The organism is Pseudomonas sp. RW409, assembly GCF_003184125.1.
Lineage (GTDB): Bacteria > Pseudomonadota > Gammaproteobacteria > Pseudomonadales > Pseudomonadaceae > Aquipseudomonas > Aquipseudomonas chlororaphis_I.
The window spans coordinates 114,066-168,634 of sequence record NZ_QHHP01000040.1; the positions used below are offsets into that span (position 1 = coordinate 114,066).

The 54,569-nt window shown below is 62.4% G+C and carries 56 protein-coding genes, 1 pseudogene and 1 riboswitch (2 of these 58 cut by a window edge); of the genes and pseudogenes, 20 read left to right on the top strand and 37 right to left on the bottom strand.

The features are described from left to right. The 8 genes in view from DK261_RS18960 to DK261_RS18995 are tightly spaced (at most 38 nt apart) and all read right to left on the bottom strand, a layout consistent with a single transcriptional unit that may run on beyond the window. Positions 1 to 835, bottom strand: the 5' portion of a protein-coding gene (locus DK261_RS18960) for an NAD(P)/FAD-dependent oxidoreductase (protein ID WP_110176138.1). 671 nt of this gene lie to the left of the window's left edge; 835 of the gene's 1,506 nt are visible here — the first part of the coding sequence; it begins with the start codon at positions 833 to 835; the stop codon falls past the left edge of the window. A gap of 38 nt (positions 836 to 873) precedes the next feature. Further along, positions 874 to 1,629, bottom strand: a complete 756-nt coding sequence (locus DK261_RS18965) for an SDR family NAD(P)-dependent oxidoreductase (RefSeq protein ID WP_009050739.1) — start codon at positions 1,627 to 1,629, stop codon at positions 874 to 876. Positions 1,630 to 1,665: 36 nt separating this feature from the next. Continuing rightward, positions 1,666 to 2,505: an alpha/beta hydrolase gene (locus tag DK261_RS18970; RefSeq protein ID WP_016703553.1), complete on the bottom strand. Its 840-nt coding sequence runs from the start codon at positions 2,503 to 2,505 to the stop codon at positions 1,666 to 1,668. Beyond that, on the bottom strand, positions 2,502 to 4,025 hold the full coding sequence (locus tag DK261_RS18975) for an NAD(P)/FAD-dependent oxidoreductase (RefSeq protein ID WP_053269879.1): 1,524 nt from the start codon (positions 4,023 to 4,025) through the stop codon (positions 2,502 to 2,504). The genes DK261_RS18970 and DK261_RS18975 overlap by 4 nt, the downstream gene beginning before the upstream one ends. After that, complete coding sequence (locus DK261_RS18980) at positions 4,022 to 4,921, bottom strand: diiron oxygenase (protein ID WP_009050742.1); 900 nt, start codon at positions 4,919 to 4,921, stop codon at positions 4,022 to 4,024. Before DK261_RS18980 ends, DK261_RS18975 begins: the two co-directional genes overlap by 4 nt. Before the next feature lie 35 nt (positions 4,922 to 4,956). After that, entirely contained in the window at positions 4,957 to 5,223 is a 267-nt protein-coding gene (locus DK261_RS18985; protein ID WP_016703554.1) for an acyl carrier protein, read from the bottom strand. Then, positions 5,220 to 6,026: a MaoC family dehydratase gene (locus DK261_RS18990; protein WP_009050744.1), complete on the bottom strand. Its 807-nt coding sequence runs from the start codon at positions 6,024 to 6,026 to the stop codon at positions 5,220 to 5,222. Before DK261_RS18990 ends, DK261_RS18985 begins: the two co-directional genes overlap by 4 nt. Before the next feature lie 2 nt (positions 6,027 to 6,028). Further along, the gene (locus DK261_RS18995; RefSeq protein WP_053269881.1) at positions 6,029 to 7,297 is read right to left on the bottom strand and encodes a beta-ketoacyl-[acyl-carrier-protein] synthase family protein; all 1,269 of its coding nucleotides are present in this window, start codon (positions 7,295 to 7,297) and stop codon (positions 6,029 to 6,031) included. A 448-nt stretch (positions 7,298 to 7,745) separates the two neighbouring features. Here DK261_RS18995 and DK261_RS19000 point away from each other — a divergent pair, with 448 nt between their 5' ends. Beyond that, a complete protein-coding gene (locus DK261_RS19000; RefSeq protein WP_110176139.1) occupies positions 7,746 to 8,426 on the top strand; it encodes an acyl-homoserine-lactone synthase in 681 nt (226 codons plus the stop codon). Position 8,427: 1 nt separating this feature from the next. Here DK261_RS19000 and DK261_RS19005 read toward each other — a convergent pair whose 3' ends face one another. From DK261_RS19005 to DK261_RS19020, 4 genes are all read right to left on the bottom strand, one after another. Next, complete coding sequence (locus tag DK261_RS19005; protein WP_080577957.1) at positions 8,428 to 9,156, bottom strand: LuxR family transcriptional regulator; 729 nt, start codon at positions 9,154 to 9,156, stop codon at positions 8,428 to 8,430. A 373-nt stretch (positions 9,157 to 9,529) separates the two neighbouring features. Next, the gene (locus DK261_RS19010; protein ID WP_028683364.1) at positions 9,530 to 10,030 is read right to left on the bottom strand and encodes a methylated-DNA--[protein]-cysteine S-methyltransferase; all 501 of its coding nucleotides are present in this window, start codon (positions 10,028 to 10,030) and stop codon (positions 9,530 to 9,532) included. Positions 10,031 to 10,179: 149 nt separating this feature from the next. Beyond that, entirely contained in the window at positions 10,180 to 10,425 is a 246-nt protein-coding gene (locus DK261_RS19015) for a hypothetical protein (protein ID WP_016703558.1), read from the bottom strand. After that, positions 10,415 to 10,600, bottom strand: a complete 186-nt coding sequence (locus DK261_RS19020) for a hypothetical protein (RefSeq protein ID WP_016703559.1) — start codon at positions 10,598 to 10,600, stop codon at positions 10,415 to 10,417. Before DK261_RS19020 ends, DK261_RS19015 begins: the two co-directional genes overlap by 11 nt. 134 nt (positions 10,601 to 10,734) lie before the next feature. Between DK261_RS19020 and DK261_RS19025 the strand changes: the two genes are divergently transcribed. Beyond that, positions 10,735 to 11,418 carry a response regulator transcription factor gene (locus tag DK261_RS19025; RefSeq protein ID WP_009050751.1) on the top strand — a complete coding sequence of 228 codons (684 nt, stop codon included), beginning with the start codon at positions 10,735 to 10,737 and terminating at the stop codon, positions 11,416 to 11,418. Then, positions 11,403 to 12,743 carry a HAMP domain-containing sensor histidine kinase gene (locus DK261_RS19030; RefSeq protein ID WP_110176140.1) on the top strand — a complete coding sequence of 447 codons (1,341 nt, stop codon included), beginning with the start codon at positions 11,403 to 11,405 and terminating at the stop codon, positions 12,741 to 12,743. The genes DK261_RS19025 and DK261_RS19030 overlap by 16 nt, the downstream gene beginning before the upstream one ends. A gap of 8 nt (positions 12,744 to 12,751) precedes the next feature. Here DK261_RS19030 and DK261_RS19035 read toward each other — a convergent pair whose 3' ends face one another. The 5 genes from DK261_RS19035 to DK261_RS19055 form a co-directional block, all read right to left on the bottom strand. Next, positions 12,752 to 15,487, bottom strand: a complete 2,736-nt coding sequence (locus DK261_RS19035) for a LuxR C-terminal-related transcriptional regulator (protein ID WP_009050753.1) — start codon at positions 15,485 to 15,487, stop codon at positions 12,752 to 12,754. A gap of 328 nt (positions 15,488 to 15,815) precedes the next feature. Further along, positions 15,816 to 17,180, bottom strand: coding sequence for a DUF1329 domain-containing protein (locus DK261_RS19040; RefSeq protein ID WP_009050754.1), 1,365 nt, complete (start codon positions 17,178 to 17,180; stop codon positions 15,816 to 15,818). Between the two features lie 28 nt (positions 17,181 to 17,208). After that, positions 17,209 to 19,098: a DUF1302 domain-containing protein gene (locus DK261_RS19045; RefSeq protein WP_009050755.1), complete on the bottom strand. Its 1,890-nt coding sequence runs from the start codon at positions 19,096 to 19,098 to the stop codon at positions 17,209 to 17,211. A 337-nt stretch (positions 19,099 to 19,435) separates the two neighbouring features. Then, the gene (locus DK261_RS19050) at positions 19,436 to 21,118 is read right to left on the bottom strand and encodes a fatty acid--CoA ligase (protein ID WP_009050756.1); all 1,683 of its coding nucleotides are present in this window, start codon (positions 21,116 to 21,118) and stop codon (positions 19,436 to 19,438) included. A gap of 169 nt (positions 21,119 to 21,287) precedes the next feature. Next, positions 21,288 to 22,472, bottom strand: a complete 1,185-nt coding sequence (locus DK261_RS19055; RefSeq protein ID WP_110176141.1) for an MFS transporter — start codon at positions 22,470 to 22,472, stop codon at positions 21,288 to 21,290. An 86-nt stretch (positions 22,473 to 22,558) separates the two neighbouring features. Here DK261_RS19055 and DK261_RS19060 point away from each other — a divergent pair, with 86 nt between their 5' ends. Next, the gene (locus DK261_RS19060) at positions 22,559 to 23,332 is read left to right on the top strand and encodes a helix-turn-helix domain-containing protein (RefSeq protein ID WP_110176142.1); all 774 of its coding nucleotides are present in this window, start codon (positions 22,559 to 22,561) and stop codon (positions 23,330 to 23,332) included. Here the strand turns inward: DK261_RS19060 and DK261_RS19065 are convergent. Beyond that, the gene (locus DK261_RS19065; protein WP_110176143.1) at positions 23,325 to 24,425 is read right to left on the bottom strand and encodes a hypothetical protein; all 1,101 of its coding nucleotides are present in this window, start codon (positions 24,423 to 24,425) and stop codon (positions 23,325 to 23,327) included. The two genes, DK261_RS19060 and DK261_RS19065, sit on opposite strands and share 8 nt — an antisense overlap. A gap of 138 nt (positions 24,426 to 24,563) precedes the next feature. Next, a complete protein-coding gene (locus DK261_RS19070) occupies positions 24,564 to 25,193 on the bottom strand; it encodes a LysE family translocator (RefSeq protein ID WP_009050760.1) in 630 nt (209 codons plus the stop codon). Between the two features lie 82 nt (positions 25,194 to 25,275). On the opposite strand from DK261_RS19070, the gene DK261_RS19075 reads away from it, so the two are divergent. The 3 genes from DK261_RS19075 (at position 25,276) to DK261_RS19085 (ending at position 28,121) form a co-directional block, all read left to right on the top strand. After that, positions 25,276 to 26,241 (top strand): 2-hydroxyacid dehydrogenase, encoded by a 966-nt coding sequence (locus DK261_RS19075; protein WP_110176144.1) that lies wholly within the window; start codon positions 25,276 to 25,278, stop codon positions 26,239 to 26,241. 33 nt (positions 26,242 to 26,274) lie between these two features. Continuing rightward, a complete protein-coding gene (locus tag DK261_RS19080) occupies positions 26,275 to 27,273 on the top strand; it encodes a class I SAM-dependent methyltransferase (RefSeq protein ID WP_103331094.1) in 999 nt (332 codons plus the stop codon). A 52-nt stretch (positions 27,274 to 27,325) separates the two neighbouring features. Beyond that, positions 27,326 to 27,447, top strand: a riboswitch (yybP-ykoY riboswitch). Between the two features lie 89 nt (positions 27,448 to 27,536). Next, on the top strand, positions 27,537 to 28,121 hold the full coding sequence (locus DK261_RS19085) for a TMEM165/GDT1 family protein (RefSeq protein WP_009045541.1): 585 nt from the start codon (positions 27,537 to 27,539) through the stop codon (positions 28,119 to 28,121). Positions 28,122 to 28,246: 125 nt separating this feature from the next. Here DK261_RS19085 and DK261_RS19090 read toward each other — a convergent pair whose 3' ends face one another. Continuing rightward, complete coding sequence (locus DK261_RS19090; RefSeq protein WP_009050763.1) at positions 28,247 to 29,062, bottom strand: M48 family metallopeptidase; 816 nt, start codon at positions 29,060 to 29,062, stop codon at positions 28,247 to 28,249. 1,359 nt (positions 29,063 to 30,421) lie between these two features. Here DK261_RS19090 and DK261_RS33925 point away from each other — a divergent pair. Both DK261_RS33925 and DK261_RS33930 read left to right on the top strand, forming a co-directional pair. Next, positions 30,422 to 30,619: pseudogene (locus DK261_RS33925) on the top strand (HAMP domain-containing protein); the annotation flags it as partial. A gap of 111 nt (positions 30,620 to 30,730) precedes the next feature. After that, a complete protein-coding gene (locus DK261_RS33930; protein WP_370686835.1) occupies positions 30,731 to 31,474 on the top strand; it encodes a methyl-accepting chemotaxis protein in 744 nt (247 codons plus the stop codon). Between the two features lie 159 nt (positions 31,475 to 31,633). Here DK261_RS33930 and DK261_RS19100 read toward each other — a convergent pair whose 3' ends face one another. From DK261_RS19100 to DK261_RS19110, 3 genes are read right to left on the bottom strand one after another with little or no spacing between them, the layout of a single operon-like run. Next, a complete protein-coding gene (locus DK261_RS19100; protein WP_016703569.1) occupies positions 31,634 to 32,254 on the bottom strand; it encodes an SOS response-associated peptidase in 621 nt (206 codons plus the stop codon). A gap of 34 nt (positions 32,255 to 32,288) precedes the next feature. Then, positions 32,289 to 32,549 (bottom strand): putative signal transducing protein, encoded by a 261-nt coding sequence (locus tag DK261_RS19105; protein WP_009050766.1) that lies wholly within the window; start codon positions 32,547 to 32,549, stop codon positions 32,289 to 32,291. Positions 32,550 to 32,558: 9 nt separating this feature from the next. Then, positions 32,559 to 32,741, bottom strand: a complete 183-nt coding sequence (locus DK261_RS19110; protein WP_009050767.1) for a CPXCG motif-containing cysteine-rich protein — start codon at positions 32,739 to 32,741, stop codon at positions 32,559 to 32,561. A 139-nt stretch (positions 32,742 to 32,880) separates the two neighbouring features. On the opposite strand from DK261_RS19110, the gene DK261_RS19115 reads away from it, so the two are divergent. Next, complete coding sequence (locus DK261_RS19115) at positions 32,881 to 34,050, top strand: 1-acyl-sn-glycerol-3-phosphate acyltransferase (RefSeq protein WP_036985434.1); 1,170 nt, start codon at positions 32,881 to 32,883, stop codon at positions 34,048 to 34,050. Between the two features lie 116 nt (positions 34,051 to 34,166). Here DK261_RS19115 and DK261_RS19120 read toward each other — a convergent pair whose 3' ends face one another. Next, positions 34,167 to 34,457 (bottom strand): hypothetical protein, encoded by a 291-nt coding sequence (locus DK261_RS19120; RefSeq protein WP_009050769.1) that lies wholly within the window; start codon positions 34,455 to 34,457, stop codon positions 34,167 to 34,169. Between the two features lie 187 nt (positions 34,458 to 34,644). On the opposite strand from DK261_RS19120, the gene DK261_RS19125 reads away from it, so the two are divergent. Continuing rightward, positions 34,645 to 34,851 (top strand): hypothetical protein, encoded by a 207-nt coding sequence (locus DK261_RS19125; RefSeq protein ID WP_009050770.1) that lies wholly within the window; start codon positions 34,645 to 34,647, stop codon positions 34,849 to 34,851. A 140-nt stretch (positions 34,852 to 34,991) separates the two neighbouring features. Here the strand turns inward: DK261_RS19125 and DK261_RS19130 are convergent, their stop codons facing one another. Next, positions 34,992 to 35,576: a YajG family lipoprotein gene (locus DK261_RS19130; protein ID WP_009045547.1), complete on the bottom strand. Its 585-nt coding sequence runs from the start codon at positions 35,574 to 35,576 to the stop codon at positions 34,992 to 34,994. Positions 35,577 to 35,782: 206 nt separating this feature from the next. On the opposite strand from DK261_RS19130, the gene DK261_RS19135 reads away from it, so the two are divergent. Together DK261_RS19135 and mqo are read left to right on the top strand one after the other, a co-directional pair. After that, positions 35,783 to 36,016, top strand: a complete 234-nt coding sequence (locus DK261_RS19135; RefSeq protein WP_025806225.1) for a hypothetical protein — start codon at positions 35,783 to 35,785, stop codon at positions 36,014 to 36,016. Between the two features lie 732 nt (positions 36,017 to 36,748). Next, positions 36,749 to 38,260: a malate dehydrogenase (quinone) gene (mqo, locus tag DK261_RS19140; protein ID WP_009050773.1), complete on the top strand. Its 1,512-nt coding sequence runs from the start codon at positions 36,749 to 36,751 to the stop codon at positions 38,258 to 38,260. A gap of 90 nt (positions 38,261 to 38,350) precedes the next feature. On the opposite strand, the gene DK261_RS19145 is transcribed toward mqo, so the two are convergent. The 4 genes from DK261_RS19145 to DK261_RS19160 all read right to left on the bottom strand — a co-directional run bounded on the left by DK261_RS19145 (position 38,351) and on the right by DK261_RS19160 (position 40,374). Further along, a complete protein-coding gene (locus DK261_RS19145; RefSeq protein ID WP_007928384.1) occupies positions 38,351 to 38,638 on the bottom strand; it encodes a PA4642 family protein in 288 nt (95 codons plus the stop codon). Between the two features lie 63 nt (positions 38,639 to 38,701). After that, a complete protein-coding gene (locus DK261_RS19150) occupies positions 38,702 to 39,187 on the bottom strand; it encodes a hypothetical protein (protein ID WP_038635049.1) in 486 nt (161 codons plus the stop codon). Positions 39,188 to 39,339: 152 nt separating this feature from the next. Next, positions 39,340 to 39,813, bottom strand: coding sequence for a WbuC family cupin fold metalloprotein (locus DK261_RS19155; protein WP_028683375.1), 474 nt, complete (start codon positions 39,811 to 39,813; stop codon positions 39,340 to 39,342). Positions 39,814 to 39,816: 3 nt separating this feature from the next. Further along, positions 39,817 to 40,374 carry a hypoxanthine-guanine phosphoribosyltransferase gene (locus tag DK261_RS19160; protein ID WP_007928381.1) on the bottom strand — a complete coding sequence of 186 codons (558 nt, stop codon included), beginning with the start codon at positions 40,372 to 40,374 and terminating at the stop codon, positions 39,817 to 39,819. 166 nt (positions 40,375 to 40,540) lie between these two features. Here DK261_RS19160 and upp point away from each other — a divergent pair, with 166 nt between their 5' ends. Continuing rightward, complete coding sequence (gene upp, locus DK261_RS19165) at positions 40,541 to 41,179, top strand: uracil phosphoribosyltransferase (RefSeq protein WP_007928379.1); 639 nt, start codon at positions 40,541 to 40,543, stop codon at positions 41,177 to 41,179. A gap of 2 nt (positions 41,180 to 41,181) precedes the next feature. Further along, the gene (locus DK261_RS19170; protein ID WP_009050776.1) at positions 41,182 to 42,456 is read left to right on the top strand and encodes a uracil-xanthine permease family protein; all 1,275 of its coding nucleotides are present in this window, start codon (positions 41,182 to 41,184) and stop codon (positions 42,454 to 42,456) included. Between the two features lie 89 nt (positions 42,457 to 42,545). On the opposite strand, the gene hemH is transcribed toward DK261_RS19170, so the two are convergent. Further along, positions 42,546 to 43,562, bottom strand: a complete 1,017-nt coding sequence (gene hemH, locus DK261_RS19175) for a ferrochelatase (protein ID WP_028683376.1) — start codon at positions 43,560 to 43,562, stop codon at positions 42,546 to 42,548. 13 nt (positions 43,563 to 43,575) lie between these two features. Beyond that, positions 43,576 to 44,478, bottom strand: a complete 903-nt coding sequence (locus tag DK261_RS19180; RefSeq protein ID WP_028683377.1) for a TIGR01777 family oxidoreductase — start codon at positions 44,476 to 44,478, stop codon at positions 43,576 to 43,578. Positions 44,479 to 44,671: 193 nt separating this feature from the next. On the opposite strand from DK261_RS19180, the gene DK261_RS19185 reads away from it, so the two are divergent. The 5 genes from DK261_RS19185 (at position 44,672) to DK261_RS19205 (ending at position 49,709) form a co-directional block, all read left to right on the top strand. Beyond that, positions 44,672 to 45,655 carry an NAD(P)/FAD-dependent oxidoreductase gene (locus DK261_RS19185; RefSeq protein ID WP_009050779.1) on the top strand — a complete coding sequence of 328 codons (984 nt, stop codon included), beginning with the start codon at positions 44,672 to 44,674 and terminating at the stop codon, positions 45,653 to 45,655. Between the two features lie 312 nt (positions 45,656 to 45,967). Next, complete coding sequence (locus DK261_RS19190; RefSeq protein WP_016703575.1) at positions 45,968 to 46,936, top strand: DUF523 and DUF1722 domain-containing protein; 969 nt, start codon at positions 45,968 to 45,970, stop codon at positions 46,934 to 46,936. A gap of 3 nt (positions 46,937 to 46,939) precedes the next feature. After that, positions 46,940 to 47,878, top strand: coding sequence for a MerR family transcriptional regulator (locus tag DK261_RS19195; RefSeq protein ID WP_110176146.1), 939 nt, complete (start codon positions 46,940 to 46,942; stop codon positions 47,876 to 47,878). Between the two features lie 14 nt (positions 47,879 to 47,892). Further along, a complete protein-coding gene (gene phrB / locus DK261_RS19200; RefSeq protein ID WP_028683380.1) occupies positions 47,893 to 49,338 on the top strand; it encodes a deoxyribodipyrimidine photo-lyase in 1,446 nt (481 codons plus the stop codon). A 65-nt stretch (positions 49,339 to 49,403) separates the two neighbouring features. Next, a complete protein-coding gene (locus DK261_RS19205; protein ID WP_009050783.1) occupies positions 49,404 to 49,709 on the top strand; it encodes a YkgJ family cysteine cluster protein in 306 nt (101 codons plus the stop codon). An 8-nt stretch (positions 49,710 to 49,717) separates the two neighbouring features. Here DK261_RS19205 and DK261_RS19210 read toward each other — a convergent pair whose 3' ends face one another. The 6 genes from DK261_RS19210 to hemA all read right to left on the bottom strand — a co-directional run. Beyond that, positions 49,718 to 50,236, bottom strand: coding sequence for an acyloxyacyl hydrolase (locus tag DK261_RS19210; protein ID WP_009050784.1), 519 nt, complete (start codon positions 50,234 to 50,236; stop codon positions 49,718 to 49,720). A 116-nt stretch (positions 50,237 to 50,352) separates the two neighbouring features. Beyond that, positions 50,353 to 51,144 (bottom strand): glutamate racemase, encoded by a 792-nt coding sequence (gene murI, locus DK261_RS19215; protein ID WP_009050785.1) that lies wholly within the window; start codon positions 51,142 to 51,144, stop codon positions 50,353 to 50,355. After that, positions 51,137 to 51,892 (bottom strand): molybdopterin-synthase adenylyltransferase MoeB, encoded by a 756-nt coding sequence (locus DK261_RS19220; protein ID WP_110176147.1) that lies wholly within the window; start codon positions 51,890 to 51,892, stop codon positions 51,137 to 51,139. Before DK261_RS19220 ends, murI begins: the two co-directional genes overlap by 8 nt. Beyond that, on the bottom strand, positions 51,886 to 52,716 hold the full coding sequence (gene prmC, locus DK261_RS19225; protein WP_028683382.1) for a peptide chain release factor N(5)-glutamine methyltransferase: 831 nt from the start codon (positions 52,714 to 52,716) through the stop codon (positions 51,886 to 51,888). The genes DK261_RS19220 and prmC overlap by 7 nt, the downstream gene beginning before the upstream one ends. 6 nt (positions 52,717 to 52,722) lie before the next feature. Further along, a complete protein-coding gene (prfA, locus tag DK261_RS19230; RefSeq protein WP_007928353.1) occupies positions 52,723 to 53,805 on the bottom strand; it encodes a peptide chain release factor 1 in 1,083 nt (360 codons plus the stop codon). Beyond that, positions 53,802 to 54,569, bottom strand: the 3' portion of a protein-coding gene (gene hemA / locus DK261_RS19235) for a glutamyl-tRNA reductase (RefSeq protein WP_009050788.1). It continues 519 nt past the right edge of the window; only the last 768 of its 1,287 coding nucleotides appear in the window; the start codon falls outside the window, past its right edge — the gene reads right to left on this strand; it ends in the stop codon at positions 53,802 to 53,804. The genes prfA and hemA overlap by 4 nt, the downstream gene beginning before the upstream one ends.

Sequence of the window (54,569 nt, forward strand, 5' to 3'; positions counted from 1 at the left end):
TGGCCACGACGTTGCGCGCCTTGACCTTGCCCGACTTGCGCGTCACCACGCCACTGACCCGGCCGCGCTCGACCACGATCTGGTTGACCGCCGACTCCAGCTCGACCCGGCCGCCATGCTGCTCGATGACCTCGACCAAGGCGTTGGACAAGGCCTGTGAGCCGCCCTTGATCGAATAACCGCCGTTCTCCAGATAATCGATGAAGGGATAGGAAAAGTAGCCGAACGCCAGGTCCTTGGCCGGCAGGCCGTAGTAGCTCCATTGCGCCGACAGCACTTCCTTGAGGCGCTCATTGGAGGTGAAGCGCGAGAAGTAGTGATCCACCGTTTCATGCCCATACTTGAGCACCCGGGGATAGATCATCGGCGTGGCCACCAGCCTCATCCAGAACGGCTTGCGCGAATACAGGAAGCCGCACAGGTCCTTGTAGTTGCGCTGCGACTCGGCGAACAGCCGGTTGATGTTATCGACCTCCTCGGGAAAGAAGCGGAACAACTCGCGCTTGTAACCTTCCAGGTCGCGGTGCCCGACCGTGAGGTCGATGTCCTGCGAGCGATAGCGATACAAGGTCGGGTGATGGAGAAACTCGACCTTGTCCGCCACGCCACAGGCCTGGATCACATTGAACGACTCGGCGCCCCGCACCACGCCGTCGAACGAATGCAGCGAAACATCGAAGTTGAAATCCTTGCGGCGGAAATTGCTCGCGTAACCACCGGCTACGTTGTGCTTTTCCACCACCAGGACTTTCTGGCCTCGCTGCGCCATAAGGCTGGCACCCGCCAACGCGCCAAGGCCCGCGCCGACGAAAACGGTATCGTATTCTTGACTCATGATTTCTCCTGGCTCTGCGGCCAGATCAGAACTGCTAATCAGGCCGTCAGACCGCCATCGATCACGAATGTCTGGCCAGTGATGTAGTCGGCCTGGGGCGACAGCAGGAAGCTGGCCAGGGCCGCCACTTCGCGGACTTCACCGAAGCGCTTGAGGGGGATGGTGTCGGTGATCGACTTGCGTATCGGGTCGGCGATCTGCCCGACCATCTCCGTGGCAATGAAGCCTGGGGCGATGGCGTTGACGGTGATCTTGAAGCGCGCCATTTCCAGGGCCATGGTCTTGGTGATGCCGATCATCGCCGCCTTGGTCGCCGAGTACCCCATCTGCCCCTTGTTGCCCTTGAGCCCGCTGACGGAGGACATGTGCAGGATCTTGCCGCGGCGCTCGGCGGCCATCGCCGGAGCCAGGCATTTACTGAAATACACCGCCGAATCGAGGTTGGTCGCGACCACGTCGCGGTAGCGCTCGATGTCGAACTTGAACAGCAGCTGGTCGCCGGTCACGCCCATATTGTTGATCAAGCCGTAGGGCTCGCCGTGGGTTTCCACCAGCTGTGCGCACACCGCCTCGACCGAATCGTGGTTCCTGCCGTCACAGGCATGCCCGCTGGCCAGGCCGCCACTGGCGGCCACTTCCTGCTCCAGCTGCAAGGCCGCGTCAGCCGAGGACTGGTAGGTGAACGCGACCCGATACCCTTCCCGGGCCAGGGCCAGGACCAGTGCGCGGCCAATGCCGCGACTGCCGCCGCTGACCAGTACCCATTTGCCGTTTGAAGACTGCTGAACTTCCATGATCTACATCCTTTGACCTGATGATCCCTGCCGCCGTCATGCCGGCACGGCGGTTTTTCGAGCTTCCGCACGAGCGAAGAAATCGAAGATTTCCTCGAAGTAGCGGTCCCGGTGTTTCTTGTGGTTTTCCAGGTGGCGACAGCCCTCGAAACCGACCACGTGCAGCGCCTCGCACTCCTGGCTGAGCCCGGTCACGCTGGCATCCGGGATGAAGTGGTCGTTGCGCCCGTAGAAGTAGGCGATCGGCAGGTGACGCACGCCGCGCAGCGAGTGATCGATGGCACAGGTGCCCGTGGGGACCGCCAGGCGACTGCCGCTGATCCAGCGCATGGCCAGTCGCAACGGCCCGCGGGTGAAGTAGCTGCGCACCGAAATCGGCACGCTGTCCAGCACGGCCGAGGTAAAGGGCGTGGCATCCCGCGCCAGGGCATGGGACAGGTGATAACCACCGAACGAACAGCCCACCAGGTGGATCGGCAGGCCGGGGTTGTCCCGCGACACGCGCCGGGCAATCGCCAGCACATCGTCGGCGAACGCATGGCCGCCGATGGTGCTGCGGCCGAAGCCTTTGAAGTTGAAGGCGACCACGTGATAGCCCTGCTCGAGAAATGCCTGGTCCAGGTTGTTCTCGAAAAAGTAATGCATGCCGTACTTGAGGAACGGATGACACAACAGCACCACGCCCCGAGGGTGCATGGCGCTGGTGCGCAGCGACGCCCCCTCCAGTCGGCTGCCGTCGCGCGCGATCTCCACAAAGCCTGCCGCACGCTTGGGCACGTCACGCTTCCAGCCCTGTACCTGACGGAACATGACGCGGATGAACAGCTTGGAAATGGCGATCCCCAGCCAACCGGTCGATTGCTCGTTCTTGCTCATGCTCGCCTCCATTGCCTGGCCTTCATTTCGGCATAGCCGAAGGCGGCTTCGTAACTGGGACCTGCCACCCAGGCGCTGAGGAACTGCACGCCCTGCACCGGGAAGCCGTGATGGAACACATGGCCCTTGAGATCGGTGCCGACCATCGCCCCATAACCCGAACCGTCGGTGTTGTTGGTGAAACGTACATAGGTATGGGGCGTGGCGACCTCGGTATGCAGCACATGCCCGCGCAGCCCCGGCACCTGGCGCAACAGACGCTCCACCAGGATGTCGCTGGCCCGCTGCTTCTTGGCCCGGTATTGCGCGGTACGGCGCTGCGGCCAATGGGCGATCGAGTCGAGCACGTTGATGCACACCACCTGGCCCGCAGCCGGGTCCAGGGCGTGATAGTTGGTGACCTCGATCGGCGACATCTCCCAGAAGGCCCGCTCGCTGAGCTGCGCCTCATAACCGCTGAGGGCGGCCGCCATGCGCAACTCGGCGCCTGCCGCCGGATCATCGGCGAACAGCATCGATTCGCTGTGCTGCAAGCCCAGTTGCTCCGGTGGCAGGTCGGTCACCAGGTACACCGTGGTGGTCGAGCGTGCCGGCTTCAGCCCGGTGAGCTTCTCCCGGGTGGCCGCCAGCTCCACATCCGCCGCGAACAGGTGCTGCACCGCGTAATGCGGTGAAGCGTTGATGTACACCCGCGAAGAATGGAACACCCCGCGATTGGTGTTGATGCCCGTGGCGTTGCCCTGGCCGTCGGTGAGCACGCCATCGACACGGGTGCTGAGCAGGATCTGCCCACCCGCCTGTTCGATCTGCTGCGCCAGCAGGTTGGACAGGTGCTGGGAGGAGCCGGCGACATAGGCGTTGCCACGGTTGAGCGTGGCGTACACCACATGCAGGTAGTACAGATAGCCCAGGTCTTCCGAGTAGCCGCCGACGTAGATGCCCGGCGCCGCCAGGATCTCGATCAGGTACGGGTCGTCGAACAGTTCGTGCAGCGCCTGGCGCACGGTCTTGTGCTTCAGGTTGCGATGGGCGAAACGCAACTGGGCCATGTCCGGCTCGAAACTGCCGTCGAGCATCTGGAACTGGTAATAGCCGTTGCGCCCATAGGTCCGGACGTGCTCGAAGAAGGTCGCGATGGCCTCGGCCTGATGGGGAAAGCGCTCGACCAGCTGCCGCTCCGCCCCGTCCGCATCGTTGGCCAGCGGCAGCTCCGTGCCGTCCCGGTAGGCGCAGAAGTAGTCCTGGGGATAAACCAGATCCAGCGTCTCCTCCAGCCCCAGGTCACGCAGGATGCGGATGAGGTTGCCGCCCTCGGCCATGCCACTGAGCTTGTGCAGGCTGCAGTCGAACACCGCACCCTGCTTTGGCCGGCTGAAGGTGGAGGCATAGCCGCCGACGACAATATGCTTGTCGACCATCAGCAGGCGCACCCCGGGGTCACGTTTGACCAGCATCGCCGCACAGGCCAGGCTGGTGATCCCGGCACCGACGAAGATCGCGTCCCAGGACGGCTGGTTCATTGCCGCAACCCCAGCTTGTCGACCCAGGCATAGATCTCGGCAAAACGTGCGTCGTTGAGCCGGGCGTTATGGGCAGAGCGCCAGACTTCCTCGATCTTCGCCTTGTCATCCACCGCGATCGGGAACTCGAACGAGGTGTGCCGGGCGATTTCCGGGTTGTAGGTGAACATGTCGATCAGCGCCGGAATGATCCGGCGGCTCATGGCCTTCACCTGGGCGATGGACTCGGGGCTCGCCGTTTCAAAGAACGACTCGCTGATCCAGCGACCGAAGGCGATATGCCGGGCCTCGTCATGATGATGCTCACGGAACATGGTCCGGGTCATAGGCTCGACGCCTGGCCCCTGGGACGTGTGCATCGCGCCCATTTCCGCGACCCACTCGATCAGCAGCGTGAACAGCACGCCCACCGCGGGCTCCATCTTCGGCAGCGTCTCGGTGAGCAACTCATAGAGGCCCACCGGTGGGTTCCACAACTGCAGGCCGGCCTTGCCCATGAAACGCTTGAAGGTCAGGGTGTGAACGATCTCCTCCTTGGAGAAGATCATCAGGTACTCCTGCAGGTCCTGGGAGATGCGGTCGTGGAACTGAGTGACATAGCCCATGTACAACGGTGGAATGGTCTGCTCCAGCCAGATGAACATGGAGATGTCACGGCCGGTTTCCAGCCAGGCCAGTTCCAGCTTCTGCGCCTCGCTCAGGCCTTCGCAGAAACGCGTGCCATTGATCCACAGGTGATCGGGGTCCTTCGGGTACAGGCTGCGATCGACCTCCTGGTCCCAGGGCAGCACGGTCGCGTGGTCCATGGTCTTGTGGTGCGAGACTTCGCTCAGCTTGCGGACCTTGGACTCTCTTGCTTCTGAAATGGCGAGCACACTATTGGTCAGCGTGGACATTCCCTTGCTCCTATCCGTAACGGTGGACCTGCCAGTCAGGCAGGGACAGCGGCCGATTCCTTGAGCTCGACCACGAACTCGCACAGCTGGCGCAGCGTGGCGATCTTGCGGCTGACGAACGAGTCGGGATCCAGCGCCACGCCGATCTTCTTCTGCACCACGACCTGCATCTCGACGAAGTCCAGGCTGTCGAACTCCATCGCTTCGATGTGGGTATCGAGGGTCACATCGTTTTCGTCGACATCCTTGAGTTCCAGGATGAGGTCGCGAACAACGGCAAATACTTTCTCTACGGTGGTCATTGCATAGCTCCTTGGGAGGTTGGAAGGGCCTTTATCATCAGGCCGAGGGTGATGGTCATTACGTGGCGATCGCTGACATGCACCCCGAGATCGAGGGTGCCCACGGCCTTGCCGGGGCTTTCGATCAGGTGGATGTTGTCGATCTCGCAGCGGATATCGGTCTGCAACTCGCCCAGCGAGCGCAGCGATGTGCAGAAGGTGATCTGGTGGCTGGTCTGCACCACCAGGTGATCGGACAGATCCTCGAGCCGGTTCGGCCGCTGCCGCTGACGGAACTGCGGGGACAGGCAATCGAAGATCACGCCCAGATGGTTGCGGATGAAGTGGGAAAAGATCAGCGCATCGAGCGCGACCCAGTCATCGAGCTCCCGGCCCAGGTCATCACGAAAGCGCGCGAGCCAGGCCGCGACCTCCTCGTGTGCCAGCAGGAAACCCGGGGTTGTGGATGACCACTCCGGTGCCTCGACGATGCGTACATGGCCGATCACGTGTTCGCTGTTGTCAGCGCTCGAGTGCAACTTGAACCCGGTGCTGTCACTGCGTTCGCGGGTCGACAGGGCTACCGTGCTGTCGCGCAGCACCGGGGTCTTGAGCAGCGCCTTGAACTGCATCCAGTCCTGGGGCAACACCGGGCTGGCCCGCCCCATGCGGTGCTTGACCGGCAGCAGCGCGAGCATGCCATGCACCACCACATCGGCTGCGTCCATGCGGCGCGCCGCCTCGCGGTCGAAGTGGATCGGGTTGCGATCGCCGGAGAGACCGGCCCATGCCTCGATCTGCTCGGCTCCGAATTGCAGCTGCATGATCAGACCACCTTGCGCAGCATGATGCCGGCGTTGGCGCCACCGAAGCCGAAGCTCAGGTTCAGCACGTTGTTCAGGGTCTGCCCATGCAGGTGTTCGTTGGGCACGTAATTGAGGTCGCACTCAGGGTCGGCCTCATCCATATGGATGGTCGCCGGAATCGTGCCCCGGGCCATGGCCTTGAGGCAGAAGACCGCCTCCATGGAACCGGCGGCGCCGATCAAGTGCCCGGTGTAGGACTTGGTGCTGGACATCGGAATGCCGTATGCCGCATCCCCCAGGGCCAGCTTGATCGAGCGGGTTTCGTTGACATCGTTGAGCGGGGTCGAGGTGCCGTGCAGGTTGACGTAGTCGATCTGTGAGGCCTCTACGCCTGCCTGCTGGCACACGTCATTGATCACCCGTACCCGGGCCTGCATGTCTTCGGCCGGGGCCGTCATGTCGTAGGCGTCCGAATAGTTGGCGTAGCCGGTGATTTCGCCGAGGATCTTCGCGCCCCGTGCCCGGGCCAGCTCATAGTCTTCCAGGCACAACACCGCCGCGCCCTCGGAGAGCACGAAGCCGCTGCGTCCCTTGCTGAACGGGCAGCAGGCCAGGCGTGGGTTTTCCTGTTCCTTGCTCAAGGCCTGGATGACATCCACCGACCAGACGTTGAACTGTTCTTTCAGGGATTCGCTGCCACCGGCGATCATCACCTTGGCGCGGCCGCTGCGAATCGCCTCGTAGGCTTCGCCAATGGCGATGGTACCCGTGGCGCAAGCCGCCACCGGGCTGTTCTGGATACCGCGCATGTTCCAGTTCATGGTGATGCCGGCAGTCGCGGCATTGCACATCGACATGACGGTGGCGAAGGACGTGGAGATGCCCTGCTCGCGGTATTCGTTGTTGTTGCTGTTGGCAGTATCGAGCCCGCCCCAGCCGGTGCCCAGGATCACGCCGCGATCGAAGGGCGAGACGATCTCATCCAGAGGCGTGTCGCCATACGCCATGCGGATCGCCTCGTGGGTGGCCACCAGGCTGTATTTGGCGAACAGCGGCAACATCTTGGAGATTTTCTTCGAGAACGGACGCATCGCTTCACGACCGAAGTCATCGATAAAGCCAAAGTAACGCGCATGGATGCTCGGATCGTCGAAGCTGTGCTGACGGTAACCGACCTGGTAATCCATCATTGCGTCCCAGATGGCTTCGACATTCTCGCCGAGCGAGCAGATGGCGCCATAACCGGTTACAACCACCCGGCGCGGTTCTGAAGAGGCGGACTTTTCCATGATCTTCCCTGTTTCGATGTCTTGGCTGGAGATGCCACGCAGCGTGAAGAAGCCTGATCCAGACACTCAGACTGCCATTGGCATATTCGACGATTAAGGCAAGTGGAGTACTCGCAAGTACAAGCCATGTACGCACTAGTTGGAACAATCGTCCAACATTGCAAAGCTCAGCTCTACGGCGTTATTGAGGGCTTAACCACTGCCCGGCATAAGTTGTCGTAATTGCCCGGGGAGGACAACTGTATCTAGGTACAGATGGCCAAGTGCGTAATGAAAATCAAATCAGATAACCTGCAACTGCACCTAAGTACAGGTTGTCTCCGGGCAGACATTGTTAAACTAACAAGCGCCGCACAATTGATTTGCCTTAGCCGTAAGTTGACTCTCCGCGAACGGTGCGAGTCCAATCTTTAGTACTGACCATATCCCATGGAAGAACTTCAACAATATGGAATTTATCGAATTTCACGCGCTCGACTATAGTGCGACGCCCCACGCCTGGGTCGCCGATTTGTATGGCCTGCGCAAGGAAGTATTCGCCGATCGTTTGAACTGGAAGGTTAATATAAAGAATGACATCGAGTTCGATGAGTACGACAACGAGCGCACCACCTACCTGATCGGTACCTGGAAAGGCGTGCCCCTGGCCGGCCTGCGCCTGATCAACACCCTGGATCCCTACATGGTCGAAGGGCCGTTCCGCGACTTTTTCCGCTGCGCGCCGCCCAAGCAGGCGTTGATGGCTGAATCCAGCCGCTTTTTCGTCGACAAGACCCGCTCGCGCCAGCTCGGCCTGGCCCATCTGCCGCTGACCGAAATGCTCCTGTTGTGCATGCACAACCATGCCGCGCGCAGTGGCCTGGGATCGATCATCACGGTGGTCAGCAACGCCATGGGACGGATCGTCCGCAACGCCGGCTGGCACTACGAAGTAATGGACACCGGCGAGGCCGCGCCGGGAGAAAAGGTGCTGCTGCTGAACATGCCGATCAGCGACGCCAATCGTCAGCGCCTGCTGTCCAGCATCGCTCGCAAATGCCCCTTGTCATCCACGCAGCTCAGCTGCTGGCCGCAGCGCCTGAACCCGCTCCACACCGCGTTCTACGAGCCTCAGCGGATCAGCGCCTGAATCAGAGGATGCCCTGGCGCTGAGCCTCGTAGACCGCCTGCTTGGCGTTGCAGACCTGCAGCTTTCCGGAAATGTTCGACATGTGAAATTTGACCGTCCGCTCGGAAATCGCGCAGATCAGCGCGATTTCCCGGTAGGCCTTGCCCATCATCACCCACTTGAGCACCCCCAGCTCCCTGGCCGAAAGCGGCCCGGTCTGAGGCTCGGGGAACAGCTCGTCCATCGCCCGCAGGCTCAGCAGCCGGCTATGAAAGCGGATCAGCGCCATCTGCAGCTGCCCCTGCTGGTCGGCCATGCGCCGCTCAAATTCGGCTTGCGACCCGCTATTGCAAAGGCTCAGCGAACTGAACATGCCGCAGGCGTCATGCAGGGTAAACGTCGCGCCGGAGCAGATGCGGTATTGGCTGGAACGTCGAAACAACTCCTGACTCTTGTCACAGGAGGCGGCCTGGAGAGCGTCGCTCCAGGAAAACGGCGCGCAACTTTTAAGACCGTGATGAATGATCGGGTCGATCAAATGATAGTTGGCATTCTTATAGGCTTTCAGCCAGCGCGATGGGTAGTTCGAAATAATAAGAGGGGCTACTTCGCGATTTCGAGGGGCGGCAAAGTAGGCATAACTTGCCCCTTGCAGATCGCCCAACAGCTTTTCAAGCTCTAAATTTAAACAGACATTTGAATTACTTTCGTCGGCCGGAATAAAGCCAGAGTATTTGAGTCGACTATCCATGTCATGAGCTCGTCATATTTCAGGATTACTTCAGTCTCTCGGGAGAGGGTGAAGACGGTGCAAGATTTTTCTTATTATGCCTAAGCACGTGAATGCATAGCTGCTGACCTACCAAGTTGGTAAATCCCGATACGCTGGCGGGCTATATTCAGTTATGCCTTGATAGAAATCAAGCAGGCGAGCTATACGGCTTTAGTTGTATTTCGAGGAAATTATAGCGAGCGGTTTGTGATGTTTTTTTGACGACAGAATACAAAACTCTTATTACCCGTTCGGTTAATACCGAACGATATCGCGGCAACCGCTCTACAACCGCTGCTGGAGACAGGAAGTTCTTGTCGCCAGCAGCCCGACAAAGCCCTAGGCGGCAGGGCTAGAAGTCCAGCGGCAAGGTCTGCTCGCCCTCCAGCGCCAGCAGGAACTGCTTGGCCTGCAGGCCGCCGGCAAAACCGGTGAGGCTGCCCGAGGCGCCGATCACCCGGTGGCAGGGGGCGATGATCGAGATCGGGTTCCGGCCATTCGCCGCGCCGACTGCGCGCACGGCCTTGGGGCTGCCGACCTGGGCGGCAATCTGGCTGTAGCTGCGGGTTTCACCGAAGGGAATGGTCAGCAGCGCCTGCCAGACCTTGCGTTGGAACTCGGTGCCGACAAAGTCCAGCTCCAGCTCGAAGCAATCGCGGCTGCCGGCAAAGTACTCGTTGAGCTGGCGTTCGGTTTCCAGCAGGACCGGATGATCGTCGGCAGGCTGCAACGGGCCGAGACGCACGCGGTTTTCGCGCTCGCTCTCCCAAAGAATCGCGGCGAGCTTCGTGCCTCTGGCAACCAGGGTCAGTTGACCGACGGGCGAGTTCATCAATTTGAATACGCAGGACATGCTAAGCCTCCTTTATCTTCCAGGGAGATCAGGCCCGGACCTGGCCTTCATCCCGGTACGCCTGCACTGTAGATCGACATTCAAGCGCAAGAACTACGTTTCTTGTGCTTGAATTCAGGGCCGGATCTTCCTGGATGGCGCTACGCTGGCTACTCATCCTCTTCGATCAGATAACAATTGTCACTGCTGCTGCGCCGCCCATGGGGATAGACGATAAAGGCGCCGCGCCCATTGCCGCACTCGAGCAGATGCACCGGCGACAGTTCACGCTGCTGATCGATGCGCGCATTGAGCCGGACGATATAGGTGCCCAGCGCAAGCGACACGCAAAGAATCAGCAGCAAGCAAAACACCAGTTGGTCGGTGTAGCCCGCGCCGGCCTTTTCAGAATGCATGGGCAATGGCGTCCGATCCTGCTGTCAGCTCCCTGCCATGCCCGATCAAGAATCCTCCTCGCGGCCCACCCTCGCCCAGGCGCACCGCGGGCGTTCTGGACAGCGAGCCATAGGCCAGCAGGCCGATGACAATCAAGACCAGCAGAATGTCTTTGATCAAAGGAGACAGGTTCATGGTGGCGCCCTCTTGGTGTAAAAGCCGCCACCCTAGAGTCCGACAGGTTAACGCCAGGTAAACATCGCTAAAAAAACGCCCGACTCCGTTATCCTCTGGGCCACTGAGCGACAAGGGTCCAAGGGGACGTTCCCGTGCATATCCACCTGCTGCTGGTCGAGGACAACCTCGACCTGGCCAACACCGTCATCGAATACCTGGAGATCAACGGAATCGTCTGCGATCACGCCAGTAATGGCCGGACCGGCCTGAGCCTGGCGCTGGATCAGCACTATGATGTGATCCTGCTGGACATCATGCTGCCGCGCCTGGATGGCCAACAGCTGTGCAAACAGCTGCGCGAACAGGGCAAACAGACACCGATCCTGATGCTCACCTCGCTGGATGCCCTGCCGGACAAGCTCGCCAGCTTTGCCATGGGCGCCGACGATTATCTGGTCAAGCCCTTCGAGCTGGCCGAACTGGTGGCCAGGATCCGCGCCCTGAGCCTGCGGCGCAGCGGCCAGGCCAGCCGCCTGCAGGTGGCCGACCTGACCATGGACCTGTCCACCCGCAAGGTCAGCCGCGCCGGACAAGAACTGCACCTGTCGCCCATCTGCTGGACCTTGCTGGAGTGCCTGATGCGTGCCAGTCCCGAGCCGGTGGGTCGCGAACGTCTCGAGGCCACGGTCTGGGGCGACGAGCCACCGGACAGCAATACCCTCAAGGTGCATATGCACCGCTTGCGCAAGACCGTGGACAAGGATTTCAGCCAACCGCTGATCCACACTCTTTCCGGCATTGGCGTACAGCTGAGGGCTCCATGCGCAAGGGGCTGAGTCTGAAATGGGTGATCAGCGGCAGTTTCCTGCTGTTGATCGCCGTGGTGCTGCTGATCTACAGCCAACTGCTCTCGAGCTACAGCGTCCGTGGACTGCTCTATACCGCCAGCGCCATGATGGAAGAGCAAGCCCTGTACTTCGTCAGGCATTACAAGAAAGACCCAAGCCTGCCCCCGCCACAGAACTATTTCTTCAGCAGCGTTATCGGCAAGGAGGCGTTGCCGCCGAAAATTCGCCAGTTGCTGGATACGCCGCCAACCCTGTCCTTCGGCGCCGTGCAGGTGTTCGGCGAACTGGACGCCGATGGACAGGATGAAGTCAAAGCGATCCTGGCCCAGCCCCTGGGTGACGGCAAAACCCTGTACATGTTCGATGTCGACCACGACCATGAAGAAGGTGGCGAGGTCGAGACTCCGTTGTCCGATGCCTATCTCGATCACGAACTGAACAGCGTCAACTTCATCAGCCTGGGGGTCTTCGTCCCGGCACTGATCATCATCGTCCTGCTGGTCTGGTGGCTGGTACGTCCTCTCGGCCGGTTGGCCCAGTGGTCCACCACCCTGAAAGATCCTCATGCGGTGTCCAGCCAACGGCCGAATTTCCGCTTCAAGGAATTCAATGTACTGGCTGACTCCCTGGCCCAGAGCGTGCAGCAGGTGCAGGCCGCCAGCCTGCGCGAGGGACGCCTGCTGCGCTATACCAGCCATGAGTTGCGCACGCCGCTGGCGGTGCTCAAGGCCAACCTGGAACTGCTGACCCTGCAGTCCGGCGGCACCCTGCCCCCACCTCTGCAACGTATCGAACGCTCGGTGCTGAACATGCAGCGCATTGCCGAGACGCTGCTGTGGATGAGCCGCGAGCGCCTTGAACCCTTGCCGGAAGAAGCCATCGACATGGCCGAGCTGTTCAACGAACTGATCCAGGAGCATCGCTACCTGATCGGCAAGCGGGATATCGAACTGATCCTCGACATCAGCAACGAACCCTGTCGGCTGCCCCCGACCGCCTGCCGGATCGTGGTCGGCAATTTTCTACGCAATGCCCTGCAATATGCCGACGACGGCAGCATCGAAATCACCTTCGAGCAGCTGCGACTGCGCATCGTCAACCGCGTCCGTGACACCCGCGAGCCGGAAGAATCCAGCGATTTCGGCTATGGCCTGGGCCTGGAGCTGATGCGCCAGCTGTGCGCCAGGCTGGGCTGGACAATCCAGGTCGTCACCGAACAACAGCGCTTCACGGTGACCCTGGACTTCACCCCCACCGAGCCTCCAGCTGCGCCCCAAGAGCGCGCCGAAGGCAATGCCCGCGAGATCGACTGACAGCCCGATCAACCCAGCAAGCCCAGCTCCTGGGCCCGGGCCACGGCCTGGGTGCGACGCTCCACCCCCAGCTTGCTGTTGATATGGCTGGCGTGGGTCTTCACGGTGTGCAGCGAGATAAACAACTGATCGCTGATTTCCTGGTTGGAACAGCCCTGGGCGATCAGTTGCAGCACCGCCAGTTCGCGGGAGCTGAGGGCTTCGCCGTGATGCTGCTCCAGAGGCTCGCGCGCCACGGCGGCCGGCAGGCGTTCGAGCAAGGTCTGGCGCAATGGCGTCGCCGGCCCCTGCTGCAGCTGCTCGCGGACCCAGGCCGGATGCGCCCGCACCGCCCATTCGAACGGTTGCAATGCCCCGCCCACGGCCGCCTCCAGCGCCAGGGCAAAGGCCTGCCGGGCCTCGGGGTCGCGCCCCTGGGCCAGCAACAGCGCGACCTTCTGATTCAAGGCCATCACATTGAGCATCTGCCGCCCGGTCTCGCGGCCATGCTCCACCAGTTTGTCCAGGCGCTGTTCGGCCAGGGCCGGCTCGCCCTGGATGCTGTCGAGCAAGGCTTGCTGCAACTCGATATGCAGCGGCAGCTGTGGATGAAATTCCGGCGCCGCGGCGGCCTGGTCGCCGGTGTAGGTCTGCCCCAGGCGAGCCAGCCAGGCCTGCGCCAGGTCGGTGCGGCCCTGGGCCAGCCAGAGTTCGCACTTGACCAGGGTAATCATCGCCAGGTAGTAGATCGGCGGGACGTCCCAGATGTGCATCAGGCGCTCGGCCTCGGCCAGCTCGGCAAAGGCCTTGGCAAACTCACCATTGTGGCCTTCCAGGTTGGCGATCACACAATGGCCGATCAGCACGCTGATATCGCGACAGGCCCGGGCCTCGACCAGCCCCGCCCGCAAGCGCGCCAGCCCGGTCTCGGGCTGGCAGCGCAACGTCAGCAGATACCCCTCATACAGCGTCAGCCGCGCACGTACCGCGTACAGGCGTTGCGCGGACAGGCCATACAAGCGCTGCAAGCCCTGGCGCACTTCATCCAGCGCCCGCAGGATCTCGCCGCGGGCCTGCAGCACCCGGGCCCGGTCGTAATGGGCCAGGGCCTCGAACAAGGGGTTGCCGACCCGCTGCGCCAGCTCCAGGGATTCGCGGTTGAGCCCCCGGGCGCGCCACAGGTCGCCATCGGCGATCGCCAGGTTGGACAGGGTCGACAGGCATACCAGCCGCTGCCCGTAACGTTTCTGCGGCAAGGTTTCCAGGGCTTCGGTGCAATACAGCAGGGTCAGCTCGCGATTCCCCCGCCCGCGGGCGACGATCCCGCTCAAGGCCAGCCATTGCGCCAGCATGGATTTCTGCGCAGTGGCCGAAGGGGCCGGCAGGAAGCGACTCAAATGGCTGGCCAGCTCCTCGGCGGCATCCAGCTGGCACGCCAGCCCCAGCGCCCAGCTGTACAGCACGATCAGCCGCGGGGTGCTGATCAGCAGGCTGTCGGGCAAGTCCATTTTCCAGCGCAGCAACATGCCGACGTTCTGCTCGGCCAGCAGTTGTTCCTCGGACAAGTTCTGTACCAGGTTCGCCGCCACATCCAGGTGCCCGGCGCGCAACGCCTGCTCCACCGCTTCGTCCAGCAGCCCCTGGGCGTTGAACCAGCGACAGGCCCGCAGGTGCAGGCTGGCCGGCGGCAATACCGCGTTGGCGGTGGGCCGGGTGCGCAGCAGGTCGGAGAACAGGTGGTGATAACGGTACCAATGCCCCTGCTCGTCCAGCGGCACCAGGAATACCTGGTGGGCCAGCAGGTAACGCAGGATCTCGGCACTGTCGTGGGACTCGCGCAGCGCATCGCACAGTTCGCTGCAGAAGCGCTCCTGGGGCGCCGTGTCGTAGAGGAACGACTGCACTTCGGCAGGCAGGCAATCGATAACTTCTTCCAGCAGATAATCGCGAATCAGGCCTTCGCCGCCATTCAGCGACTGCGGCAAGGCTCCACCGCTGCCCGCCTCCGAGGCCGCCAGCAACCAGAAACGCAACCCCGCTACCCAGCCTTCGCTGCGCAGGATCAGGCTTTCCAGCGCCTCGCCGCGCAACGAACTGCTGTGCCGGTCGAGCAGGGTCAGGGATTCGTCGTAGGTCAGGCGCAGGTCCTGCTCGTGCAGTTCCAGCAACTGCCGCGACAGGCGCAAACGCGCCAGGTGCCAGTCCGGGCGCTGGCGGCTGGTCACCAGCACCAAGAGGCCGTCGGGTAGATGATTGAGGAAGAACTGCAGGCAACGATCGAGCACCGGCCCCTGGGCCAGGTGGTAATCGTCCAGCACCAGCAACAAGGGAGACGCACTGGAAAGATGGGCCGCCAACTCGTCGAGCAGGCCGTCCAGCCATTCTTCGAAGGCGAAGGGCTGGTGGCGCTGGCGCATCTTCAGCAGCCCGAGGGATTGGCTGCCCAGTTGGGCGAAATACTGTTGCAGCCCCTCGAGCAGGCGTTCGAGAAAACGTCCCGGATCGTTGTCCCGGCGACTGAGCCCCAGCCACAGGCTGCGCCAGTGCGGCGGCAGGCTTTGGCAGAACTCCACCGCCAGCGAACTCTTGCCAAAACCGGCCGGCGCACTGACCAACAGCAACCGGCCATTGAGGCCCGCGCTCAAGCGCTCGCACAGACGCGGCCGCAGAACGTAGCCGTCGGGCAAGGGAGGTCGGTAGAAGCGCCCTTCCGGCGCGGGGATGGCCGCACCGGCAGGCCCCTGGATACGGGACAGATCAGTCATGGCCAACTCTTATTGAAGTGCTGTTGTCGGCAATACAGATGTCGGCAGACTAGCGGTAAAAAGCCCCCTGTTGAAGATTTTTGCTACAGATGGATAGAAAAAGAATACAACCGGGTTTGTCAGCGCTCCCCGCGTACTTGTAGGAGCGAGCTTGCTCGCGATCAGCTCAGCGCGGTTTTACCGGGAGGTGGCATTGTCTGGAGTATTTTTCGCGAGCAAGCTCACTCCTACAGGGGCCACCCCGTGTTTTGTAGAAAAACCCAGACAATAAAAAACGCCCCGAACCAGTCGGGGCGTCGATCGAGGATGCGCCTCGATTTACCGCGGGTTAACGAACGCCATCCTGGCGCAGGGCCGCCGGGGTGAAGTCGCTGGTGGTGGCAGTGAAGCCGAAGTCATAGGCCGATTTCTCTTCGTTCTTCATGCCCAGTGCCAGGTAACGGCCGGACTGCAGGTCGTAGAGGGTTTCCAGGGCGTACCACGGCACTTGCTTGTCGTAGTAGTTCTCGGCATGCGCCTCGGCCACGCGCCACAGCTGGCCACGGCCGTCGTAGTGGTCGATCACCGCGGCCTGCCAGGTGTCTTCATCGATGTAGAAGTCACGCTTGGCGTAGATATGACGCTGACCTTCCTTCAGGGTCGCGACCACGTGCCAGACACGGCGCAGCTCGTAGCGTGCCAGATCCTGGTTGATGTGGCCGGCCTTGATGATCTCGGCGTACTTCAGTTGCGGCGAGTCGAGCTTGTAGCTGTTGGAGGCGATGTACATCTCCTTCTTGCCTTCCAGCTTCCAGTCGTAGCGGTCCGGCGCGCCGTTGTACATGTCGAGGTTGTCGGAAGTACGCAGGCCGTCGGCCGCGGTACCCGGACCGTCATACGACACTTGCGGGGCGCGACGCACACGACGCTGGCCAGCGTTGTAGACCCAGGCCGAGCGCGGTTCCTTCACCTGGTCGAGGGTTTCGTGCACCAGCAGCACACCACCGGCCAGGCGCGCCGGCGCGGTCACTTTCTGTTTGAAGTAGAACAGGATGTTGCCCGGGTTCGCCGGATCGTAGTCCTTCATTTTGTCGCGGAACACGAACTGGTCCTGGAAGTACACCAGGCTGAACGAGCCGTTGGCCTGTGGCGTCGCCTGGGTCACCAGACGGGTCACGCTGCCGCCGCGATAGCGGGTGATGTGGTTCCAGATGACTTCCACGCCGCTTTTCGGAATCGGGAAAGGAATGGCGGTCTTGAAGTTTTCCAGGCCGTTGCCGCCGCTGACCAGGTTGGTCTTGGTGGCGTTTTCCTTGATCGCGGCGAACACGTCGGCGGGCACCGTGGCACCGCGGTGGGAAGGATAGACCGGCATCTTGTAGGTTTCAGGATAGCGCTTGAACATCGCGTACTGCCCCGGCGCCAGCTTGTCCTTGTACTGCTCGACGTTCTGCGCGGTGATGGTGAACTGCGGCTGCTCGCTGGCGTACGGGTTGGACAGGAAGCCCTTGCCGTCCACATTGCCGGCGTTGGTCGGCAAGGCTTTCCAGGCGGGAATGGTACCGGCGGAGTTACCGGCCATTTCCGCGCCCATCGGCGTCAGGGAGGTACCCAGCTTGGCCGCTTCATCGGCCGAGACCGCGGCCATGACCCCGGTCGCCAGCAGCGACAGCCCGAGGACACCGACCTGCAACAGACTCTTGGTTACTTTCATATTCTTGTTCTTCCTGAAAATGCAGTGCTTAGAAGTTCACGCCGAAACTGAGGGCCACGAAGTCACGGTCATCCACGGTGGTGTACTTGCCGTCGAAGAAGTTGGTGTACGCCAGGCTCGCGGTGTAGGTGTTCTGGTACTCGGCATCCACGCCGAGGCTGATGGCCTTGCGACCTTCCTCGAAGTTGCCGCCAGGGCCAGGCGAGTAACCACTGACGTCATGGGACCAGGCCACGTTCGGCTTGAGGTTCACACCGGCGAACACGTCGTTGTATTCCCAGATGGCACGACCGCGATAACCCCAGGAAGTCGAGGTAGTGAAGCCGTCGTCGTTACAGTTGCGGCTGCGATTGTTGGTCGCCGCGCCTGGACCCGCGCCGTTGATGGTGCTGGTATTGAGGATCTGCGAGCAGGTGTCCAGGCTGCCGGTGGCAGGCAGTTCGCCCGGGCCGTAGACCGGATCGCGGCCGTAACGAACCTTGGAGGTGCTTTCCAGGCCGCCCACGTAGGTCAGGCCGACTTCACCGACCAGGGTCAGGCGGCTGGCGCCCATGACCTGATCGAAGAAGTGGGTGAAGGTGGTCTGCAACTGGGTGATCTCTTTACGGCGATAGCCGTGCAGGTCCTGGCCCGGCGAGCCGTCGAGCAGCGAGGCATTGGCCAGGGTACCGCCCAATGGGCGAACACCGGCGAACAGGATATCGGTGGAGTTCAGTTGCACCGGAGCGTTCGGGCGATAGCTGATCTCACCGCTCCACGCGGTACCGGTAGGCAAGGTGGTGGAGAAGCTCAGGCCGTAGAGGCGAATGTCCTCAGGGTACTCGACGAAGTACTCGGAGCTACCGGCAACCACCAGTGGGCCCAAGGCGCGGAACGCTGGAGGCAAGGCCGCCACGCGATCGAAGACCGACTGCGGAGCACCGGTGGCGCTGAAGATCGGCGCACGGCTGTGGTAGTTCATGAAGTACGCGCCGAACTCGGTGTCGAGCGGCTCGTACATGTACTTGAAGGACACGCCCCACTGCCCGCTGTCCCGCGCATCGCGGTCCGGGCCACGACGTACCAGCACGCCTTCCTGGTTGACGTCGACACCCGCGGCGGCCAATGGCCCCAGGGCAATCGATGGAATGGTCGAGCGTTTGTTCAGCACCCGCAGGTTGTCGCTGCAACCGTCGGCGATGATGTCCGGCTGGGAGAAGAAGGTGCCGCAGTTGTCGACGACGGTCTGGTCCCATTCCAGCTGATAGAAGGCTTCGGCCGAGAGGTTGTCGGTCAGGCTCTGGGAGACGTAGAACATGTTGACCGGGATCAGGCCTTCCTTGATCTCCGCGCCAGGACGGCGGAAAGCCGATACGTCGATCGGGTTGATCGAGTTGATGCCGCCGCCAATGAAGGTACTTTCACCCCAGCTCACCACTTGCTTGCCCAGACGCACGGAACCCGGCTGCTCGGCGATCGAGTAGTTGTGGTAGACGAAGGCGTCGAGGATCTGCCCGCCGGAAGACTTGGCGCCTTCCTTGCGGTTGCTGTCGCTGATGTCCTTGAACTCGCGGCTTTCGTCCTTGAGTTCGAAGTCATACCAATATTTGCCACGGACGAAGACGCCGGTGTCGCCGTATTTCAATTCAAGGTCATGGATGCCCTTGAAGATCTTGGAAAAGGTTTCGCCACTTTTGAAGTTAGCGTGGCCATCGTCGGAGGTCTGGGACAGGCCATGACCGCCGTTGTTGACACCAATCAGGTTCTTGTTGGGGCTCTGGGTAGACCAGCTCGCACCCAGCGATAGAGAGGAGTCGAACTGACCTTCGATTTCACCGATGTTGAAACTGACGCCGAAGGCAGGCCCGGCGAGCGTAGAGGCGAGACTGACGGCCAGAGGCAGTTTCGCCCGGCGCCAGAGCTGGTTTACTGATGTCATCGACGCTACTCCATGTGCTTTATTGTTATGGCAGTGAGCACTTTTAAAAACGCTCTGAACGGGCGGAACCCAGTCAGCCCCGAAGTCGTTCAAAGTTGCATCGCCCCGTGTTGTGCGGTTGCCCCGTTCTTAAAAATCCTTGGGCGGACTATAGCCAGCAGGTGGTACGGCTTGATCCCTCTAAAGTGTGATTTGCAGCCTCCAACCACTCTGGAACAGTCCTTTCGCCAGTCCGGCAAATGCCGGCACGGCAAGGATGGCTGAAAATTCGGATTTGACAAGGCAAGCGCTTGCTTGGTGGGCTCTACCGTGCCCTTTCGGGCACGGCAGGAGGTGCTTACAGGGTCGAAAGAAAGGTGCTGTTGTTGGCCTGCCATTCGGTGATGTCGAGGCGGATGCGCTTCTTGTCGAGCTTGCCGACACTGGTCTTGGGAATTTCAGTAACAAGGGCGATCTGACTGGGAATCGCCCACTTGCTCAAGTGCCCCTGTTCGACAAACGGCTTGAGATGCTCCTTGAGCTCCTTGGCCTCGATTGCATGCCCTTCGCGGACCACCAGCAAGGCAAACGGGCGCTCGCCCCACTGCGGATCGGGAATACCCACCACTGCTACTTCGCGTACCGCCGGGTGCCGGCTGATCAGGTCTTCCAGGGCCAGGGACGATACCCACTCGCCTCCGGTCTTGATCACATCCTTGATCCGGTCGCGAATGTCGATCACACCCATGCCGTCGAGGGTCGCCACGTCGCCGGTGTGCAGCCAGCCGCCTTCCCACAGCTCCGCGCCCTTCTGCGGTTCGTTGAAATAGCCTTCGGTCAGCCAGGGTGCGCGCAGCACCAGTTCACCCTGGGTCTCGCCATCGGCCGGCAGAAAGTTACCGTCGCCATCGACAATCGCCGCCTCCACCAGAGGTCCGGGCACGCCGGCCTTGATCCGGTAGGAGGTGCGCTCATCCTCGGTGCCCGCCAGCAACTCTTCATTGAGGTGGGCACAGGACACCAGCGGCCCGGTTTCCGACATGCCATAGGCCGCCGTCAGCTGAATGCCCTTGGCCTTGGAGGCCTCGTACAGCGCACGGTTGAGCGCGCTGCCGCCGATGACGATCTTCCAGCCGCCGAAATCCGTGCCCTGGGCCGCCTTGGCATTGAGCAGCATCTGCAGGATGGTCGGCACGCAGTGGGAGAAGGTGACCTTTTCCTTGCGCCACAGCTCCACCAGCAGCTCCGGGTCGTAACGACCGGGATAGACCTGCTTGAGGCCGAGCATGGTCGCCACATAAGGCAGGCCCCAGGCATGCACGTGGAACATCGGGGTAATCGGCATGTACACATCGCTGGTGCCCAGCAGGCGCACGCTGTCGATGCTGCCCATGATCACCGCCACGCCCATGGTATGCAGCACCAGCTGGCGGTGGGTGAAGTACACGCCCTTCGGGTTGCCGGTGGTGCCGGTGGTGTAGAAGGTGGTGGCCACCGAGTTTTCGTCGAAATCCTCGAAGGCGTACTGGGTGCTGGCCGCGGCCAGAAGCTGCTCGTATTCGCCCACCAGGTTAGGCAGGTCGGCGCTCTTTTCCGGGCCGTCGGTCAGCAGCAGGGTTTTCTCCACCGTGGTCAGTTGCCCGGCGATCGCCTGGTAGAGCCCGACGAACTCGCTGTTGACCAGCACGAAGCGGTCCTCGGCGTGGTTCATGGTGTACAGGATCTGTTCCGGCGACAGGCGCACGTTGATGGTGTGGATCACCGCGCCGATCATCGGGATGGCGAACATGCACTCCAGGTAGCGATGGCTGTCCCAGTCCATCACCGCCACGGTATCCCCGGCCTTGACCCCGGCAGCCGTCAACACGTTCGCCAGCCTGGCCACGCGCTCGATCAGGGTTGGGTAGCTGTAACGCAGTTTGTCCCGGTAAACGATTTCACGGGTCTTCTCGTAACGGGTGCCGGACATCAGCAGCCGCTTGATCAATAACGGGTATTGGTAAGCGCCTTCGGCTGGCGGAATAACGCGAGTCTGCAACATAAGCATCCCTTTTCGTGACTGCACGGTCGTGGCTTGAGAACGCTCACTCTAGAGCGCCGTTGGCTCTGCCAAATCAGCCAAAGGAATGATTTGCAGAGCCGTACGAATGCTAGCTCCAAGCCAGCATTCGTGCGACCGGGGATTCACGCGAAGACACTCCTATGCCCCCTCAAGCGGCCTGCCCCGCCGCGGCCTCCGCCGGGGTACGCGGGAAGATCAACGCGGCGGCGAAGGTCAGCGCGGCGAAACCACTCAGGATCAGGTACAGCCCGGCCAGCCCCTGGCGCGGCTCGACAAAGGCAATCAACGGAATCGCCGTGGCACTGGCGCCGAACGACAGGCAGTAGCGCAAGGCAAACACCCGGGACTGCCACTGCGGGGCAACGAAGTTGGCGACCATCGCATCGTTCACCGTGACCTGCCCGAACACCACGAACATAAAGGCCGCTCCCAGGACGATGACCGCCCAGCCCTCGACCTCGGCCAGGCCGAACAGCAGCGGCGCCTGGCACAGGGTCAAGAAGATAAAGGGCCATTTCAGACTGAAGCGATGCAGCACCCGGCCAATGCTCAGTTGTGCCACGGCGCCGAAGGCATACGCCAGGCTGACCACCAGGCCCAGGGTCTGCGGCGACGCGAACAGGTCCTGCAGGCGCTCCTGGAACAGCTTCGGGTAGGTCATGGTGGTGGCGTTGAACACCACCCCGCCGGTCGCGGTTGCCAGGGCCAGGACGCCAAACACCATGGCCATGGAAATGCGCCGGCCGTCCACGCCCTTGAGCCGCACATGGGGCCGTGCCGGGATGGGCTCTTCACGCACGTGCCAGGCAAACCCCAGGCCCAGGGCAATCGCCACCACGCCCGGCAGGATGAACGCCGAACGCCAGCCGAAATGCGCCACCAGCAGCCCGCTGATCAATGCCGAAAAGGCCACGCCGAGATTGCCCCACATGCCATTGATGCCGATCTCCCGCCCGCGGTTCTGCGCATAGGCCACCAGTATCGCCGTGCCCACCGGATGGTAGATCGCGGCAAACACCCCCATCAGCGTCAGGCCGACCACCAGCATCGTCGGGCTGCTGCTCAGGCCGGTGAAAATCGCCGAGGCGCCGATACCGAAGAAGAACAGCAGCATCATCTGCCGCCGGCTCCAGTGGTCGCCCAGCCAGCCGGCCGGTAGCGAACAGGCGCCGAAGGCAATGAAGCCGCCCAGGGAAAGACCGATCAGCGCGGCATAGTCCAGGTCGAAGGCCCTGGTCATCCCGAGCACGGCGGCGGGGAAGATCAGCATGAACATGTGATCGATCACATGGGCGGCGTTGATGTAGCGGATTACGTTTCGAGACTGATTCATGACGGCACGCTGTTTCGTTGTAGGTATGCCGTTATGCTAGGTTGGCTATAAAACGCACTCCTGACAATAAAGTCATTGGATCGGACATGTTAATCAGCCACTTTCAGCACGGCCCGGTCAGCGCCTACCCATGCGATTATCTCGACGGTGCCCACCAGGAGCTGCACCGGCATCGCGAGGCACAACTGCTGTACGCGGTGCGCGGGACCATGCGCGTGGTAACGGCCCAGGGCGCATGGGTCCTGCCACCGACCCGCGCGGTGTGGATTCCGCCCCTGGTGGAACATGAAATCTTCATGGCCGGCGATGTGCACATGCGTTCGCTGTTCATCGCCCCCGAGCTGTCGCCGCCTTCGCTGCAGCAATGTTGCGTGCTGGCGGTCACACCGCTGCTGCGCGAGCTGATCCTGCGGGCCGTGCAGGGTCGCGAACACGCGGAAAACCCACTGATCCAGCAACTGATGCTGGAAGAAGTCGCCCGCCTGGAGAACCTGCCACTGCATATCCCCATGCCTCGCGACCGGCGCCTGCAGGCCATTTGCCAGGCGCTGCTGCAGACGCCGGATCATGCCAATACCCTGGAAGACTGGGCGCAGCAGGTCGGCGCCAGTTCACGAACCCTGGCGCGGCTGTTTCAGCAGGAATTGCAAATGAGCTTCAATGCCTGGCGCCAGCAACTGCGCTTGATGGAAGCCCTGCCACGCTTGATCGCCGGCGAGAGCGTGCAGCAAGTGGCGACGGCCTTGGGTTATGGCAGCGCCCGGGCCTTCAGCGCGATGTTCTGCCGCTTGCTCGGCCACCACCCGCGGGAATACCTCGGCGCCCTGAATCAGTTCAAGGCGCTAGGCCCCATCACTTAACCCCGTGTGCAGGCCCGTGCGGCTGCAAATGCTGTTGCAGGTAGTGGCGCAGGCGTTTTTCCACGTCACGGTTTTGCGGCCGGGGCAACCCGGCCGGCCATTCGCCACGCGCCAGCGCGCGAATCGGCGCCTGCTGGCTCATGCCGCGGCGCTGGATCTGGCGCAGCCCCTGATCCCACCAGACATGGCGGCAAGCCTCGACATAAGGCGAGATCGGGCCGCAGCTGCCATACAGCAGGTCGCGCCCGACCTTTTGCATGTCCTTGTTCTGTCGCCTCAAGTAGAACTTGATCCGCGAGCGCTGAAACAGCGACGGCAAGGTTTTGCGCCGTGGCACCTCGCGCTGCATGCGCAACAATTCCGGCCGGAAGGCTTCGCCGTGACGCTGGAAGAACAGCGCCTGCATGGCGTGGAAGAAGTCCTTGTCGGAGAAGTAGTGATAGATGCAACTCTTGCTCTCGCCCACGGATTGACCGCGCAAGGCAAATGACAGGGCGATCTGTTCCAGGGTGTGCAGGTCGTTGATGTGCGCGCTCCACTCATCGATCAAGGCAATCGAGGCCTGCATCAACGGACCGTCGCCAGCCGTCAGGCCACAGACCCCGCTGTTGAACAGGCGCTGGTCGTCAGGCACCGACTGACCGCTGGCCCGCAGGTAGCGGTCGAGCTTGACGAACTCGGGGCGGGCACGGACTTCGGACCAGAGAAACTCGTCTTCATCGATCAGGTACTGGCCGGGCGCAATACGATCGAACAGCCGCTGCGGGTCGGCCTCGAACAAGGTGTCGGTATCGACAAACAGGGTCTTGTCCGCCAGCTCGAGGCCCGCGGCAAAGGCACAGGCCTTGCGCCGATGGTAGTAGCCCTGGTCGCCCTGCCACTCGACCAGCGTTTGCGTACTCAACGGCACTACGTGCACCGGCCAGCCGTGAAAGTCCTCGGGACGGTCGGTCATGACCCGAATCACCAGCGGCTCGGCACTCTTGCTCTGGTCGAGGGCCGTCAGAATGCTGAATTTCGCTTCATGGCGATAAACCTCTTTGCCGCCATAAACCAGATAGAGCAACTGCTGCGGTACTTTTTGTATCGTCATCAAGCGTCCGGTCTCGCGCGCCCTCCGGGCGGTCAAGGGGCTCGACCGGCCGGAGTGGCATAAAAGCGGACGATTGTACGATTAATCCCAATTAATGATCAGAAATATCCGATAAGAGCCTAAGCGGGAAAGACCGACTCAATGCATCTCGGTAAAGGCCAGCTTCACCCCGATGGCAATCAGCACCGCGCCCATGGTGCGGTCGAACCAGTGGCCCATGCGGGCAAAACCGGCACGGACTTTCTGCTGGCTGAACAACAGCGCCACCAGGCAGAACCAGGTAGCCGTCGCCGCCGCCAGGTACACGCCGTAACCGGCCTGGATGGCCAGGGGCGTGTGCGGATTGATGACCACGGTGAACAGCGAGAGGAAAAACAGCGTCGCTTTCGGGTTCAGGCCATTGGTCACGAAACCGGAAGTGAAGGCGCCGCGCGCGGTGCGCTCGCCGGCTTCCAGGTGCAGGTTCTCGGTAGCCGGCTTGGCCGGCTGCGCCCGCAGGGCCTTGTAGCCGATGTACAGCAGGTAAGCGGCGGCGGCCCATTTCAGCGCGTTGAACAGCACGATCGATTGCGACACGATCAGGCCGATGCCCAGCAGCGAATAGCCCACGTGCAGGAAGATCGCGGTGCCGACGCCCAATGCCGTCCAGGTGCCGGCGCGGCGACCGTGGGTCACGCTTTCGCGCACCACGACGGCGAAATCCGGGCCCGGGCTGGCCACGGCAAGCAGGTGAATAAGGGCGACAGTCAAGAACTCGGCGAGGTACATGGACACTCCTGTGTATCTAATTATTTCATCTGTTAGGCTCGGCAGATTACGCCTTCAGACCCTCGTGCAAAAGGTACAGTTGATGACTAACAATCGCCGCGCCGTCTTCCTCGACCACAGCTCCCTGGACCTCGGCGACCTCGACCTCGGCGCGCTGCGCCACAGCTTCGGCGAACTGCAATTGCATGACCGGACCAACCCCGAACAAGTGGTCGAGCGCCTGCAGGGAGCCCAGGTGGCGATCAGCAACAAAGTACTGCTCAACGCCGAAATCCTGGCGGCCTGCCCCGAACTGAAACTGATCCTGGTGGCCGCCACCGGCACCAACAATGTCGACCTGGCCGCCGCCCGCGCCCAAGGCATCACAGTCGCCAACTGCCAGGGCTACGGCACGCCATCGGTGGCCCAGCACACCCTCATGCTGCTGCTCAACCTCGCCACCCGCTTCGACGATTACCGCCAGGCGGTCAGTGACGGCCGCTGGCAGCAGGCGCGGCAGTTCTGCCTGCTGGACTTCCCGATCGTCGAGCTGCAAGGCAAGACCCTGGGCCTGCTGGGCCATGGCGAGCTGGGTGGCGCCGTCGCTCGCCTGGCCGAAGCCTTCGGCATGCGCGTGTTGCTGGGGCAGATTCCCGGTCGTCCGGCCCGTCCTGATCGTCTGCCGCTGGATGAACTGCTGCCGCAGGTCGATGCGCTGACCTTGCACTGCCCGCTCAACGAACACACCCGGCACTTTATCGGCGCCCGGGAGCTGGCCCTGCTCAAGCCCCAGGCCTTCGTGGTCAACACCGCCCGTGGCGGCCTGATCGACGAGCAGGCCCTGGCCGACGCCCTGCGCAGCGGTCACCTGGGTGGCGCGGCCACCGACGTGTTGAGCGTCGAGCCGCCGACCACGGGCAACCCGCTGCTGGCCCATGACATCCCACGGTTGATCGTGACCCCACACAACGCCTGGGGCAGCCGTGAAGCCCGGCAGCGCATCGTCGGCCAGCTGGCGGAAAACGCCCAGGCGTTTTTCAGCGGTACAGCGCTGCGGGTCGTCAGTTGATAAACTGCGCCACTTTTTTCCCAGGAGCAGATTATGGATCCGCGCAGTGAAGTACTGCTTCGTCAGGCTGACTTGTTTCAAGGCTCGCTGCTGCTGGCCGGCCTGCCCGCCGATGACCTGCTCGGCCGCCTGCCAGCCGCCCATGGCTGGTGCTGGCATGCTGGCGACCAGGCCGCGCTGGATGCGCGCTTCAGCGGACGCAGCCACTTCGGCGTGACCGCCCCCGAGCAAGCCTTTGCCAACGCCGTGCTGTTCCTGCCCAAGTCCAAGGAACTGACCGACTACCTGCTCAACGCCCTCGCCTCGCGCCTGGCCGGGCGCGAGCTGTACCTGGTCGGGGAAAAACGCAGCGGCATCGAACGCGCGGCCAAGCAGCTCAACCCCTTCGGCAAACCGCGCAAGCTCGACAGCGCGCGGCACTGCCAGCTGTGGCAAGTGACGGTCGACAACGCGCCGCAAGCCGTCAGCCTGGAAAGCCTGGCCCAGGAATATGAACTGCCGCTGGTCGAAGGACCGCTGAAAGTGGTCAGCCTGCCGGGGGTGTTCAGCCATGGTCGCCTGGATCGCGGCAGCGCCCTGTTGCTGGAACACCTGGACAAACTGCCCAGCGGCCACCTGCTGGATTTCGGTTGCGGCGCCGGGGTCCTGGGCGCGGCGATCAAACGGCGCTACCCGCATAACAGCGTGACCCTGCTCGACGTCGACGCCTTCGCCGCTGCCAGCAGTCGCCTGACCCTGGCCGCCAATGGCCTGGAAGCCGAGGTCCTGACCGGTGACGGTATCGATGCCGCGCCCATGGGTTTGAACACCATCCTGACCAATCCACCGTTCCACGTCGGGGTCCACACGGACTACCAGGCCACAGAGAACCTGCTGCGAAAAGCAGCCAAACATCTGAAAACCGGTGGCGAACTCCGGCTGGTAGCCAACAGTTTCCTGCGTTACCAACCGCTGATCGAAGAGCATCTCGGCCCCTGTTCGATCAAGGCCGAAGGCCAGGGTTTTCGCATCTACAGCGCCAAGCGCGGCTGAAAACCTTTTTGCAAAAGAACGCTTGCCGAATGGATTTTGCCTAGGCAGAATCCGCTCCGTCCTAGGGGAGTAGTCTCCCGCGAGCGCCACGCTCGCCCGGCATGCGTCAACATACTTGATCCTCAGATCATGGCGCATGCGACCCAAGAGTCCGCACAGACGGACCGCAGGGTTTGACAAGACCTATGACACGCACACCTTACCCGGGGCGGGAAGGCTGTACGTGTCATAGCCGTGTCGACCCGCCCCTTAGGAATGCCCTGATGCTGGATTCTCTACTGGTTCCCACAGCGATCGTTGCCTTGGCCGAAATCGGCGACAAGACGCAACTGCTTGCCCTCATTCTCGCCGCGCGCTTTCGCAAACCCTGGCCGATCATTGCCGGCATCGTCGCCGCGACCCTGGCCAACCATGCGGCAGCCGGTGCGGTAGGAGCCTGGTTCGGCAGCTTCTTCTCGGATGCGACCTTGCACTGGATCCTCGCCGCGAGCTTTACCGCGACCGCGCTCTGGACCCTGGTGCCAGACAAGATGGACGACGACGAAGCCAGCACCGCCCGCAAGTTCGGCCCCTTCCTGACCACGCTGATCGCATTCTTCCTCGCTGAAATCGGCGACAAGACCCAGATCGCCACCGTCATGCTCGCGGCGCAATACCCGGAACTGTGGCTGGTGATCATCGGCACCACCGCCGGCATGCTGATCGCCAACGTCCCGGTGGTACTGGCCGGCAATTTCGCGGCGGAGAAACTGCCCCTGACCCTGATCCGTCGCCTCGCGGCCTCGGCGTTCTTCATCCTGGCCATTGTCGCGGTGTACAAGGCCATGCAGAGCAGCGGCTGGTTGTAAGCGCCCCATCAGCAGGCACGCCTCCAGGCAAACCTGCGAGCACAAAAAAGCCCCGAACCAGTCGGGGCTTTTTTTGCAGAGGCCGGCTTGTTCACGACACTGTCGTCAACAACGACGCCTGATGATCAGGGCCTCTTGGCCTGCTGGTACAACGGCATCACCTTCGGAATCGCCGCTTCCAACGAGGAAATACGACTGCCGGACGCCGGGTGAGTACTGAGGAATTCAGGTGGCGCGCCTTCCGAGGCCTTGCTCATCTTGTTCCACAGGGTGATGGCCGCGTTCGGGTTGTAGCCGGCGCGGGCCGCCAGTTCCAGGCCGATCAGGTCGGCTTCGTTTTCATTGCCGCGGCTGTTGGGCAGGGTCATCAACAGGTTGACCCCGTTGTCGCCCACGGCGACCGCTTCCTGCGGCGCGCCGGCGATCAGGGCGATCTGCTTCAGCGCACTGACCCCGTAGGCCTTGGACATCGCTTCACGACCGTGCTCGCGCAAGGCGTGGGCGATTTCATGGCCCATGACCGCGGCGATTTCATCGTCGGTCAGTTGCAGCTTGTCGATCAGGCCGCTGTAGAAAATGATCTTGCCGCCAGGGCCGCAGTTGGCGTTGAGTTCATCGCTCTTGATCAGGTTGACTTCCCAGTTCCACTGCGCGGAATCCGGACGGAAAACCGGGGCCTGGGCAATCAGCCGGTTGGCGATCGCCTGGATGCGCTTGGCATTGGCGCTGGACTTGTCCAGCACGTTCTTGCTGTTCGCTTCGCCGATCTTCTGCTGATAGGACTGCGCGTAGGACTGGTTGACCTCATCGCTCGACAGCATGCTGAACATGTACTGCTTGCGATCGACGCCGACAGCGCCGCCGCTGGTGGTGTTGACCGACTGGCAACCCGACAGCAGCAACGCAGCGGTGAGTGCACCCAAAACCTGCTTCTTACTCATGAAAACGCTCCCTGAAAACATGGCGCGTATCCTAGGCGCAGTTGTGTATCGACGCCAGATACAACGGACGTGTAGCACGCTGTTTTCAGCTACAGGGCAGCGTAGGAAAAAATTCACAGAACCCTCCCCGCCGCGCCCGACAACGCCCGGCAGCTGTCCATTTGCGACATGTCAGCCTACAAAACAGTCATTTTTCCGATCCTCGCTCATGGTCGGCGAGGGCCTTGCCGATACAGCGGGGCAGACGTCATTCCTGCGTCCGGAGCCCTTATGAAATTCAAGTCGATCCAGTTTTCCGTGGCCGCCCTGGCCGGTGCCATCGTCCTCAGCGTGGTCGTTGCCCTGGTGCTGTACGCCCTGTTCGCCGGTGCCCGGACCCAGGAGATGGTGCAACAGCGAACCCAGGCTCAATTCGAGCAAGTCATCGAACAGCGGCTGGTCGGACTGGCACAGACCCAGGTCAGCCAGATCCAGCGTGAACTCGAGGCGCCCCTGCTGATCGCCGGCGGGCTGGTGCGGGTCAACGCGCTGATCGGCAGCAAGGGCGCGGACGGCAATCCACAGCTCAATCTCAGCCGCGAACAGCTGATCAGCCTGATCAAGGAAAACGTCGCACAGAACCCGAAGATTCTCGGTGCCTATATAGGCTGGGAAAAGAACGCCATCGACCATAACGACAGCGCCTATGTCGACACCAAGGTAGTGGGTATCGATGCCAGCAACGGGCGCTTCCTGCCATGGTGGTTCCGCAACGAAGATGGCAGCCTGGGCCTGGACAAACTGGTGGACGTGGACGACCAGAAAGTCCTGTCCACCGGCGTACGCGCCAGCGAGTACTACCTGTGCTCCAAGGAAAGCAGGAAATCCTGCGTGATCGATCCGGCGCCGTACAAGGTCGGCGACAAGATCGTCATGCTTGCCTCCTTTATTGAACCCATCCTGCTCGACGGGGCCTTCCAGGGCATCGTCGGCGCCGACCTGTCGGTGAACTTCATCCAGGACATGCTCCTGGGCGCCAACCAGAAGCTCTACAACGGTGTGGGCGAGATGGCCCTGATCGGTGGTAATGGCCGGCTGGTGGCCTACACCAAGGACCCGAGCAAGTTCGGCGAAAAGGTCAGCGACATTCTCGACAGCGAAGAAGTCGCCAAGCTCGGCAACCTCAAGCGCGGCGAAGTGAACTACAACGTCGACCAGGCCCACGGGCGGATCGAGCTGTACCTGCCGTTCGGCATTGGCCAGACCGACGCCCGCTGGACCCTGATGCTGCAACTGCCGCTGGACGCCGTCATGGCCGACCTGCAGAAACTGCAAAACGACCTGGCCGAACAACGCCAGGCCGACACCTTCGGCATGGCCATGGTCGGCCTGATCATCGCCGGCCTCGGCCTGCTGGTGATCTGGTTGGTGGGCCACGGCATCGCCCGTCCGCTCAAGCAGATGGTGGCCATGCTCGACGATATCGCCCAGGGCGAAGGCGACCTGACCCGCCGCCTGAGCAGCGACCGCGCCGACGAACTGGGCTCGATCGCCAAGGGCTTCAATACCTTCCTGGCCAAGCTGCAGGCGATGATCAGCCAGGTGGTGACCTCGGTGCAGAGTGTCAGCGACTCCTCCGAACACACCGCCGATATCGCCATTCGCACCAACCAGGGCGTGCACAAGCAGATGGCCGAGATCGACCAGGTGGCCACCGCGGTGCATGAAATGACTGCCACCGCCCAGGACGTGGCCCGCAATGCGACCCAGGCCGCGCAAGCCGCCAACCATGCCGACCAGGCCGCCAGCCAGGGCATGCGGATCGTGCGCGACACCTCGACCGCGATTGGCGCCCTCGCCGTGGAAATCGGCAGGGCGGTGGGCGTCGTGCAGACCCTGGCCAAGGACAGCGAGAACATCAACGCGATCCTGATCGCCATTCGCGGCATCGCCGAGCAGACCAACCTGCTGGCCCTCAACGCCGCCATCGAAGCCGCCCGCGCCGGCGAACAGGGCCGCGGCTTTGCCGTGGTGGCCGACGAAGTGCGCAACCTGGCGCAGAAGACCCAGCAGGCGACCGAAGAAATCCAGTCGATGATCCAGCAGTTGCAGCAAGGCACCCGCGATGTGGTACGGGTCATGGAAGACAGCCAGAACCGCACCGACGAAAGCGTGCAGCACGCGGCGAAAGCGGCCGAGGCCCTGGAAACCATCACTCAGGCGGTGTCGGTGATCAACGACATGAACACCCAGATCGCCAGCGCCGCCGAAGAGCAGAGCGCCGTCGCCGAGGACATCAACCGCAACGTGATCAATATCGGCCAGGTGGCCAACGAAGTGGCGGGCGGCGCCGACGAGTCCAGCGCGGCCAGCGCCGGCCTGACCAAGCTGGCCGAGCAGCAGCGGCGCCTGATCAATCAGTTCAAGGTGTAAGCCGCTGCGACCGGCCGCAAAGCAGGCGTGGCCCGTACTAACGCTCAAGGTCCTGCGGACCTTGCGCAGCCTTCGGCAGCGATCGAGCTGGGCGGCACTCCGTGCGAAGCGCTCGCTGATTCAGGCCACACGATTCCGGGTTGGAGCCACAGGACAGCATCAACCCGGGGTCAGGCATTCCGGGGCATTGAGCTTCGGATCGTTCACCAGGTTGGCCAGCACCCGCTCGCGCAAGGCGGCCGGTGGGCTGGCCAGCAAGGCTTGCAACACCGGCAATGGCGTCTGTGGGTCGAGCCAGGCTTCCTGGCCCTGGGCATCGAGGATCAATGGCCGACGCTGGCTGGCCGCTGGCTGGGTGACCACCGCGGTGCTCAGCCAGACCTGTTCCTGCACCGGATAGGCTTCCCAGATCGCCGCGAAGAACAGCGACGAGCCCTCCCCTGGCGTCAGCCAGTACGGGCGTTTACGGGTGCCGCCGCGCCATTCGTAAAAACCGTTGGCCGGCAACAGGCAGCGGCGCTGGCGAAAGGCTTCGCGAAACATCGGCTGTTCGGCCAGGGTTTCGGCACGGGCATGGGCCGGGGTGCGCGACAGATCGGTCAGCCAGGGCGGCGTCAGGCCCCAGCGGGCGCGGGCGAGGTTGCGCTGGCCATCGCTGCTGCGCAGGATCAGCACCGAATCGTTGGGCGAGATATTCCACTGCGCCTGCTGATCCGCCGGAAATCCGGGCAAGGCGGCAAACGCTTGGTTCCAGCGAAACAGGGCATAACGTCCACACATGGGGCAAACAACTCTCGGAAAATCGGCGGCCAGCCTAACAGATCAGCACGCCAGCATGATTGGCCGGCTCGTCGCCGGGCATCGGCAGCGCGGCATTGTACGCAGCGATCAGCTCCCGGGCGTATTGCGCCTGGTCGTTATCCACCGCCAGCCCAAGCAGGCCGAACGCCGGCAACTCACCGGTGCCGCCGAGCAAATCCCGCCCCACCAGGTGTGCCTCGATCCCCTCGCTGGCCAGCATGCCCTGGAGCAATTCCCCTTCCAGCAGGTTTTCCGGTTCGTAGACTCGCTGCATATAACCCCCTCACTCGTTTTCGCTGTGCACCTCGAGCATCCATTCCTCACCGTCGGTCTGCAACGTGAACACAATGGGCCGGCAACAGACCGGACAATCCTCGATGTACTGCTGATCGCCGCCGGACAGGTCCAGCACGGCCTCGGCCTCTTCACCGCAGTAGGGACATTGATAGCGTTCGGTTTCCAGCATCGCGGCCTCCGGAGTGACTTGTGCGTATAATCGCCGGTCTATTTGCAGGGCTATTGAGATCTGAGCTTACTTTTCAGACCGCGCCCGGCTATTTTTCGATCCAAACCTTTTCTTACCTAGCCGTTTCCAACAAGAGAGCATGATGGGCGAATTCGATGCCATCCGACCTTACGACGACAGTGAAGTACCAGCGGTGCTGGCTCGACTGCTCGGCGACAAGGCGTTTCTAGATATCCTCACCCACTTCCGCTTCCCGCGCTTTGCCGGCGCTTTCGGCTGGCTGCTCAAACCCCTTATAGCTCATCGGTTGCGTCGTGAGTTCGCCGCGGTCACTTCGGTGGCGACCCTGCAGGACAAGGTCGAGTTCTACGTCGACCACACCATCGAGCGGGCCACCGACGGCGTGACCTACACCGGGGTCGAGCAATTCAAGTCCGGCAGCGCCTACCTGTTCATCGCCAACCACCGCGACATCGTGATGGACCCGGCCTTCGTCAATTACGCGGTGTACCACGCCGGATTGCCGACCCCGCGCATCGCCATCGGCGACAACCTGCTGCAGAAGCCTTTCGTCAGCGACCTGATGCGTCTGAACAAGAGCTTCATCGTGCACCGTTCGATCACCGGACGCCGGGAAAAAATGGCCGCCTACCAACTGCTGTCGGCCTACATCAACCACTCGATCCGCAACGATTGCGCGTCGATCTGGATCGCCCAGGCCGAAGGCCGGGCCAAGGACGGCGACGACCGTACCGAGTCGGCGATCCTCAAGATGTTCCACATGAGCCGCAAGGATGAGCCGTTCGGCGAGGTCATCCAGTCGCTGAACCTGACCCCGGTGTCGATCAGCTACGAATACGACCCTTGCGATCAGGCCAAGGCCCGCGAGCTGTATATCCGCGCCACCACCGGCAGCTATACCAAGGCTCCGGGCGAGGACGATATCAGCATCGCCAAGGGCATCACCGGCTATAAAGGCCGGGTCCACGTGAACTTCGCCGCGCCGATCAGCGAGTTGTTCGAGGACACCAAGCAATTGGCGGTGGAGATGGACCGGCAGATCCTCGGCGGCTATCGCCTGTTCCCGGTGCATTACCTGGCCTACGCCCAGTGGAGCGATGCCGATCCGGAGCTGCAGGTTCCGAGCGCGGCCCAGGTGTTCCCGGCGGACGAACTGGCCAAGGCCCAGGAAGAGTGGCAACGGCGCCTGGACGCCTGCCCGGAGGAGCATCGCCCGTACCTGGTGCTGCAATATGCGACGCCGGTGCGCAATCAGTATCGGGTCAAGGCGGGACTGGCCTTGCCATAACGCTCACCGCACACAACAACGGCGCCTTCGGGCGCCGTTGTCGTTTCTGTACGTTGATTGCGAGTAACGCCCCTTGTAGGAGCGAGCTTGCTCGCGATAGCGATCTGCGGGCCACATCAGAACCGGGTGCTGATCCACGACACCAGCAACGCCAGCCCCAGGCAGGCAAAACCGAAACGGTAGAAGAACCGGTTCATGCGCAAGGTCGCATCATCCAACGTCTGCGCCGGTAGCGGTTCTTGGGAACGGGATTGGCCCTGGGCGGCCAGATTGGCCAGTGCGCGCTGCTCGCGACGTCGGGTGGCGTGCAACAACCAGCTGCCGGGAAAGGCGAACAGCAAGGCAAGAATATTGATCAGCTTGGCGGGGTGGGCGCTGAACAGCGACCAGATCAGTTGCAGCGACATCACGAACCTCGAATGAAACCGGATAACGAGCCCTGGCGGCTCGCGGCGCGGATTTTACCCAAAGGCCCACTTTCTGCCTGGGCTTTCCGACAGATAACAACCCGTTGGCCGGTTAATTCGCCCTGTCATACGTTCGTCATACAAACAGGCCAGTCTGGCGCCCCTCGAAACCGACACGGAGCTTGTCATGCTGCACGCAGAAAACCAGGATCGCCTCTACCTGATCGCCCCCAGCGACGAACAGGAAGCCTTGGTCGGTGGCCTGGCCTTCAACGTCCAGGACCGCCACTGGCTGGTGTATTGCGCCCTCGGCGGGCACCAGCATGCGGACCTTCCGGAAACCGATCTGCTGACAGGGGTCAGCGTGCTGGATTTTTACGTCGAGGCGGCGTGAGGCCAGGCTCGAAACAAATCGACAGCCAATAAAAAGCCCGGCTTCTGTGGAAGCCGGGCTTTTTTGTGTACCGCGCCGAAGCCGTCAAGCAAGGCCCTTCGGGCCTTATCGCAACCTGCGACAGCGGCTACAGGTTCACATCATTCACCGAGGATCTGGCCGATGCTCGGGTCCTTGAACAGGCGGGTCAGGGCATCGCTGAGTACGTCGCTGACCAGCTTGGTATTGGTTTCCTGGTTCGGCGCCATGCCGAAACGCTGGTCCAGGGAGGCGCCGTAACGACCGCTGTAGCGGCGGTTGGCGTTCTGCACATCGGAACGGAAGGTCGCACCGATGGTGGCCTCGGTCACGTACAGGCCTTCCTTGGGCGACTGATACTTCAGCTCGGCCAGGGTCACAGTCAGCTGTGGGGCATTCAGCGCGTTGGCGGTCGGGGTAAAGCCCAGCAGGCGTACCGCAGCTTCGGCCTGGGCCTGCAGCTTCGGCAGGATCTGCGCGCCCTGGACGGTAATCGCGCTGGTTTCAGGGTAAAGCCCGCCACGGGTACCCAGGGTCGGCGACGGACGGCCGTCGACCACTTTCACGACCACCGGCTGGCCATGGCCGACCGGCGCGAGCTGAGTGGTGAGCTTCGGTTCCGGGCTGAGTTGTTGCGGGCTATGGGCGCAACCAGCCAGCGTCAAACTGGTCACAGTGATCAAACCGAACAACAGGCGTTGCAACATGCTCATTTCTCCAGAAATCAGGCACAGACAGGCGCGCAGTATAGCGGGGGTCGGCGGCCGCTAACCAGCGGCCCGGCGCGAGTCAGTCAGCTCTCATACAGGTTCGGTGCCAGGCGCTTGCTGTAACCTCCCCGTCACGAGCGTTACATGGCCATGTAACGCCCAGGCGGCATTCTTCATCGCAACTGCCCAACAGGTACATCGCCATGCATTTCCTCTGGTCCTTGTTCGCTCCGCGCCAGAAATACCGCAGCTTCGCCAAGCTCGACCCACAGGGCCGTTGCCAGGCGTTCAAGCACTGCAAAGTGCCGCCAATGGGCGACGGCTGGGTGGAAATCGAGGAAATCCGTCTCAACTGGTTGCACCAGCCGCTCCCCGCCAGCGCCCGTGTCAGCCCACGCATTGCCCGCGCCCGGGTACAACCGATGATGGCTACCTGACCAAAAGCCTAATAAAAGTCATTAAACAGGATCATTTCTGCGCGTTTCTTCGTTACAATCTCCCCCCGATTATAAGGACGTCTCCTGATCGGGCCTCGCAGCATCGCTGACGCATCAGCATCAGCTCCCCCGCATTGCCCACAGAGAGCCGCCCACACAGATCGAGTGAAGCCGGCGTGCTTGCTGTTCATCTTGCAAACCACCGCTTTTCGCGCATCTGCAGAGCTGCCATTGCTCGGCCACTGAGCTGTTCGCCCGTTAATGCCACGTGTTCCATGTCGGCATTCACCCCTCGGGCCGGTGCCAGGCTTGGACAGCCCTTTTTTGAGGTTCACGTCTTCAAAAGAGCGTGAAAAAACGGGTTTTCACAACTTCACAAGAGTGTGGCGAGCAAATGAATAGTTTTGCGTCTGTACTGGCACCATTAGCGTCTACAACAGCCCGATTACACAGGACCGAGCACGCCTCAGATACTTGCGCTTGAAGCCTGTCCGCTACGGATTTGGTTGCACAAACGGACTCTTGACCATAAGTCGAATTGCCCGCCCTGCCCTGAAATGCGTTCATACGCGGATCAGGCCTGGTTGGTAGCGTCCGTCGAAGTTGCGAAAAATTGCGAAGATTCGGACATGGCGATCCTGGCCATGAGTGACCTGGGGCATAACGTGAACCGCCCCCTACTCCTGGCAGCTATGCCGTCAATTTGGTGCTGCAGATTTTGGAGACGCGTTAATGGCGCATAACGAAGCAGTAGACGTCGTATTGGTTGGGGCCGGCATCATGAGTGCCACCCTCGCTGTACTGCTCAAAGAACTCGACCCCGCGATCAAGCTGGAAGTCGTCGAGCTGATGGATTCGGGTGCCGCGGAAAGTTCCAACCCGTGGAACAACGCCGGTACCGGCCATGCCGGCCTTTGTGAGCTGAACTACACGCCACAGGCCGCCGACGGTTCCATCGATATCAAGAAAGCCGTGCACATCAACACCCAGTTCGAGGTGTCGAAGCAGTTCTGGTCCTACCTGACCAAGAAAGGCACCTTCGGCTCGTCCAAGTCCTTTATCAGCCCGGTGCCGCACCTGAGCTTCGTCCAGGGCGAGAACGGCGTGTCCTTCCTGAAGAAGCGCTATGAAGTGCTGAGCAAGCACCACGCTTTCGCGGACATGGAATACACCGAGGACAAGGCCAAGATGGCCGAGTGGATGCCGCTGATGATGCCTGGCCGCCCGGCTGACGAAGTCATCGCCGCCACCCGCGTGATCAATGGCACCGACGTCAACTTCGGCGCCCTGACCAACCAGTTGCTCAAGCACCTGACCAGCGCACCCGATGCCCAGGTCAAGTACTGCAAGCGCGTGACCGGCCTGAAACGCAACAAGGACAACGGCTGGACCGTGAGCATCAAGGACGTCAACAGCGGCAACAGCCGCGACGTCGATGCCAAGTTCGTGTTCCTCGGCGCTGGCGGCGCGGCGCTGCCGCTGCTGCAGGCTTCGGGCATCGAGGAGAGCAAAGGCTTCGGCGGCTTCCCGGTCAGCGGCCAGTGGCTGCGTTGCGACAACCCGGAAGTGGTCAAGCGGCACCAGGCCAAGGTCTACAGCCAGGCGGCCGTGGGTTCGCCACCCATGTCCGTGCCGCACCTGGACACCCGTGTGGTCGATGGCAAGAAGTCCCTGTTGTTCGGACCTTACGCCGGCTTCACCACCAAGTTCCTCAAGCACGGTTCTTTCATGGACCTGCCGATGTCGGTTCGCGCCGGCAACATCGGCCCGATGCTGGCGGTGGCTCGCGACAACATGGACCTGACCAAGTACCTGGTCAGCGAAGTGATGCAGTCCATGGAGCAGCGCCTGGAATCCCTGCGTCGCTTCTACCCTGAAGCCAAAGCCGAAGACTGGCGCCTGGAAGTGGCCGGCCAGCGGGTACAGATCATCAAGAAAGATCCGAAGAAAGGCGGCGTGCTGCAGTTCGGCACCGAGCTGGTCGCAGCCAAGGACGGCTCTCTCGCCGCGCTGCTTGGCGCTTCGCCAGGCGCTTCGGTGACTGTCTCGATCATGCTCGAACTGATCGAGCGCTGCTTCCCGGCCAAGGCGACCGGTGAGTGGGCCAGCAAGCTCAAGGAAATCTTCCCGGCCCGTGAAAAGGCCCTGGAAACCGACGCTACGCTGTACCGCAAGATCAACAGCGAGAACAACGTCAGCCTGGAGCTGGTCGAGCAGAGCAGCGAAGCCGAAAGCTACGCTTAAGCCGCGCTCATGAAAAACGCCCCGCTCTCTTGGAGAACGGGGCGTTTTTTATGGCCGCTTAAAGACAACCACAGCCGGCGCGGCGCGTTTTCAGCCGCGGGCTTTTTCGATCAGTTCGATGTAATCGGCGGCATTGCGCTGGTCCTGGATCAGGGCCACGAAGTCCTTGCCGTGTTCGTCCTTGCCATCCAGGTCGTAGCCGGCCTCGACGAAGAACACCAGGAAACGCTCGAAATCGTCGATACGCAGGCCACGATAGGCCTTGATCAGCTTGTGCAGGGACGGCGAAGTGGCGTCGGCCGGCTCGAAATCGAGGAACAGTTTGATCTGCGCATCGCCGATCTCGTCACCAATCACTTGTTTCTTATCTTTACGCATTGCCGACTCCAGCTCGCAGACATTTCACGGGGCAGGCAGTTTACCCCCAGGCCGCGTCGGGCCTCAACGCGAGCGTACCGCGCCGGTGTGCAGATCGGCCCAGATGTGGCCGTTGGCGTAGCTGAGGAACTGGCAATACACCGTGTCGTTGCGCAGCAGGTCCATCACCACCCGATACTGGGCCAGCGGGTAGAACAGGGTGAGGGTCTTGGTCTTGTCGTCGAACTGCGGCTTTTTCAGGCTTTTGCTCTCGCCGTCGAAGTTCACCAGCACCTGGCTGATGGTCGCGCCCTTGTTCAGCGGCTTGCCCTTGAGGCGGACCAGCAGCGGCGAGGTCACCGGGATCGGTTGCTGGTTGGATTGGCGCTGGCTGCCGATGACCACCGAGTACTCGGTGACCTGCAACAACTGTTGCTGCTCGGGGGCGGCATCACGCAGGGTCAGGTCATCGGGAGGCAGGAACTGCGCGTGCATGGGCGCAGGGGCGGCGGCCAGGGGCAGGCTCAGGATCAGAAAAAAGGCCGCGCAACTGCGAATCAAAAGGCTCATGAGGGACTCCAGGCAAGAGTGATGCACTCTAGCATGGGTTGTCCTTTCCACCCTGTAGCCGCTGCCGCAGGACCTCTGACATCCTTGAGATCGCTACGAGCGTGCCGCTCGATCGCAGCCTGCGGCAGCGGCTACAGGAGCGAGGATGGCGCTCAGTCGAACTGGGCGCGCATCCAGGCCTGATACTCGGCCACACCCGGCTCGCCTTCGCGGGGCGCCCAAGCGGCCAGTTCGCCTTCGCCGACTGGACGATAAGGCCCGGCCTTGCATTCGAACATCAGGCTATCGGGCTCAAGCACCACCAGGCCGTGGTAGACGCCGACCGGCAGGTCGACGCCCATGCAATCCCCACCCGCTTGCAGCACCCGCTTGCCCAGCACTTGACCGGCGTCGTCGAAAATCAGCAGGCCCAGGCGCCCCTTGAGCACCAGCAGGGTCTCGGCCTTGTCGTCACCTAGATGGCGATGGGGCGGGATGTAGGTGGAGGGCTGCAGCCCCACCGCCATGCGGTGACAAGGCTCTTGCATCTGATGGAAGTTGTGGTGGTGGCGACCACGGGGGCTGGCCGAGGCTTTTTCAGCCAGTTCGGCAAACAGCGACTGATCCAGAAAGCTCGGCTCGCTCATGATTCACATGCCCTTGACGGCAAAGATGCCGGCAGCGTTGCGCCAGTAACCCTTGTAGTCCATGCCGTAACCGAAGATGTAGCGATCCACGCATGGCAGGCCAACGTAGTCGGCTTTCAGGTCGGGACGGGCCTTGCGGTCGTGGTCCTTGTCGATCAGCACGGCGGTGTGCACCGCGCGGGCGCCGGCGTGTTTGCAGAAGTCGATGATCGCGCCCAGGGTATGACCTTCGTCGAGGATGTCGTCGATGATCAGCACGTCACGGTCGATGAAGGACACTTCCGGCTTGGATTTCCAGAACAGCTCGCCGCCGCTGGTTTCGTTGCGATAGCGGGTGGCGTGCAGGTAGGAAGCTTCCAGCGGGAATTTGAGGTGGGTCAGCAGCTTGCCGGAGAAGATCAGGCCACCGTTCATCACGCAGAAAACCACCGGATTGCGCTCCGCCAGTTGTTCATTGATTTGTGCACCGACTCGGGCGATGGCCGCCTCGACCTCAGCTTCGGTGTACAGGCAGTCAGCCTCGCGCATGATTTGACGGATATGCTCGAGATCAGCGGACATGGCGCTCTCCAGGGGGGTGGCAGTTTCGGAAAAGCGAGCAAAGGTACGCATCCGGCCCGGTCAGATCAAGCGTTTCTGGACTAACGTACTTAGATGTCTATAGGACAACACCCTCGGATAGATTAATCTAGGCCGGTTTTTTTGCCCGCCGCCGGAGCCTTTCCCTATGCCCATCCGTGAGATCCGCCATCCGCTGATCCGACACAAACTTGGCCTTATGCGCCGCGCCGACATTAGCACGAAGAACTTCCGCGAGCTCGCTCAGGAAGTCGGTGCCCTGCTGACGTACGAAGCCACCAAGGACCTGCCACTCGAATCCTATGAAATTCCGGGTTGGTGCGGCCCTGTCCAGGTCGAGAAGATCGCCGGCAAGAAGATTACCGTGGTACCTATCCTGCGCGCCGGTATCGGCATGCTCGAAGGCGTGCTCAGCCTGATCCCGGGCGCCAAGGTCAGCGCCGTGGGCGTAGCCCGCAACGAGGAAACCCTGCAGGCGCACACTTACCTGGAAAAACTGGTTCCGGAAATCGACGAGCGCCTGGCCATGATCATCGACCCGATGCTCGCCACCGGCAGCTCCATGGTCGCGACCATCGACCTGTTGAAAAAGGCTGGCTGCAAGGACATCCGCGCCATGGTGCTGGTCGCCGCCCCCGAAGGCATCGAAGCCGTCGAGAAAGCTCACCCGGACGTGACCATCTACACCGCTTCCATCGATCAGAAACTCAACGAGCACGGCTACATCATCCCGGGCCTGGGCGATGCCGGCGACAAGATCTTCGGCACCAAGCAGAAGGACGCCTGAGCATGCAGGATGAGTTCAACGATCCGCTCTGGCGCCAGGTGCTGTCTGGCGCGCAGATGCTCTTCGTGGCCTTTGGCGCGTTGGTGTTGATGCCGCTGATTACCGGTCTCGACCCCAACGTGGCGCTGTTCACGGCGGGTCTCGGGACTCTGTTGTTCCAGCTCGTGACCGGGCGCCAGGTACCGGTATTCCTGGCCTCCAGCTTTGCCTTCATCACCCCGATCATTCTCGCCAAGGGCCAGTTCGGCCTGGCCGCGACCATGGGCGGCGTGATGGCGGCCGGTTTCGTTTATACCTTCCTGGGCCTGGCGGTGAAGATCAAGGGCACCGGTTTCATCGACCGGCTGCTGCCGCCGGTGGTAATCGGCCCGGTGATCATTTCCATCGGCCTGGCCATGGCCCCGATCGCCGCCAACATGGCGATGGGCAAGGCCGGTGACGGCAGCGAGCTGATTCATTACCAGACGGCGATGATGATCTCGATGCCGGCGCTGCTCACCACCCTGATCGTCGCGGTGTTCGGTAAAGGCATCTTCCGCCTGGTGCCGATCATCTCCGGCGTGCTGGTGGGCTTTGCCCTGTCGTTCTACTTCGGCGTGGTCGATACCGCGAAGATCGCCGCGGCGCCCTGGCTGGCACTGCCGCACTTCACCGCGCCGGAGTTCAACTGGCAGGCGATCCTGTTCATCGTTCCTGTGGCCCTGGCTCCCGCCATCGAGCACATCGGCGGAGTGATCGCGGTCGGCAGCGTGACCGGTCGCGACTACCTGAAGAAGCCCGGCCTGCATCGCACCCTGTTCGGTGATGGCATCGCCACCACCGCCGCCGGCCTGTTCGGCGGTCCGCCCAATACCACCTACGCCGAAGTGACTGGCGCGGTGATGCTGACCAAGAACTACAACCCGAAAATCATGACCTGGGCGGCGATCTTCGCCATCAGCCTGGCGTTTATCGGCAAGTTCGGCGCACTGCTGCAAAGCATTCCGGTACCGGTGATGGGCGGGATTCTCTGCCTGTTGTTCGGCTCGATCGCAGCGGTGGGCATGAACACCCTGATCCGTCACAAGATCGACCTGGGCGAAGCCCGCAACCTGGTGATTGTCTCGGTGACTCTGGTGTTCGGGATTGGCGGGGTATTGATCGGTACCGGTACCGGTCCGGACGACTTCGGCCTGAAAGGGATCGCCCTGTGCGCCATCGTCGCGATTGCGCTGAACCTGATCCTGCCGGGCAACGATAGCTGGAAGAACAAGAGGGCTGACGAGCCGCTGATCTGAGATCGGTGTCAGTCGGAACATCTATCGCGGGCAAGCCTCGCTCCTACAGACGATGTCGGTCGTAGGAGCGAGGCTTGCCCGCGATGCTTTTACAACGCCAAAGGCGCGCGCTCGCACAAGGCGTTCAATGCCTTGGCCCATTGCGGGTCGTCGTTCAGGCATGGCACCAGCACCAACTCCTCCCCTCCCGCTTCGCGGAACTGCTCGCGACCGCGATCGCCGATCTCTTCCAGGGTCTCGATGCAGTCGGCGACGAACGCCGGGCACATCACCAGGATCTTCTTCACCCCCTGCCGGGCCAATTCATCCAGGCGCGCCTCGGTGTAGGGCTCGATCCATTTGGCGCGCCCCAGACGAGACTGGAACGACACCGACCACTTGCCGTCCGGCAGCCCCATGCGCTCGGCGAATGCCCGGGCCGTGCTCAGGCACTGGCCGCGGTAACAGGTGGCGGCCACCTCGGGGGTTGCGTCGCGGCAGCAATCGCCGTCCAGGCTGTGGCCGGGATTGAGTTTTTTCAGGTGCCGTTCGGGCAAGCCATGGAAGCTCAACAGCAAATGATCGAAGTCCTGTTGCAGGTGCGGCCTGGCACTGGCCACCAGCGCGTCGAGGTACTCCGGCTGATCGTAAAACGGCTGCAGCACCGAAAGCTGTACATCCAGCTTCTTGTCGCGAATCACCCGTCGGGCCTCTTCCACCACCGTGGTCACGGTGCTGTCGGCGAACTGTGGATAGAGTGGCGCCAGGGTGATTTTCTTCTGCCCCTGGGCCACCAGACGCAACAACGCCGACTCGATGGACGGCTCGCCATAACGCATCGCCAGCTCCACCGGGCCGTGCTTCCACTCACTCGTCATGGTTTCCTGCAGACGGCGGCTGAGCACCACCAGCGGCGAACCCTGCTCCCACCAGATCGAGGCGTAGGCATGGGCCGATTGCTCCGGACGCTTGATCAGGATCAGCGACACCAGCAGCCGCCGGACCGGCCACGGCAGATCGATCACGTAAGGGTCCATCAGGAATTGATTGAGGTAGCTGCGCACATCCGCCACCGAGGTGGAGGCCGGCGAACCCAGGTTGACCAGGAGCAACGCGTGATCGGTCATGCAACGTCCTATTTCAGAGGCGGCTGGACAGGTCATCCAGGGCCGCGCGCAAATCAGTGAACTGGAAAGTGAATCCGGCGGCCAACAACCGCGCAGGGACCGCGCGTTGACCACCCAGCAACAACAACGACAATTCCCCCAGGCCGACGCGCAAGACAAAGGCCGGCACCGGCACTACCGCCGGCCGGTGCAAGACGCTGCCCAGGGTCTTGGCGAATTCGCGATTGCGCACCGGCTTGGGCGCGCAGGCATTATAAGGACCGCTGGCATCACTGCGGTGCAGAAGAAAATCAATCAGGGCGATTTGATCCTTGATATGAATCCACGGCATCCACTGCCGACCGTTGCCGATCGGCCCGCCCAGGGCCAGTTTGAAGGGCAGCAGCAAGCGCGACAAAAAGCCGCCCTCGGCCGCCAGCACCAGGCCCGTGCGAATCAGCACCACACGCACGCCCATGGCCTCGGCACGTTGCGCGGTCTCCTCCCAGGCGATGCATAACTGGCTGGCGAAATCCTCACTGACCGGAGGTGAGTCTTCGTTCAGCTCGCGCTCCCCGCCATCGCCATACCAGCCCACCGCCGACCCGGAGATCAACAACCCGGGTTTCTGCCCGCGGCTTTCCAGCCAGGCCAGGAGCTTTTCGGTCAGGGTAATTCGGCTGCTCCAGAGCAGCGCCTTGCGCTTGTGGGTCCAGGGCCGATCGGCGATCGGCGCTCCCGCCAGATTGATGATGGCGTCGACCGGCTCCTCCGCAAGTTCGTCCAGGCGGGCGATGCCGCGGACCTGGGTGCCACACAGTTTGGGCACCTCGGCAGGCCGACGACTCCATACGGTCAACTGATGGCCCTGGGTCAGCCAGTGACGGCAGAGTTGACGTCCTATCAAACCAGTACCGCCGGTCAGCAATATGTGCATGACATCTTCCTCGCGTGGCGTTTTACCCGGATCACTAGTCTATTTTTATAAGCAGGGATCTTTTCAATCGGGCAGGCTCTGTGTTTAACAATAGGACACCCTGTAAAACCGATAACGCCGAAAGTTATACCAAAAAACAAAATTGTACAGCTTTTAACGACGGCGTCTGCACAGAAAGGTAAACGAGGCCCCTATGACCGTACCCATCGCAATCATCGGTACCGGCATCGCCGGACTCTCGGCCACCCAGGCGCTGAGAGACGCCGGGCATGTCGTGCAACTCTTCGACAAGAGCCGCGGCAGCGGCGGGCGTATGTCCAGCAAGCGCAGCGACGCAGGCGCACTGGACATGGGCGCTCAATATTTCACCGCTCGCGACCGGCGCTTCGTCACCGAAGTCCAGCGCTGGCAAGCCAATGGCTGGGCCGCCGAATGGGCGCCGCAGCTGTACAACTTCCATGGCGGCCAGCTCACTCCGTCGCCGGACGAACAGACCCGCTGGGTCGGCACACCGCGCATGAGCGCCATTACCCGTGGCTTGCTGGGCGAAACGGAGGTGCATTTCGCCTGCCGCATCACCGAGGTCTACCGCGGCGAACAGCATTGGCACCTGCAGGATGCCGAAGGTTTCACCCACGGCCCGTTCAGCCACGTGATCATCGCCACGCCGGCCCCCCAGGCCACCGCTTTGCTGGCTGCCGCGCCAAAACTGGCGAGTGCCGCCGCCGGGGTGAAGATGGACCCGACCTGGGCCGTCGCCCTGGCATTCGAGACCGCGCTGGAAACCCCGGTGGAAGGCTGCTTCGTACAGGACAGCCCGCTGGACTGGCTGGCCCGCAACCGCAGCAAACCAGGGCGCGACAACAGCCTCGACACTTGGGTCCTGCACGCCAGCAGCACCTGGAGCCGCCAGCACATCGACCTGCCGAAAGAAGCGGTGATCGAGCAATTGCACGGCGCATTCGCCGAACTGCTGCACAGCGCCATGCCCGCCCCCAGCTTCAGCCTCGCCCACCGCTGGCTCTACGCCCGCCCGGCCAGCAGCCATGAATGGGGAGCCCTGGCGGATGTCGACCTGGGACTCTATGTGTGCGGCGACTGGTGCCTGTCCGGTCGCGTCGAAGGGGCCTGGCTCAGCGGGCAGGAGGCCGCCCGCCGGTTGCACGAAAACCTGTAAGCGCATCACCCCGCGTAACCTTGCTGCTGTCGCCATGGACAGCAGCCTGTCTCCCCCGCACCAAAACCCGAAACATACTTCTGCTGATCGGACTGTTCCGAGATGAAGAAAAACACGCGCCAAAATCTCCTGCGTTAGCCAGCCAGCAATCGAACGACTACAGCCCAGCGACCGACAGATGAGCAGGACGTAACCCGAAGGGCTGCGCAAAAAACCTGTACAAAATATTTGACTTGCACACCTTTGATCCTATGATGAAGCAAAGTTGTACAAGACCATATTTCTTGTACATGAAAAACCGGAGCCCTGCACATGCCCAGCAATCCGACCCAGGCCGACAAACCGAGAATCGCCATCAGCGCCTGCCTGCTGGGTGCGCCTGTGCGCTACAACGGCGGGCACAAGGAATCGCGCCTGTGCAGCCAGGACCTCGCTGAGTTTTTCGAGTTTGTCCCGCTGTGCCCGGAAGTCGCCATCGGCCTGGGCACACCCCGCGAACCGATCCGCCTGGTGGGCGATCCGCGGCAACCGCGGGCCGTTGGCAGCATCAATCCTGCCATGGATGTCACCCAGGCCCTCACGGATTACGGCCAGCGCATGGCCGATGAACTGGGCAGCCTTTGCGGCTACATCTTCATGCAGAAATCTCCGTCCTGCGGCCTGGAGCGGGTCAAGGTCTACCAGGACCAGGGCCGTCCCGCCGAGCTCAGTGGGCGCGGTATCCATGCCCAGGCGTTCTGCAGCCGCCATCCGGACCTGCCGGTGGAAGAAGACGGCCGACTCAATGATCCGGTGCTGCGGGAAAACTTCCTGACCCGGGTGTTCGCCTACAGCGCCTGGCAGGATGTGCTCAGGCAAGGCCTGAGCCGTCGCCGCCTGACCGACTTTCACGCGCGCTACAAATACCTGCTGATGGCCCACAACCCGGAGCAATACAAGGCCCTCGGCACCCTGCTGGGCAACATGGGCCAAAGCGATCCGGCGCAGATCGGCCCACGTTATTTCAGCCAGCTGATGGCGGCCCTGAAAAAGTGCGCCACCCGCCGTACCCACAGCAACGTACTGCAACACATCAGCGGCTATCTCAAGCAAGCCATCAGCCGCGAAGACAAGCAGGAAATGCAGCACCTCATCGGCCAGTACCGCCACGGCATCGTGCCGCTGGTGGTGCCGCTGACCCTGCTCAAGCATCACCTGCGCCGGCACCCCGATCCCTACATCGCGCAACAGGTGTACCTGCAGCCGCATCCGGAAAGTCTCAGCCTGCGCAATGCGCTCTGAACCATGAACGATTCGACGTTCGACGACCCGGATGCATCCGCCAGCGAATCCGATCGCGCCCATGGGCAAGGCTGGCTGCCGATTCGCGAGGTGACCCGCCAGACCGGGGTCAACGCCGTCACCCTGCGGGCCTGGGAACGTCGTTACGGGCTGATCGTGCCGCAGCGTACCGCCAAGGGTCACCGGCTGTTTTCGAACGAACACGTGCAACGCATTCTGAAGATTCTGACCTGGCTCAATCGCGGCGTGGCGGTCAGCCAGGTCAAGCACCTGCTGGACGCCGAGCCGGCACTCGGCGAAGCGACCCACAACGACTGGCACCTGCAACGCCAGAGCCTGATCCAGGCCATCAGCCAATTGGCCGAGCGCCAGGTCGACGAAAGCGTCAACCAGGCCATGGCACTCTACCCGCCGCGGACCTTGTGCGAGCACCTGCTGCTACCGCTGCTGGACGAACTCGAACAGCGCTGGCGGGGCCGCTTCGGCATGCAGATGGAGCGGGTGTTTTTCCATTCCTGGCTGCGCAGCAAATTCGCAGTGCGGGTCTATCACAACAACCGCCAACTGCAAGGCGCCCCGCTGCTGCTGATCAATCACTCGGACCTGCCGCTGGAGCCGCACCTGTGGCTCTGCGCCTGGCTGATCAGCAATAGCGACTGCCCGGTGGCAGTCTTCGACTGGCCGCTGCCCCCCGGTGAGCTGGCCCTGGCCGTCGAGCGCCTGAAAGCGCGGGGCGTGCTGCTGTACGCGAGCCAGTCGATCAACCTGCGGCAACTGCCACGCCTGCTCGGCGGCCTTGAGCGCCCGGCATTCATCGTCGGCCCCGCGGTGAGCATCCACCCCGCCGAACTGGCCATCTGCACCAACCAGATCGCCAATCTGCACCTCGCCGCAGACCCACTCTCGGCGCACCAGGCCCTGACCGGGCTAGGACTTCTCTAAATGCAGGAACTCCCATGCAACTGATCTGGCTACGCAGCGACCTGCGCCTGCATGACAACACCGCGCTGAGCGCCGCCACCCAGCGCGGGCCGACCGTGGCCCTGTACCTGCTGAGCCCGCGGCAATGGCAGGCGCATGACGATGCACCGTGCAAGGTCGACTTCTGGCTGCGCAACCTGGAGCGACTGAGCAGCGACCTGGCCCGGCTGAACATCCCGCTGCTGATTCGCCAAGCGCCGAGTTGGGAGCAGGCACCCCAGGTGCTGCTGCAACTGTGCCGGGAACTGGCCGTCGAGGCGCTGCACGTCAACGAGGAATACGGCATTCACGAGAGTCGCCGCGATGCGGCGGTAGCCAGCCTGCTGAAGAGCCAGGGCGTGAGCTTCCACAGTTACCTCGACCAGTTGCTGTTCCGGCCCGGCAGCGTGCTGACCAAAAGCGGCGGTTACTTCCAGGTCTTCAGCCAGTTTCGCAAGGTCTGCTACAACCGGCTGCACAGCGCCCTGCCGCCACAGCTGGCGGCTCCCAGGGCGCAAGCCGCGCTGAGGATAAAAGCCGATGCGCTGCCCAGGCAGGTCGAAGGGTTCCCGACACCCGGCCCGCACCTGCAGGCGCTCTGGCCAGCCGGTGAAACCGCGGCGCAACAACGCCTGGCGCATTTTGCCGAGGCCCAACTCGTCCACTACCAGGCCGAGCGCGACCTCCCGGCCAAGCCTGGCACCAGTCAGCTTTCGCCCTACCTCGCCGCCGGTGTGCTGTCGCCACGCCAATGCCTGCACGCGGCGCTGCAAAACAACCGGGGCGAGTTCGCCAGCGGCAGCCCCGGCGCCGTCACCTGGATCAACGAACTGCTCTGGCGCGAGTTCTACAAACACATCCTGGTGGGCTATCCACGGGTGTCCCGGCACCGGGCCTTCCGCCCGGAAACCGAAGCCGTGGCCTGGCGCGATGCCCCCGATGAGCTGGCGGCCTGGCAGCAGGCCCGCACCGGCCTGCCGATCATCGACGCAGCCATGCGCCAGTTGCTGGAAACCGGCTGGATGCACAACCGCCTGCGGATGATCGTGGCGATGTTCCTGACCAAGAACCTGCTGATCGACTGGCGCCAGGGCGAGCGCTTTTTCATGCGCCACCTGATCGACGGCGACCTGGCGGCAAATAACGGTGGCTGGCAATGGAGCTCATCCACCGGCACCGACTCGGCGCCCTACTTCCGGATCTTCAACCCGTTGAGCCAGTCGCAGAGGTTCGACAGCCAAGGGACTTTCATCAGGCACTGGCTGCCAGAGCTGGCGGAGCTGAATGAAAAAGATATCCACAACCCGGCCGCCATCGGCGGTCTGTTCGGCGTGGCCGATTACCCGCGACCGATGGTCGATCTGTCGATGTCCCGCGAACGCGCCCTGGCGGCCTTCAAGAACCTGCCGTCACGGGGCGTTGCCGAGGGGGATCGGGAATAAGGGGACGGCAGGCGTCCGTCAGTGGTTTCACACAGCCTGCGGCCACTGCCTTACACTGCGCGCCTATGACCACTATTCCTGTCACCCAGATCGCCGAAGCGGCGGTCACCTGCTCGAGCTGCGCGGCCTGCTGCTGCCAACTGGAAGTGATGCTGATCACCGAAACCGGGGTGCCCGAGCGTTTTATCGACACCGACGACTGGGGTGGCGAAGTCATGCTGCGGCTGGATGATGGCTGGTGTGCCGCGCTGGATCGCAACAGCATGCTGTGCAGCATCTACGAACAACGGCCGTTGATCTGCCGGGAGTTCGAGATGGGGGAAGTGGACTGCCTCAACGAACGCCGCGGCATCGCCACGGCGTATCGCTGAAAAGGGTCTTACAACGGCATGGTGTAATGCAGCGAGTAGCTCTCTACACCGTCGTTGGGCGTCGCGATACCGGCGTTGGAATAGTGCGTGGCACGGAGACCGACTTCATGCCCGCCGTTGAACCGCAGGCCGAAACCGAAGCGGTCCTCGAACTGGAACGCCGAACCGAGCTTGTTGTCCTCCACCTCGGTGTTGGCGAACACCGCCACGCCGATCCCCGCCTCGATGTAAGGCTTGATGTTCTGCCCGGCAAATTCGTACACCAGCACCGGCGAGAACGACAGGCTGTGGTTGCTGGACTTCTCGTCGCCATCCCAGAAGGTATAGGCGCCGCTCCAGTAGCCGGTCAGGCGACCGACATCGCTTTGCAGCCAGCTTTTGTCCCAATCGAATTGCATGCCCAGGCGATAGGTCTGGGTCGAATCGCCGGTCTGCCCCACCGAAAACTCGACGCCGGCCGCCTGTGCCGAAAAACTTTGCCCCAATAGCGTGGCTGCAAGTGCAGCCAAACAAAACACTCGTCTCATCAGGAACATCCTTTTCAAACGATTTGTATGGTGTTGTACAGATTCCGCAGACACGTTAATAGAAATCAGCGCTTGAACAGAAGTTCAGCGCAAATCAGCGCTTCTGCAGGATTTATTTATAAAGCGAAGCTTTGCACCGCTCCCGCCTCTTTCCAGAGCAACGGCAGGATATGTCTGAAGTGACACGGATCGCCACTGGTCCAGAACTGAGCCTGGCGTGCAGGCCCCGCGGCCAACAGCTCGCGCTCACCGAGCAGGCGCTCCAACTGGCGGGCCACCGCGGCCCCGGTATCGATCAGGCTGATGTCCTCGGGGATCATCGACTTGAGCAACGGCTTGAGAAACGGATAGTGAGTGCAACCAAGGATGATGGTGTCGCAGCCGGCCGCCAGCAGCGGCTCGACATAACCCTGCAGCAGTTGGCGCAACGCGGGGCTGTGCAGGTCACCGGCTTCGATCCGCTCCACCAGGCCCGGGCATGGCCGGGTGATGACCTTGATGTCGGTGGCGAAACGATCGAGCAAGGCGGCGAACTTGGCACTCTGTAAGGTGCCGGTGGTGGCCAGCACGCCGACCACGCCACTGCGGGTCGCGGCGGCAGCCGGCTTGACCGCGGGCTCCATGCCGATGATAGGCCAGTCCGGATAATCCCGACGCAGGTCGGCGACAGCGGCCACGGTCGCGGTGTTGCAGGCCAGGACCAGTGCCTTGGCACCCTGCTCGCGGAAAAACCCGGCGACCAGGCTGCAACGCTGACGGATGAATTCGGGGGTTTTCTCGCCGTAGGGAATGTTGCCGCAATCGGCTACATATAGCAGCGACTCATGGGGCAGGCGCTGCTGGATCTCCGCCAGCACCGACAGGCCGCCGACGCCGGAGTCGAAGACGCCGATTGGCGCTTCACGCATGCCGGCCTCCACAGACGCTGCAGCCCGGGTCACGCTTGACCCGCAGTTCACGAAAGCGTGTGCCCAGGGCATCGATCAACAACAGGCGGCCCACCAGCGGCTCGCCGAACCCCACCAGCAGCTTCAACGCCTCGAGCGCCTGCAGGCTGCCCACCAGGCCCACCAGCGGCCCGACCACGCCGGCTTCGCTGCAGGTCAGTTCGGCTTCGCTGCCGTGCCCATATAAACAGTGGTAGCACGGGCTCTCGGGACGCCGTGGATCGAACACCGACAGCTGCCCTTCCAGGCGAATCGCCGCGCCGCTGACCAGCGGCTTGCCGGCGGCGACGCAGGCGGCGTTCACCGCCTCGCGGGTCGAGAAGTTGTCGGTGCAATCGAGCACCAGGTCCACCGCCGTGATCGCGGCCGCCAGGGAGTCGGCATCCAGCGCGGCACGATGGGGCACCAGCTGGATTTCGGGATTGATCGCGGACAGGCGACGCATCGCCGAATCGACCTTGCTCAGGCCGACGCTGTCGGTGTCATGGATGATCTGGCGTTGCAGGTTGGTCAGGTCGACCGTATCGAAGTCGGCCAGGTGCAGCTCGCCGACACCTGCGGCGGCCAGGTACAAGGCCACCGGAGCACCCAGGCCGCCCAGGCCGACGATCAATACGCGGCTGGCCTTGAGTCGCAACTGGCCGTCGATGTCGACGTGCTGCAACAGAATCTGCCGGCTGTAGCGCAGCAACTCCTGATCGTTCAGCACGGCAGGCTTCCTAAGCTGATGCGTTCATGACCGCCCAGGTCGACACGGCTGTGGACCTCGGCGAACCCTTGGCTGAGTAACAGGTCGCGTACGGCCGGCGCCTGGTCGTAGCCATGCTCCAGCATCAGCCAGCCGCCGGCTTCGAGGTGCCCTGGCGCCTGGGCGATGATCAGGCGCAGATCGTCCAGCCCGTCCTTGCCCGCGACCAGCGCGCTCTCCGGCTCGAAACGCACATCGCCGGCTGCAAGATGCGGGTCGGTGTCGGCGATATAGGGCGGGTTACTGATGATCAGTTGATAACGCTCGCCTTGCAAAGCGCTGAACCAATGGCTGTTCAGCACCGTGACATTGTCCAGTTGCAGGCGCTGGCGATTGCGTTCGGCCAGGGCCACGGCCTCCAGCACCCGGTCGACCGCGGTGACCCGCCACGCCGGGCGCTCGCTGGCCAGGGCCAGGGCAATGGCGCCGCTGCCGGTGCCCAGGTCGAGCACCTTGGCCGGCGTGGCGGGCAGCAATTCCAGCGCCGCCTCCACCAGCAATTCGGTGTCGGGACGCGGGATCAGGGTGTGGGGCGCCACTTCCAGATCGAGCTTCCAGAAGCCCTGCTGGCCAAGGATATAGGCCACCGGCTCGCCGGAACGGCGCCGCTGCAAGTAACTGGCGAAGGTCAATGCCGCTTCGCTGGGCACGATCCGCTCGGGCCAGGTGTGCAGGAAGCTGCGCGGCTTGCCCAGGGCAGCGGCCAGCAGCAACTCGGCATCCAGGCGGGCCGTGGGCGAATCGGGCAATTGGGCGGCGCGTAACAGGCTGGCGATGATGGTCATTTATGTTTACTCGCCCAGCGCCGCAAGTTGATCGGCCTGGTACTCGGCCAGAAGTGGCTCAATCACCGCTTCGACGCCACCGGCAAGGATTTCATCGAGGGAGTAGAGGGTCAGGTTGACCCGGTGATCGGTCACCCGACCCTGGGGAAAGTTGTAGGTGCGGATGCGCTCGGAGCGGTCGCCCGAGCCCACCAGCAGCTTGCGTTCGCTGGCGATCGCATTGGCCGCGGCGCTGGTTTGCTGGTCGTTGAGCTTGGCCGACAGCCAGGACATGGCGCGCGCCCGGTTCTTGTGCTGGGAACGTTCTTCCTGGCACTCGACCACGATGCCCGACGGGATGTGGGTAATACGGATCGCCGAGTCGGTCTTGTTGACGTGCTGGCCGCCGGCGCCGGAGGAGCGGTAGGTGTCGATCCGCAGGTCCGCCGGGTTGATCTCGATGGCTTCCTGTTCGTCCGGCTCGGGCAGCACCGCCACGGTGCACGCCGAAGTATGGATGCGGCCCTGGGATTCGGTGGCCGGCACCCGCTGTACACGATGGGCGCCGGATTCGAATTTCAGCTTGCCGTAGACGTTCTCGCCTTCGACCCGGGCAATGACTTCCTTATAGCCGCCGTGCTCGCCCTCGTTTTCCGAGAGGATCTCCAGCCGCCAGCCACGCCGCTCGGCATAACGCGAATACATGCGGAACAGGTCGCCGGAGAAAATCGCCGCCTCGTCGCCGCCGGTGCCGGCGCGGATTTCCAGGAACACGTTGCGCCCGTCGTTGGGGTCCTTGGGCAGCAGCATGCGTTGCAGGGTGCTTTCCAGCTCGACCAGTTGCTCCTTGGCCTCGCGGACTTCTTCCACCGCCATTTCGCGCATGTCCGGATCGCTGTCCTTGAGCAGCGCCTGGGCGCCCTCGAGGTCGGCCTGGACCTTGAGCACCTGTTTATAGGTCTCGACGATCGGCTCGACTTCGGCGTACTCCTTGGAATAGGCGCGGAACTTGGCCTGATCGGAAATGACTTCGCCGTCGCCAAGCAACGCGGTCAGTTCCTCGAAACGGTCCTGGAGGACATCCAGCTTATTGAGCAGTGACGCTTTCATTGCGGTTTTTTATCCGAAGAGTCCGAAGCGCCCTCACCGAGGGCAAAGAGTTCCTGGGCCATGGCCAGCGCATCCAGGCGGCCTTCAGCGGTCAGCTTTTTCAACTGGACGCTGGGCGCATGCAGCAATTTGTTGGTCAGGCCGCGAGCCAGTTGCATCAGGACGTCTTCGGCGCTGCTGCCGTTGGCCAGCATGCGCTGGGCCTTTTGCAACTCTTCGTCGCGCAGGCGCTCGCTCTGCTGACGATACGCCTTGAGCACATCCACCGCAGCCAGCTCGCGCAGGCGCACCATGAAGTCCTCGGCGCCGATGTTCACCAGCTCTTCCGCTGCCTGTGCCGCGCCTTGGCGGCTCTTGAGGTTTTCGGCGACCACTTCGTGGAGATCGTCGACGGTATAGAGGTAAACGTCGTCCAACTCGCCGACTTCCGGCTCGATATCCCGGGGAACGGCGATGTCCACCATGAAGATCGGCTTGTGCTTGCGCAGTTTCAGCGCACTTTCCACCGCGCCCTTGCCGAGGATCGGCAGCTGGCTGGCGGTGGAACTGATCACGATGTCGCTGTGCACCAGCTCCTGAGGAATGTCCGACAGCAGCACGGCATGGGCTCCAAACTGTTCGGCCAGGGTACTGGCGCGCTCCAGGGTGCGGTTGGCGACCACGATGCGCTTGACCCCCAGGTCATGCAGGTGGCGGGCGACCAGGGTAATGGTCTCGCCGGCGCCGATCAGCAGTGCCTGGCTGCGCTGCAGATCGCTGAAAAT

Excerpts from the sequence above, each read along its gene's own strand:
- DK261_RS19005 (WP_080577957.1), bottom strand. The coding sequence starts at position 9,156 with ATGGATAGTCGACTCAAATACTCTGGCTTTATTCCGGCCGACGAAAGT.
- DK261_RS18990 (WP_009050744.1), bottom strand. The coding sequence starts at position 6,026 with ATGCAGCTGCAATTCGGAGCCGAGCAGATCGAGGCATGGGCCGGTCTC.
- DK261_RS19040 (WP_009050754.1), bottom strand. The coding sequence starts at position 17,180 with ATGAAAGTAACCAAGAGTCTGTTGCAGGTCGGTGTCCTCGGGCTGTCG.
- DK261_RS19055 (WP_110176141.1), bottom strand. The coding sequence starts at position 22,472 with ATGAATCAGTCTCGAAACGTAATCCGCTACATCAACGCCGCCCATGTG.
- DK261_RS19195 (WP_110176146.1), top strand. The coding sequence starts at position 46,940 with ATGAACGATTCGACGTTCGACGACCCGGATGCATCCGCCAGCGAATCC.
- DK261_RS19080 (WP_103331094.1), top strand. The coding sequence starts at position 26,275 with ATGGATCCGCGCAGTGAAGTACTGCTTCGTCAGGCTGACTTGTTTCAA.
- DK261_RS19180 (WP_028683377.1), bottom strand. The coding sequence starts at position 44,478 with ATGCACATATTGCTGACCGGCGGTACTGGTTTGATAGGACGTCAACTC.
- DK261_RS18965 (WP_009050739.1), bottom strand. The coding sequence starts at position 1,629 with ATGGAAGTTCAGCAGTCTTCAAACGGCAAATGGGTACTGGTCAGCGGC.
- DK261_RS18980 (WP_009050742.1), bottom strand. The coding sequence starts at position 4,921 with ATGTCCACGCTGACCAATAGTGTGCTCGCCATTTCAGAAGCAAGAGAG.
- DK261_RS19190 (WP_016703575.1), top strand. The coding sequence starts at position 45,968 with ATGCCCAGCAATCCGACCCAGGCCGACAAACCGAGAATCGCCATCAGC.
- DK261_RS19105 (WP_009050766.1), bottom strand. The coding sequence starts at position 32,549 with ATGCAGCGAGTCTACGAACCGGAAAACCTGCTGGAAGGGGAATTGCTC.
- DK261_RS19210 (WP_009050784.1), bottom strand. The coding sequence starts at position 50,236 with ATGAGACGAGTGTTTTGTTTGGCTGCACTTGCAGCCACGCTATTGGGG.
- DK261_RS18970 (WP_016703553.1), bottom strand. The coding sequence starts at position 2,505 with ATGAGCAAGAACGAGCAATCGACCGGTTGGCTGGGGATCGCCATTTCC.
- DK261_RS19060 (WP_110176142.1), top strand. The coding sequence starts at position 22,559 with ATGTTAATCAGCCACTTTCAGCACGGCCCGGTCAGCGCCTACCCATGC.
- DK261_RS19170 (WP_009050776.1), top strand. The coding sequence starts at position 41,182 with ATGCAGGATGAGTTCAACGATCCGCTCTGGCGCCAGGTGCTGTCTGGC.
- DK261_RS19130 (WP_009045547.1), bottom strand. The coding sequence starts at position 35,576 with ATGTTGCAACGCCTGTTGTTCGGTTTGATCACTGTGACCAGTTTGACG.
- prmC (WP_028683382.1), bottom strand. The coding sequence starts at position 52,716 with ATGACCATCATCGCCAGCCTGTTACGCGCCGCCCAATTGCCCGATTCG.
- DK261_RS19100 (WP_016703569.1), bottom strand. The coding sequence starts at position 32,254 with ATGTGTGGACGTTATGCCCTGTTTCGCTGGAACCAAGCGTTTGCCGCC.
- DK261_RS19185 (WP_009050779.1), top strand. The coding sequence starts at position 44,672 with ATGACCGTACCCATCGCAATCATCGGTACCGGCATCGCCGGACTCTCG.
- DK261_RS19045 (WP_009050755.1), bottom strand. The coding sequence starts at position 19,098 with ATGACATCAGTAAACCAGCTCTGGCGCCGGGCGAAACTGCCTCTGGCC.
- DK261_RS19030 (WP_110176140.1), top strand. The coding sequence starts at position 11,403 with ATGCGCAAGGGGCTGAGTCTGAAATGGGTGATCAGCGGCAGTTTCCTG.
- DK261_RS19115 (WP_036985434.1), top strand. The coding sequence starts at position 32,881 with ATGATGGGCGAATTCGATGCCATCCGACCTTACGACGACAGTGAAGTA.
- DK261_RS19065 (WP_110176143.1), bottom strand. The coding sequence starts at position 24,425 with ATGACGATACAAAAAGTACCGCAGCAGTTGCTCTATCTGGTTTATGGC.
- DK261_RS19205 (WP_009050783.1), top strand. The coding sequence starts at position 49,404 with ATGACCACTATTCCTGTCACCCAGATCGCCGAAGCGGCGGTCACCTGC.
- DK261_RS19075 (WP_110176144.1), top strand. The coding sequence starts at position 25,276 with ATGACTAACAATCGCCGCGCCGTCTTCCTCGACCACAGCTCCCTGGAC.
- DK261_RS19010 (WP_028683364.1), bottom strand. The coding sequence starts at position 10,030 with ATGTCCTGCGTATTCAAATTGATGAACTCGCCCGTCGGTCAACTGACC.
- DK261_RS19155 (WP_028683375.1), bottom strand. The coding sequence starts at position 39,813 with ATGAGCGAGCCGAGCTTTCTGGATCAGTCGCTGTTTGCCGAACTGGCT.
- DK261_RS18975 (WP_053269879.1), bottom strand. The coding sequence starts at position 4,025 with ATGAACCAGCCGTCCTGGGACGCGATCTTCGTCGGTGCCGGGATCACC.
- DK261_RS19135 (WP_025806225.1), top strand. The coding sequence starts at position 35,783 with ATGCATTTCCTCTGGTCCTTGTTCGCTCCGCGCCAGAAATACCGCAGC.
- DK261_RS19000 (WP_110176139.1), top strand. The coding sequence starts at position 7,746 with ATGGAATTTATCGAATTTCACGCGCTCGACTATAGTGCGACGCCCCAC.
- murI (WP_009050785.1), bottom strand. The coding sequence starts at position 51,144 with ATGCGTGAAGCGCCAATCGGCGTCTTCGACTCCGGCGTCGGCGGCCTG.
- DK261_RS19125 (WP_009050770.1), top strand. The coding sequence starts at position 34,645 with ATGCTGCACGCAGAAAACCAGGATCGCCTCTACCTGATCGCCCCCAGC.
- DK261_RS18995 (WP_053269881.1), bottom strand. The coding sequence starts at position 7,297 with ATGGAAAAGTCCGCCTCTTCAGAACCGCGCCGGGTGGTTGTAACCGGT.
- DK261_RS18985 (WP_016703554.1), bottom strand. The coding sequence starts at position 5,223 with ATGACCACCGTAGAGAAAGTATTTGCCGTTGTTCGCGACCTCATCCTG.
- phrB (WP_028683380.1), top strand. The coding sequence starts at position 47,893 with ATGCAACTGATCTGGCTACGCAGCGACCTGCGCCTGCATGACAACACC.
- DK261_RS19110 (WP_009050767.1), bottom strand. The coding sequence starts at position 32,741 with ATGCTGGAAACCGAACGCTATCAATGTCCCTACTGCGGTGAAGAGGCC.
- DK261_RS19090 (WP_009050763.1), bottom strand. The coding sequence starts at position 29,062 with ATGAGTAAGAAGCAGGTTTTGGGTGCACTCACCGCTGCGTTGCTGCTG.
- DK261_RS19160 (WP_007928381.1), bottom strand. The coding sequence starts at position 40,374 with ATGTCCGCTGATCTCGAGCATATCCGTCAAATCATGCGCGAGGCTGAC.
- DK261_RS19070 (WP_009050760.1), bottom strand. The coding sequence starts at position 25,193 with ATGTACCTCGCCGAGTTCTTGACTGTCGCCCTTATTCACCTGCTTGCC.
- upp (WP_007928379.1), top strand. The coding sequence starts at position 40,541 with ATGCCCATCCGTGAGATCCGCCATCCGCTGATCCGACACAAACTTGGC.
- DK261_RS19020 (WP_016703559.1), bottom strand. The coding sequence starts at position 10,600 with ATGAACCTGTCTCCTTTGATCAAAGACATTCTGCTGGTCTTGATTGTC.
- DK261_RS19120 (WP_009050769.1), bottom strand. The coding sequence starts at position 34,457 with ATGTCGCTGCAACTGATCTGGTCGCTGTTCAGCGCCCACCCCGCCAAG.
- DK261_RS19050 (WP_009050756.1), bottom strand. The coding sequence starts at position 21,118 with ATGTTGCAGACTCGCGTTATTCCGCCAGCCGAAGGCGCTTACCAATAC.
- DK261_RS19015 (WP_016703558.1), bottom strand. The coding sequence starts at position 10,425 with ATGCATTCTGAAAAGGCCGGCGCGGGCTACACCGACCAACTGGTGTTT.
- mqo (WP_009050773.1), top strand. The coding sequence starts at position 36,749 with ATGGCGCATAACGAAGCAGTAGACGTCGTATTGGTTGGGGCCGGCATC.
- DK261_RS19150 (WP_038635049.1), bottom strand. The coding sequence starts at position 39,187 with ATGAGCCTTTTGATTCGCAGTTGCGCGGCCTTTTTTCTGATCCTGAGC.
- DK261_RS33930 (WP_370686835.1), top strand. The coding sequence starts at position 30,731 with ATGGCCGAGATCGACCAGGTGGCCACCGCGGTGCATGAAATGACTGCC.
- DK261_RS19085 (WP_009045541.1), top strand. The coding sequence starts at position 27,537 with ATGCTGGATTCTCTACTGGTTCCCACAGCGATCGTTGCCTTGGCCGAA.
- hemH (WP_028683376.1), bottom strand. The coding sequence starts at position 43,562 with ATGACCGATCACGCGTTGCTCCTGGTCAACCTGGGTTCGCCGGCCTCC.
- DK261_RS19145 (WP_007928384.1), bottom strand. The coding sequence starts at position 38,638 with ATGCGTAAAGATAAGAAACAAGTGATTGGTGACGAGATCGGCGATGCG.
- DK261_RS19035 (WP_009050753.1), bottom strand. The coding sequence starts at position 15,487 with ATGACTGATCTGTCCCGTATCCAGGGGCCTGCCGGTGCGGCCATCCCC.
- prfA (WP_007928353.1), bottom strand. The coding sequence starts at position 53,805 with ATGAAAGCGTCACTGCTCAATAAGCTGGATGTCCTCCAGGACCGTTTC.